The 43509-nt window shown below is 59.3% G+C and carries 26 protein-coding genes and 1 pseudogene; 15 read left to right on the forward strand and 12 right to left on the reverse strand.

All coding sequences use genetic code 11. The features are described 5' to 3' along the window. Positions 1-411: 411 nt before the first annotated feature. Both AC07FD_RS32335 and AC07FD_RS32340 read right to left on the reverse strand, forming a co-directional pair. On the reverse strand, positions 412-1473 hold the full coding sequence (locus tag AC07FD_RS32335) for a competence protein CoiA (protein WP_478353141.1): 1062 nt from the start codon (positions 1471-1473) through the stop codon (positions 412-414). A gap of 21 nt (positions 1474-1494) precedes the next feature. Then, positions 1495-2214: a hypothetical protein gene (locus AC07FD_RS32340; protein ID WP_478353142.1), complete on the reverse strand. Its 720-nt coding sequence runs from the start codon at positions 2212-2214 to the stop codon at positions 1495-1497. Positions 2215-2601: 387 nt separating this feature from the next. On the opposite strand from AC07FD_RS32340, the gene AC07FD_RS32345 reads away from it, so the two are divergent. Continuing rightward, the gene (locus tag AC07FD_RS32345) at positions 2602-3684 is read left to right on the forward strand and encodes a hypothetical protein (RefSeq protein WP_478353143.1); all 1083 of its coding nucleotides are present in this window, start codon (positions 2602-2604) and stop codon (positions 3682-3684) included. Next, positions 3674-4699: a site-specific integrase gene (locus AC07FD_RS32350; RefSeq protein ID WP_478353144.1), complete on the forward strand. Its 1026-nt coding sequence runs from the start codon at positions 3674-3676 to the stop codon at positions 4697-4699. The genes AC07FD_RS32345 and AC07FD_RS32350 overlap by 11 nt, the downstream gene beginning before the upstream one ends. 39 nt (positions 4700-4738) lie before the next feature. Here the strand turns inward: AC07FD_RS32350 and AC07FD_RS32355 are convergent, their stop codons facing one another. Both AC07FD_RS32355 and AC07FD_RS32360 read right to left on the reverse strand, forming a co-directional pair. Further along, positions 4739-5089: a hypothetical protein gene (locus AC07FD_RS32355; RefSeq protein ID WP_478353145.1), complete on the reverse strand. Its 351-nt coding sequence runs from the start codon at positions 5087-5089 to the stop codon at positions 4739-4741. A gap of 47 nt (positions 5090-5136) precedes the next feature. Next, a complete protein-coding gene (locus tag AC07FD_RS32360; protein WP_478353146.1) occupies positions 5137-5793 on the reverse strand; it encodes a DUF2726 domain-containing protein in 657 nt (218 codons plus the stop codon). A 930-nt stretch (positions 5794-6723) separates the two neighbouring features. Here AC07FD_RS32360 and AC07FD_RS32365 point away from each other — a divergent pair. The 8 genes from AC07FD_RS32365 (at position 6724) to AC07FD_RS32400 (ending at position 21836) form a co-directional block, all read left to right on the forward strand. After that, entirely contained in the window at positions 6724-7902 is a 1179-nt protein-coding gene (locus AC07FD_RS32365) for a DNA cytosine methyltransferase (protein ID WP_478353147.1), read from the forward strand. A gap of 250 nt (positions 7903-8152) precedes the next feature. Then, entirely contained in the window at positions 8153-10375 is a 2223-nt protein-coding gene (locus tag AC07FD_RS32370) for a hypothetical protein (RefSeq protein WP_478353148.1), read from the forward strand. Beyond that, positions 10372-11238 carry a hypothetical protein gene (locus AC07FD_RS32375; RefSeq protein ID WP_478353149.1) on the forward strand — a complete coding sequence of 289 codons (867 nt, stop codon included), beginning with the start codon at positions 10372-10374 and terminating at the stop codon, positions 11236-11238. The genes AC07FD_RS32370 and AC07FD_RS32375 overlap by 4 nt, the downstream gene beginning before the upstream one ends. Continuing rightward, a complete protein-coding gene (locus AC07FD_RS32380; protein WP_478353150.1) occupies positions 11235-16874 on the forward strand; it encodes a DEAD/DEAH box helicase in 5640 nt (1879 codons plus the stop codon). The genes AC07FD_RS32375 and AC07FD_RS32380 overlap by 4 nt, the downstream gene beginning before the upstream one ends. Before the next feature lie 61 nt (positions 16875-16935). Then, entirely contained in the window at positions 16936-18039 is a 1104-nt protein-coding gene (locus AC07FD_RS32385) for a PD-(D/E)XK nuclease family protein (protein ID WP_478353166.1), read from the forward strand. Beyond that, positions 18040-18492: a very short patch repair endonuclease gene (locus tag AC07FD_RS32390; RefSeq protein WP_478353151.1), complete on the forward strand. Its 453-nt coding sequence runs from the start codon at positions 18040-18042 to the stop codon at positions 18490-18492. A 249-nt stretch (positions 18493-18741) separates the two neighbouring features. Next, the gene (locus AC07FD_RS32395; protein ID WP_478353152.1) at positions 18742-19581 is read left to right on the forward strand and encodes a hypothetical protein; all 840 of its coding nucleotides are present in this window, start codon (positions 18742-18744) and stop codon (positions 19579-19581) included. Further along, complete coding sequence (locus AC07FD_RS32400) at positions 19578-21836, forward strand: UvrD-helicase domain-containing protein (RefSeq protein WP_478353153.1); 2259 nt, start codon at positions 19578-19580, stop codon at positions 21834-21836. Before AC07FD_RS32395 ends, AC07FD_RS32400 begins: the two co-directional genes overlap by 4 nt. Before the next feature lie 93 nt (positions 21837-21929). Here AC07FD_RS32400 and AC07FD_RS32405 read toward each other — a convergent pair whose 3' ends face one another. Together AC07FD_RS32405 and AC07FD_RS32410 are read right to left on the reverse strand one after the other, a co-directional pair. Continuing rightward, the gene (locus AC07FD_RS32405; protein WP_478353154.1) at positions 21930-22136 is read right to left on the reverse strand and encodes a hypothetical protein; all 207 of its coding nucleotides are present in this window, start codon (positions 22134-22136) and stop codon (positions 21930-21932) included. A gap of 2087 nt (positions 22137-24223) precedes the next feature. Further along, on the reverse strand, positions 24224-24808 hold the full coding sequence (locus AC07FD_RS32410; protein ID WP_478353155.1) for a hypothetical protein: 585 nt from the start codon (positions 24806-24808) through the stop codon (positions 24224-24226). Positions 24809-25395: 587 nt separating this feature from the next. Here AC07FD_RS32410 and AC07FD_RS32415 point away from each other — a divergent pair. The 3 genes from AC07FD_RS32415 (at position 25396) to AC07FD_RS32425 (ending at position 28603) form a co-directional block, all read left to right on the forward strand. Beyond that, positions 25396-25620, forward strand: coding sequence for a hypothetical protein (locus tag AC07FD_RS32415; RefSeq protein ID WP_478353156.1), 225 nt, complete (start codon positions 25396-25398; stop codon positions 25618-25620). A 1019-nt stretch (positions 25621-26639) separates the two neighbouring features. After that, on the forward strand, positions 26640-27731 hold the full coding sequence (locus AC07FD_RS32420) for an AAA family ATPase (protein ID WP_478353157.1): 1092 nt from the start codon (positions 26640-26642) through the stop codon (positions 27729-27731). 167 nt (positions 27732-27898) lie between these two features. Beyond that, on the forward strand, positions 27899-28603 hold the full coding sequence (locus tag AC07FD_RS32425) for a tetratricopeptide repeat protein (protein ID WP_478353158.1): 705 nt from the start codon (positions 27899-27901) through the stop codon (positions 28601-28603). Here the strand turns inward: AC07FD_RS32425 and ypfJ are convergent. Beyond that, positions 28600-29337 (reverse strand): annotated as a pseudogene (gene ypfJ, locus AC07FD_RS32430) (KPN_02809 family neutral zinc metallopeptidase); the annotation flags it as partial. The gene AC07FD_RS32425 and the pseudogene ypfJ overlap by 4 nt on opposite strands. A gap of 694 nt (positions 29338-30031) precedes the next feature. Between ypfJ and AC07FD_RS32435 the strand changes: the two are divergent. Continuing rightward, positions 30032-30343, forward strand: a complete 312-nt coding sequence (locus AC07FD_RS32435; RefSeq protein ID WP_478353159.1) for a hypothetical protein — start codon at positions 30032-30034, stop codon at positions 30341-30343. A 990-nt stretch (positions 30344-31333) separates the two neighbouring features. Here the strand turns inward: AC07FD_RS32435 and AC07FD_RS32440 are convergent. The 5 genes from AC07FD_RS32440 to recQ form a co-directional block, all read right to left on the reverse strand. Then, positions 31334-32635: an McrC family protein gene (locus AC07FD_RS32440; RefSeq protein WP_478353160.1), complete on the reverse strand. Its 1302-nt coding sequence runs from the start codon at positions 32633-32635 to the stop codon at positions 31334-31336. Further along, positions 32632-35379: an McrB family protein gene (locus AC07FD_RS32445; protein ID WP_478353161.1), complete on the reverse strand. Its 2748-nt coding sequence runs from the start codon at positions 35377-35379 to the stop codon at positions 32632-32634. Before AC07FD_RS32445 ends, AC07FD_RS32440 begins: the two co-directional genes overlap by 4 nt. A 1226-nt stretch (positions 35380-36605) precedes the next feature. Beyond that, positions 36606-38351, reverse strand: coding sequence for an adenylate/guanylate cyclase domain-containing protein (locus AC07FD_RS32450; RefSeq protein ID WP_478353162.1), 1746 nt, complete (start codon positions 38349-38351; stop codon positions 36606-36608). Between the two features lie 414 nt (positions 38352-38765). Next, a complete protein-coding gene (locus tag AC07FD_RS32455; protein ID WP_478353163.1) occupies positions 38766-39689 on the reverse strand; it encodes a DUF535 family protein in 924 nt (307 codons plus the stop codon). A gap of 218 nt (positions 39690-39907) precedes the next feature. Continuing rightward, entirely contained in the window at positions 39908-41746 is a 1839-nt protein-coding gene (recQ, locus tag AC07FD_RS32460; protein ID WP_478353164.1) for a DNA helicase RecQ, read from the reverse strand. Between the two features lie 287 nt (positions 41747-42033). Between recQ and AC07FD_RS32465 the strand changes: the two genes are divergently transcribed. Then, a complete protein-coding gene (locus AC07FD_RS32465; protein WP_478353165.1) occupies positions 42034-43455 on the forward strand; it encodes a coniferyl aldehyde dehydrogenase in 1422 nt (473 codons plus the stop codon). Positions 43456-43509 lie beyond the last annotated feature (54 nt).

Genomic DNA, 43509 nt, shown 5'->3' on the forward strand with positions numbered 1-43509 from the left:
TGAATCACAACCCGCTGAAATCACTCACTTCTTTTTGGAGCAGATACTAAGAGAGCGGGTAAGGTCGTTTGACGCAAAGAACTGAGCCAATGCAATGGATTGGTTGATCTGCATTTTCCGCCAGAAATCTCAGTCTGAGCTTGCCCGAGATCATATGTATCACAGGTTGTGCTGGGCATTGGCTGAGGAAGCTTCCGCGACAAATTCGGATACACGACACTTGATACTTAACCGGCCGCTTCGCAGACCCGGTTTCCCACGAATAGCTCGCGACAATCAAGCACTTACATGTGATAGGAGCGCGCCACGCATAGTCGCGCAAAGTTCCCAAGGTTGCACGGTCTCAAGGAAAAGCCATTTCGGGTTAGGATGCTTGTCGCTGAAATTATTGCACGGGACATCTTTTGTCCCTTAGTGTCCGGCCGGGTGAACTCCCCAGCCGTCGCGCGGTCCAATGACCTCCTGCCAACCTTCAGACAGCCGCACCGGGACAATGGCGATGGTTTTCGGCTCCGAGCACCAGGCCTGATTTTCGAAAAAATCATCGACCAGGGCATCACAATTGAGGCAGCAGTTGCTCAAGCGGGTTTGTCCAACAGATTGTAAAAACCGAGGCTTGATGACCCCCACCGGTTCATTCGGAGGAAGCGTCTGAACGACTTTCATGACAATCTCATCTGGTAAGTCCAGGAGCGTTCGTTGAGACGAGTATGGGCCTACCGTTATCTCGATTGACGTGATTGCCCAGGTTGGCGCACGGCACCAACGGCACCAGAGTTTCCGTGACTGAATGGTGACGATTGCCGACATGTCGGCCTCGATCCCGTAGCGAAAGCGGCGCTCGAATGCGGCCTGCAGAAACGATGCAATCGGCATCTGCTGTCGCCAGTTCCTCGGGCCATCGATGTTTCGGTTGTTCTGCCAAGTTACGTAAGGGATCCTGGCTTCAAAGCCTTGCTGCTTGTCGCCCGCTATAAAGACGGCAGGGAGCGCGTTAGAGATCGGAAAGCCCAGTCTTCGAAACAGCCACAGGCATCGAACGCCAGACTGTTTGTAGCGTTCCTGCCGCCGCATAGTTTCTTCGACGGTTTGCGGCGACCATTGAATTTCAACAGCGACACGATAATTGCCTTTCGTGGCCAGCACATCAGCGGTCCACTCCTCCCCAGTCGGGGACACCCCTCGAACCTCAGTTGAACAATTCCAACCCGCCCTCTGAGCCGCCTCTACAGCGAGCTTCTTAAGGAGAAGATGCTCTTCCGTCTCCGGGACGCCACCGCAGGATCCACGCGCTCTATGCGCAAAGAAATTCAATCCGAGAGAGGATGTTTTCAGTGTGACAGAAGCGCCGCAGCAGGCCATTCGCAAGTGGCGCGATGCCCTGTTTCTCAGCCGTAGCTCAGGCCACTCCTGACCAACCAGGTTGAAGGCCTGGATGCTATGGCCGTCAGGTGCGAGGCATCGCAGCGGCATTACGCAAGGCCGTTCATGAATTTACTCCTCACCCATGAAACCCTTCGCGCGAAGCACCGCCGCTGTCTTGTTCTGTTTGGCGCTGAATTCGATTTGAAGCCGTTCATTCTCAGCAGGATCGCTATTGAGTGGCTCTAAATCCGAGAAAGCGGGCAGGTGTTCCGTAGTGCCGTCCGCATATATTCGAACGTTTTCGGTTCCCCACGCCATCTTATGTACGGCACTGTAGTCAAGAAACTCGCCTCTTGCATCCGCACCGAAACGGTACCGTATCCCCCAACTTTCGAAAGCGATTGTGCCCGCCCGCCGTTCGTGGAGGTCACGCCAAGGTATTTTGATCGACCAAGGTGAGAACCGCTTCGCAAATCGACTGGCGAGAGGTGCTAGATCAATCGGCTTCCCTCCCGAGGGTCCATCCCACACGAAGGGTGCCAAGCGACGGCCTAGTGCGCGCGCATCATCAAGAGCCATCCTCCAGATCGGACCTGGCCTTCCGAAAAGAGTGAATTTGTGCCCGCACCACTCAGTGCTCTGGGGAGCATTTTGAAAGTCTTCGCAACCCGTTTTGCGCCGGAAGAATTCAATTGGCTTGTTGCTGTGTACGAAAACCACTTCGGGCTTGATCGCCTCGAACAGGAACTGGAATAACGCCGTTCGCCTATCATCAAGCTCAGACGCTCGCTTGCTCGGGATCGAGCAGATGTTTGTCTCAAGGCACCAGTCCCCGGGCAGCTGGTTCACAATAGCCTCTATCCGGGGTCGGGCACCACGAAGTTTCCTGACGCGTCGATAGTCATCCATGAAGAGGTACTTATCGAACCCGCTGTCGTCGGACCAATATCGCCAAAAGCTGTGACCTGTAGTCGTCGCAGGGTTAAACCCCACTATGAAAACCCGGCATTCAAATGGGGACCCGCTACACACGAACGGTCTAGATGTTGCCCCGGTCATTAGCGGCTGCAATCGTTGCCGGAATTCGGCCAATTCACGCATTTGTCGCCCTCGACTTTTTTCGACTTGGGCCGACAGTTCGCCGCATTTCTTCTTCCATGGCAATGCTCAAGTGCTAATCTAATAGTGGGACTGAAGTTCTCAGCTCTCCCCTTGAACCCTTCAAGGAGGAAGACAATGAACGGTCCCGATATCCTCGCCAGCTTGCGAGGCGAACTGGCGCAACACCTTCATGGCTATAAGCCACTTGGCCCTGTACCTCTCGCAGTGTCGCCTTGGTTGGCAATGAGCGCCTTGCAGAAGGCGATACGACGCAATCGACAAGAGGTCGCAATGCAGGCTGCCGCCGCTTTGCTGCGGGACGCTCCCGAGAAGCTGTGGCGACGGATCTGTTCGATAGCGTTCGAAGAAATCGGGATCGCCGATCTTGACACTGTTGGTCTCGTCACGGCCTCGCTTGCGGGAAAATCATTCCGGGCAAAGATCGGCGGCGAATGGCCCGTTGCCTGCTATCTGGTTGAGCGCATGTGCCGTGCACTGAAATGCCGGGCTGCGGACGATCTGTTGATGGTCGCTGAGAGGCATCCTCGTTATGAGGATGTCAGGCTGGGTCTCACCTTCAGCACGATCCCCGAACTAATGCGGATCGCGAATAGCAGTATGCCGCTACCGAAGAGAGCCTTGGCCCTTTGGTACGCGGTGGGGACCGACCGTTGCCCGTCGCCGCATCTGCGGACAAGAAAGGGTGATCCACAGACGGTCTTCGATGCGATGTGCGAGGCCGATCATCCCCACACGCTGGTCGAAGTTGCGAGGGAAGGGTTCCGCCGGACTAGCCAGGTCCTTTGTCCGCTCGTCGTCTTGGTCTCGACGCTGATGCCGGACGAGCCAACAGGGGTCGGGGACGACGACCTTCCGGCCGAGACCATGTGCGGGGTCGTGCCGAGCTGGGCGTTGGATCGATATTCGAGAGAGGGACGACGTGCGCTGCAAAGGCTTCTTAGTCGCGACTGTCAGACAGCCCGCTGGGTCCGTCGGCACATCCCATCTTCGCAGCAGGTCAACTTCCTCGGGGATATCCTATTTGCCGTCGAAGGCGAGCGCTTGCGGAACCACTTTCGGTGGCCCGTGGCGGATGAACTGCGATTGTCCTGGGAAATCGAATGCCAAGGCCCACACTGTCTCAACGCTACCGAAATCATCTCACTGCTTCGTGCCGATATCTGGCTCCTGAACAAGGAGCGCCAACATGTTCTATAGCCGTCTAACTCATGATAATCCCCCATTATCACGATCCAAAACTGGCGAACCTGATCTCACGGAAAGCCAACAAGTGGCGGAGGTCAAAGGCGCAGACGGTAGTGAAGTTAACTTCACTGCCGCGCTTTCAGAAAAAGTCGCGGCATATGTCGAGCAGGGATTAGCGGCCAATACGAAACGAGCCTACAGAGCCGATCTGGCACATTTCGAGAGCTGGGGCGGCAGCATCCCGGCAACAGACACTGTGATTGCCTGCTACCTGGCAGAACACGCCGAAACGTTAGCCGTGGCCACACTTTGTCGGCGTCTGGCAACTCTCTCGAAGGCTCACACTACGAAGGGCCTCGCCAACCCAACATCGTCCGAACTCGTCAAAGCGACGATCAAGGGGATTAAACGCAGTCTGGGAACCGACCAAGCTGAAGCAAAGCCTCTCCTGCGTGATGACTTGTTCGCCGTGTTGGAGCGTACAGGCAATGACGTAAAGGGCGTTCGTGATCGAGCCTTGCTGCTGATCGGGTTTGCGGGCGGGTTCCGACGTTCTGAGCTGGTTGGGCTCGACGTTGAGGACATCGATCATGTCCGGCAGGGGATCACCGTCCGATTGCGGCGCTCGAAGACAGACCAAGAGGGCGTCGGCCGGAAGATCGGCATTCCGTTTGGGCGAACTCGATGGTGCCCGGTAGCCGCTCTCGATCAATGGCTGTCCAGGGCCACTATTGTTGGCGGAGCAATATTTGTGGGGGTCAACCGCCACGGCCATATCAGCAAACAGCGTCTGTCTGCAGAGGCCGTAGCGCTGGTCTTGAAGGAGAGACTGCTGGCCGCCGACATCAGCCCGGATGGCTTTTCAGCTCACTCGTTGCGGGCCGGGCTGGTCACATCGGCAGCCGTGGCCGGGGCATCCACCTGGAAAATCCGGCAACAAACCGGCCACGCCAGCGATGCCATGCTCGGTCGCTATATTCGGGACGGCGACCTGTTCAACAGCAACGCAGCAGGCACAATTTTATGACGCATCCCCCTGGCAAGACTGCCGGCGAATGAAGACAGCTCAACGGCAAGTTCTCAACCACAGATCGATAGCCCACGCCATGTAGCCTGGAGCGATTTCGGAGGCTATCCCACCCCCATCTTCCGACCCGACGTCTATGTCGACCTTGACCCCGTCTCCCTTGTCGAGCCTTTCCAGCAGATACATCGAATGGGAGGCATAGCTGCAGTAGACCTTAGCGCCCTTGGAGACCTTGCCGTCACGCCGGTAGGAGACGATGAAGCCTTTCTGATTTCCTGCCCTCCAAGGTCTCTTGCTCAGAATGGACAGGTCCTCGGCGAATGCGACGCCGATTGTCGTCGCCAAAACCATTCCGCTTGCGACAGCTAGGGCCTCCCCGATCTCCTGCATATTTGGCGATGCATCCTCACACCCGGCTGACGATCAAGCTTGGCGCGCTATTGAGCCGCTGGCCTAGCCACGAGTTTCTCGACTAGTCGCTTGAGTTCAGAAGGTGTTGTGTGACCGCCGACAATCTCGTGATAGCTGATACCTGCCCGTCGCAGGGCTTCTTTCTTGACGGCATCACGCGCTGCTGCCGTACCTTGATGATGCGCACGGCCTTGGTATTCGAGTACATGCCGAGGCTGACAGGTCTCGTCCACAAGAAGAAGATCCACTCGTTTCGAGTTGATGCAACTGTAGGCCTCTGCATTCGTGCTGCGCAGAATTTCGCCCAATGACACTTGGGCCATCACTTGCCATCCGGGATTGCAGCTGATCACCATGCGGTCAAGTTCCTTGAAGACACGCACCTCGCTTTTGTTGAGAAGCGGCTGAACGGTGAATTGGGCTCCCATCACAATGCGCAACTGGTCGGCAGGATCAGTTAGTTTCGGTGGCGCCGAAACAGGCTTCGGGGTGACCCACAGTCCGCTAAGTATGTCGCCCCCACTGCGCTCTCTCGCCCAGCGCCAGCGGTTCTTTTCCCCCCACTCCTGCCTCCGCTTCCTTGATAGGAAGCGTTCCAAGGCCATGCCAGGAAGGACGCCAACTAGCAGAATGCCGAATAGCGGAAGGATTTGCTGCGTTAGCTCACTAAACTCGGGCGGCATGCAAGAAAGGTACCTCCGCGATGCAGATCATTCATTGGCACCGGGGTTCAACTATAACAGGAAAGGGTCGAGCGGTCTGCATTATCGATTTTGCAGCATTGTGGTGGGCAAGGCCATGGCCGTTGGGGCGACCGGATGAGGTGTGAATTGATCCTTCCCTCTACTGCCGGGACCCCGCCATTCCGACATAGGGAAGCGTGCGGCCGCCGCGCAGAATTTCGGCTCCGATTCGAAATCGGCGAAAAACAAAGCCGCTCTATCGCCCGAAAAATGGTGGGTTTTTTGATAGGAAATCTAAGTTGCAAGTGGCGCTAAATAGTGTTCAGGTTTGAGAAAGGGCGCAAGCACGCCCACCGGGCAAGTCGCTCCCCGTGACCGAGCCGGATTGAGGCGTTTCGTTTTGCCACCGAAGTCTTTGAACTCTCCAGCGACCAGTGGGTATCCGCCGAGGCCGTCTCGCTTGTATCAACGGATCGGCTGGCGGCGGCGGGCATCGACCCTTCAGGTTATTCTGGCCACAGCCTTCGCGCAGAGTGCGGCGATGGCGGGCGCGGTTGCGTGGAAAATCCGGACCCAGACAGGCCGCGGAATCGACACGATGCTGTCGAGGTATATCCGAGGTGGTAATAAGTTCGATGGTAACGCTGCCGCGGTGTTGTAACTCCGCTAAATGATCGAGGAGCCAGCCAGGCAGACAGGCACTAAAACCTACTATGCTAGCGCCCAGAACTGGTGCTCAGTGGAGTTATATCTTCGAATTTTTCGATGACATGAGTTAGTGCAGTTGAATTTTGCGGCTCAGCGCGCTTCATTGGTCCGCATCCGCGGAGCCGAATCGTAACCGCGGATGTGGGGGAATATGTCTGTTTGTGTAGTTCAGCAGTACCTGTGTGGCGGCAATGCCCTGCAGAACCATCGGGGTCGTCTGTCATGCCACTGATCGCCGTTTCACTGTTCAGCGGCGCTGGGGGATTCTGCGAAGGTGCGCAGCTCGCAGGCTGGAAAGTGGTCTGCGCCGTTGAATCTGATGCGCATGCTTGCCGGACACATGCCGCAAACTTCGAGGGGGTCGCTCTATACAAAGGTGACATCACGCGCTTCCTCCAGGATGCGCAAGCGGGTGTGCCGAGCCTCGATGAGCTGATCTCTCGCAAGATCGACGTGGTCTACGGCGGCCCCCCCTGCCAGGGCTTCAGCCAGATCGGCCCTCGCGATCTGGATGATCCTCGCAACCGTCTCTACGAGGAATTTGTTCGCGTTGTCCGGGTGCTGCAGCCACGTGCTTTTGTGATGGAGAACGTCCCCAACATGGTGGCTATGCAGAACGGCCATTTCAAAACCAAGATTCTCGATGCCTTTCGCAAAGCCGGATACGCGCGGACCGCGATCCTTCCCGCCGTCGCCTCAGATTTCGGGGTTCCGCAGCATCGGCGACGTGTATTTGTCTTCGGCATCCGCGACAAGCTTCCCTTCGCGGGCAACTTCGTGGAAAACGCGCAAGCGCTGATCGACCGAGAAAAAGCCGAAAGCACGGTCACTGTCCGCGAGGCGCTCTCCGACCTGCCTGAAGCGGTCTCTGAAGATGACGGGCCACTCCCCTACCCGAAGAAGGCCCGTGGAAATTGTTCCGATTTCCAGAAGCTAGTGCGGCTCGACTGCGACCATGAACTGCTGACCTCTGCGCGTAAGAAGAGCAACCTTAAGGCCGACGCCCTCCACAATCACCATACGAAGGGCATTGAAGCCCGCCGGAAGAAAATTCTCGTGGCAATTCGGCCAGGCGCTCGTGGCGATTCGCTACCAGCGTCGCTCTGGAACGGGACGCGCGGACATAAGTGGCGCCGCCTTGATCCAGATAAGCCGTCCTATACCATCCTCGCTCAGATGCACCGAGACATGTCCGAATGGATCCACCCCACCTATGACCGGTGGATTACGGTTCGCGAGGCGGCGCGGCTTCAGTCGTTTCATGATGGGTTCGTCTTCTACGGCAGCGAGTTGCAGCAGTTGAAGCAGGTCGGGAACGCAGTGCCTCCGCTCATGGGACGAGCCGTCGCTCGCGCCGTAGCGGGCCTGCTGGAGATCACCCGTCCTAAGGCACGGCGGTAAAGCCGTGATGGACGGACCTTTTCCCCTGATCCTAGTCACGGCGCTGCTCGCCACGATGCTCGGCATGCTCACCTTGTGGGGCTGGCGACGTTTCGCTCGAACGTCCCGCATGGACGCGCGTGGAGACAGAGCCGCGGTCGTCCTTGCAACCAGTGCTGTGCGCCTCGCAGACGGAGGTGGAAGGGCCCGCCCTGGAGGTCTGGGCAGCGGCGCGGGTGCGCCACAAACGCGAACGAGCCTGAGCGACAGGATGGCTGATGTTCCGGCGATGATCGACGACACTGATCCGGAACGAGGCAATACGCTATCCAGCACCGATCTGCCGCAGCTGGCGCCGGTCCAAACGGCACAGCCGGAAGAGCAGGCCGAACTCAGCAGCTCCGTTCTAACGCCACGTCCTTTGCCGGTCGGTCGAGACGATCTGGCCGCTGCGACGCCGGCAAATCCTATGCATAGTAGCGGCGAAGATCCCGCGCCGACGAACATCCTCGACGAGCTGCCAAAGGCCGACGAAAGCGCTTTGCTTCCTGCTGACGCAACCGCAGAAGGGCCGCTTGGTCCAGCGTCAGCAAATTCACCTTATGCCCCTTGCGGGCCAAGCGTCGAAATTCCCGCCACGGCCTATCCGAGCGTCGAAGCAGATGCGGAAGTACTCGAGGCGGATGTCGCGGAGGACCATCTGTCCAGCGCAGACGTGTCCGATGCGACGCCGGCAAATCCTGGCGATCGCAGCAGCCAAGAACCCACCCTGGCGAACATCCCCGACGGACTGCCAAAGGCTGGCGAAAGCACTGTGCTTCCTGATGGCGCGGACGCAGAACGGCCACCTGGTCCGGCATCAGCAAATTCACCTTATGCCCCTTGCGGGCCGAGCCTCGAAATTCCTGCGGCGGCATATCCAGGCGTCGACACAGAGAGGGAAATGCTCGAGGCGGGTGTCGCGGAGGACCATCCGTCCGATGCAGGCGCATCCGAGCTATCAGAGCGCTCTGAGCAGGCTACCCCAGTTTCCGGAAGCAAAAGCCTGTCATCAGACGCTCGGGAGGAGACCGAGCCGAGCGAATCAGACAGCGCCGAGCGTGAGGCCGACCCACCCACAATCGTTGAGACCGCACTCGAGCTGCCGAACGGTTCCATCGTCGCGCGGCCGAAGCAGCCTGCCGTGCATCGCGATCGGAGAGGTAAACGCAGAATAATAGCGACGGCGGCGGCGCCAGCAGAGCCGCGTGCGCCCGGTCTGACAGCAGCTGCTCGTCCAGCTGCGGAAGCCAAATTGCGGCTGATGCTCCATCCAATCCGCCGTGCGGCAACGCTTTCGGCCGTGCTCGCCCGGCCTGCTGGGTATCCTAACCGCATTACTCTGCTGCTGAACGGACGCATAGAACTCGGCGCCTACCGTGAGGACCGATATGACGATGCCGACCTTGAGTGGACGGTTGACCTGCTGTCCAACGAGATGCGGCTGGATTGCAAAGAGGGCTATCAATGGCTGCGCAGCAGCCGGCGGATTCATATCTTCGGAGAGGTCGCCGACGAACCAGGCCTCATCTCCGTTGGCTCTGCGGCATTGGCGTCGCCAAGCACCATAGTCTGCCTAAGCGAAGACGCGCACGCGGTCCGTCAGTCCGCCGAAGCGTGCGGATCTCCGGCGCTTGTCTCACACGATCACTGGGCCGGTATTCCCGACGGCTGGTCAGTTCTTTCGGGCTATCGCCCATCGCGCGCTGCGAGATCCGCGCTTGCCCCTTCGCTGACAGGTCTCGACCCCGGAGTCGGGTCGGAAATACGGGTCTCGGGAGGGCTTCAGATCCGTTCGACGTCTTTCGCAGAAGGCAGTCCGCCAAGAATTGAAATCCTGCCGTTTCCTCCTGGGGCGACTGTTACGATCGACGGGCTGCCGGCGTCGCTGGGTGAAGATGGCGCGTGGAGCGCCGATGCCTGGGACACCCCCGGGGATCATCTTGTAGATGTTGTACCGGGACCGTCTGCCACCTATCGGATCCTTGAAGATCCATGGTCCAAAGACGGCTGGGAGACCTGGGACGCGCACCCGGACCGGTTCGGCCCCTTGAATGTTCCGTGGAACGTGGCGCGCATCTGCGGCGCCGCGGTTTCGGGCCCTGCGGGAGAATACGTCGTAGCAGCCGATGCGATGCTCTCTGTGGTTTGTCTGGGCGTTCGGCGCGGCGCCGTCATGCTGCGAGCGCGGCCGGACGTGCCTGTCGCTGTCGGTCTGCTGAGCGAACCCCCTGGATTTCTCATCTCCGCATCAGGGCCGCGACGCCATCAGGGCTGGGTTGCCTGGCTGAATCCGGCAGCCAGCCCATCCGCGCGCAGGGTCGATCCTGACTGGGTCGCAGCCGTGCGGAGCGCCTCCTCGAGGAGACTGCCGGTCGAGGGCGGCGGGCCAGCGGAGGACGCATGGAGAAGAGCGCGGGAGCGGGCCCACCGCCATAGGAAGCCGCGCTCATGACTGACTCCGCCCTGGAATGGATGTCATTCCGCCGCGCCGGCAAGATTGGAGACCTCAGCCGCGACCTGATTGGCGGCGCAAACGCGCATCGTTTCGTAGACGACCTAGTGACCCTCGGGCACGCGGAGTGGACCGGATCGAACGCTTGGCAGATTGCGCCTCCGGTGCTAGCCGGCCTTCGAAGGGACGGCCAGTTCGCCGCGGCCCTCTGCGGCGCTCGAACGTCGAAACTCGTCGATAGTCTTTCCCTCGCATGCAGCACAACTGGAGCGTGCCTGAGCGCGGTAGCCCGCAGCGGCAGGCCGTCCGCGATGATAGTGACAGCCTCATCCTTCGAACTTCTGGCTGACGCTGCCGTCCAGGCCGGAGTCCCGCTTCAGAATGACACCGCGCTCAAAATCCTGGCTTGCGCACCTTCAATCCGGGACTGGCCACGCATGCCGTGCCCCATGGTTCAGGGTCGCGTCGAAACCGTCCGCCGCTTCTCCAAGTCCAAGATGCACTGGGTTGCGTCCACCTTGGCGGAGGCGGCAGGTTCCGGCGGTGGGTTCTTCCGAATTCAGCGCGACTGGGATTGGGTAAGCCTGATCAAAAGCAACGTGCAGGATACCGCCTTGATTGACGACCGCGCTGGACGCATGGCCGCTGCAGCCAAATGCAAGGTCGTGCGATGGTCTCGCGAGGGCGGAATGCTGTCGCTGCCAGCGCAGCTTTATCCACCGAGTATAATGGTTCGCGGCCTAGCCCTTTGCAGCGGCGAGCTCCCGAGTTTCGATCGGGAGACCAGGCAGATCGCGTTTCCCGGCGTCAGAACAGAACACTTGAGACTAATCCTCGCACTCACAGGACTGAGGCTCGTATGACCGATCCGATTCAAACGTTCGACAGCCTCAAGAGCGCCTATCTCAGGTACTTCGACAGCCCCTTCGATCTGCGCTTCGAGGACTTGGTTCAGGCTCGCCGCCGGCTTCTTGATCGCGATGGCGTGCTATATCGCGAGCCGCTTATCGAGCCCCAGCCCGGCTATGTGATGAGTGGACACGATGTTCGCGGAGCGACCGCAAGCGTGCTGGGCGGGGTCGTGGGCTGGTCTCCGCAAAATATCGCTGACCTCGCTGGGGTGGCCGAAGAAGGACTTTTCCTTCCGCGCGGGAGCACGCCCATCGAGTTGTACCGGCATCAGGAGGCGATGCTTCAGTCAAGCGTAGCAGCCCAGTCCGATACGGTAATTCTGACTGGAACGGGCTCAGGCAAGACGGAGTCCATCTATCTTCCTGTGCTTGCTGCCATTGTTCGCGAGTCTGCGGGCTGGCCCGCAATCCCTGCCGCTCCGCGCAACGACTGGTGGTCGATGCCGCCACCAGCCGGCTCCGCAAATCGCGTATATCACCCGCGGATCTCGCAGCGGGCCTACGAACCCGACAGCCGGCCAGCAGCAATCCGCGCGCTCGTCCTCTATCCGCTAAACGCACTAGCCGAAGACCAGATGTCGCGGCTCCGCCAAGCGCTCGACAGCGATCGGGTCCGCGCGTGGCTCAGCGCCAACCGCCCAGGGCATCGATTCTGGTTTGGACGGTATACCGGCTGGACGCCAATCTCCGGAAGTCCGCAGCGCGACAACGCAGAAGCGGAATTGAGAACGGAGCTGCGCAGACAAAGCTCGCTGGCCACGCGGGTTGCCGGCACCCACGCCCAGCGTTTCTTTCCCCGTTTCGACGGCGGCGAGATGTGGAGCCGGTGGGATATGCAGGACGCTCCGCCCGACATCCTGATCACGAACTACAGCATGCTGAACATAATGCTGATGCGGGACATTGAAGACCAGATATTCGCCGCAACACGGCGCTGGCTCGAAGATCCCGCGAACGTCTTCCACCTCGTCGTCGACGAGCTTCACACATACCGGGGAACGCCCGGAACTGAGGTGGGGTACATCCTTAGAGTTCTGTATGAGCGGCTTGGATTGAATCCTGACCATCCGCAGCTTCGGATCCTTGCGTCCAGCGCCTCCCTCGGTGATGACGACGCACGAGCCCAAGACTATCTGCGCCAGTTCTTCGGACGGTCGCGGCCCTTCACGCTCGTTAGAGGTGGCGCCGAATCACTTCCCCTGGGTTCTGCGCACCGCCTCTCTGGATTGGCCGAAGCCATCTTGCACCTCGGGAGCAGCGTGGGATCGGCGTCCGAGGCAGATGTTGCGAATGCTGTTGCAGCGTTTACGTCTGCCGCGTCGCTGAGTCCGCCAGACGGGGCCCTTTCCGCGAGTCAGCAATTGGGCGCAGCGCTCATTGAAGCCGGCGCTCCTGAGGCGATTCGAGCTGCATGCAATGACGGGACGAATAACAGTCCGACGGTCGTCCCACAGACGATTGAGGCACTCGCTGGATCGCTGTTTCCCGGGGAGCCGCAGGAGCGCGCCGCAAGCGCCGCGGCCGCCCTGGTCATGTCCGTAGCTGCGGCCCAGTCGGCCGCGGCCGTGCCCCTCCTGCCGACGCGCGTCCACCTGTTCTTCCGGAACGTTCAGGGCGTGTGGGCCTGCACCAACGCCGCGTGCAGCGGCGCGCACTGGACTGAGCCGAACATACCGGTCGGCCGCCTGTTTGATCGCCCGACGACGACGTGTGCATGCGGTTCCCGTGTGTTGGAGATGCTCTACTGCGAGCCGTGCGGCGACATCTTCCTTGGCGGCTACCGGCGAGCGCTCGGGCAGATCGGCTGGTCGCTTGTGCCTGACGACCCGAACATTGAAAAGGCGCCCGATCATTCAGCGAACGACCGGAACTACGACAACTACGCTGTCTATTGGCCGGCCCGGCTTGCCGACGGCTCGCTCCGCCAGCCGCAGCGGGACACGTGGACCCAGGAAGGGGTCCAGCGCAAATGGAAAATGGCGCGGTACGACCATCGAACGGGTGAAATTGAGATCGCCCGCCGCAGCGCCGATGCCACGGGATGGCTCTATCACGTCGCTGCCCTGCACCAGAATCCGGTGCCTGCTCGCGCGCTCGTTCCAAGCGCGCGCAACGAACGGCCCTCGGTCTGTCCCCATTGCGAGGCCGACTGGAGCCGGATGACCAGTTCTGCACCGATCCGTACCCAGCGCACCGGTTTCCAAAAAGTGGCGCAGGTCCTCTCGGACTCGCTGCTACGGGAGATCGCGCCGCCGGAGATCGAGTTAGGACGCCCGGTCGAGGACCCGCGTCGCAAACTCGTCCTCTTCTCGGACAGCCGGCAGGATGCGGCGAAACTCGCGGTCGGCGTTGCAAAGTCGCATTGGCTCGACGCCATTCGCCAGGCGCTCGTCGAAGGGATGGAAGACAGCACTAGAGCCGCGATCGCCTTCGAGCTCCAGGTGCAGGGCGGCCCTCTTAGCCCGAACGACGCCGCGCTGGCTAATGCATTTGCGATCGGACACCAGCGGGAAGCAAATGCCATCCTCGCCTCGCGCATTCCCGCGATGGCGGCGATGCAGTCGGGTATTGGTGGGCTGACGATGCAGCAGCTCGCCGACCGGACCCTCGCGCACGCCAGGTCCGGCCTCTCGAAGGCGACAGACCTCGAGGAAGACGCAGCCCGGCGCCTGCTGATGACAGGTATGAATCCGGGCGGTGTCGACCGCAGCGTCATGTGGACGAACCTGGATGACCAGCGGGGCGAATGGCAGCGGCTCTTTGACTGGGTCATAGTGCCGCCGGACTACCGCCAAGGGTTGAGCGGCGAGGAGAACGACCACCGCACACGCATTCAGACTGCCGCGCGGGAGGCGGTTGCCGAATCCCTCTTCTCGGGCGGCCGAAGGGATCTTGAATCGCTGAAGCTTGGGTGCGTCACTGCCGACCGCCTAAGCTATCCGGCACCAACCCCAGTTCACCAGCAGGCTGCCGATAGCTGCATCAGGATGCTCGGCAAACGGCGGCGGATTGATACGCACCGGGCGACTGGAGACGACAATCACCTCCCGAAATATGCCCGGGACTATCTTGAGGAAGTGGCTAACGCGAATTCGATCACGCCCGCTGACTTCGTGCAGGATGTCACTTCACTGCTGACCCGTGCCGGGGTTTTCAACCAGGGCATTCTTCTGTTCCGTGGGCTTTTCGTCGCTGATCCAACAGAAGCGTACTTTCAATGCAGCCGGTGTTCACGAGTGCACCTCCACCGCAGCGGCGGCATCTGTAGCGCCTGTCTCACGCCGCTCGGCTCACCGCGCGTGACAGGCGTGGACGATGCGGACCAGGAAATAGACTACTATCGCTGGCTTGCCGTCGACGCGGGCCCGATATTTCGGCTAAACTGCGCCGAGATGACCGGCCAGACGGACAAGGTGTTGGCGCGCGATCGCCAGCGACTATTCCAGAACATTCCTGTCGGCGACGAGGTCGCTCTGACCGACAATATCGATCTGCTGAGCGTCACGACCACGATGGAAGCTGGCGTCGACATCGGCTCCCTACTGGCCGTGATGATGGCCAACATGCCTCCGATGCGCTTCAACTATCAACAGCGGGTCGGCCGTGCTGGCCGCCGCGGAGCGGCGCTTTCCCTCGCACTCACTCTCTGCCGCGGCCGCAGCCACGACGACTACTACTTCCAGCGGCCCGAGCGCATCACCGCCGATCCGCCGCCGCCGCCATACGTCGACACGAACCGCCTGCAAATTCTCCGGCGCGTCCTTGCAAAGGAAGTGCTTCGCCGGGGGTTTTCCGAGCTCGGTCTGTTTGCAGGCACCGCCGGCGACAGCGTACACGGCGAATTCGGCACCGCCGCAGCCTGGAATCTGCCACCCGACAATTTGCCCGCCGGCTACCAACCCGGAGATGTGGCGGATGTCGTTGCTCAATGGATCGGCCGCAATCAGCCGCTCGTCGAAGATATCTGCGATGCCCTGCTAGTCCAGACCCGCCTGGTCGCGACTGCGACCAACCGTACCGATGCTGTTGCTTGGATTACGAACGGTCTGATCGCAGAGGTAACAGCCGCCGCGCGGGATCAAGGTCTCGTGCAGGACGGTCTTAGCGAGCGGCTCGCCAACAAGGGCATCCTGCCGATGTTTGGCTTTCCGACGCGCGCACGCCTCCTTTACCACAAGCAGCCGCAGAACTGGCCGCCGCGCCAAACTGTCGACCGGGATCTCGAACTAGCCGTCAGCATGTTCGCCCCCGGTGCAGAGACCGTGAAGGAGCGGACGATCCACACGGCGATCGGTATCGGCCACTACATTCGGCAGGGCCCCCTTGCCGTCCAAGATCCGAATCCGTTGGGGCCGCCTGTCGTCGTTGGGCTGTGCGGCAACTGCCAGCACGTTGAGACCGTAAATCCGAACAGCCCTGCATGCCCGGTCTGTGGAGCGCCTGCAGGGACGGGCGATCGGGACTACCAGGCGATGGATCTCCGGCAGCCAAAGGGCTTCGTGAGCTACTTCACCAAGGCTAGGGACTATGACGGCGTTTTCGACTTCGTGCCGCGCGCAGCAAGGCCGAAGGTCGGCCGCCCGCGTTTCGGTATCGGGGTTCACCGCAACTTCGACATTGGTGCCGGCCAAGGTAGACTCCACGTCATAAATGACAACGCCGGCCGTCTCTTCCATCTGTCGCAAGAGCCGTGGGCCCGCGGCGCCATGGTCGACGTAGGCGCAGCCAACGCGGCGGAGGAAAAGCACGCAGCATCGGTCGGCCGCCGTCCCGGGACGCCCATGACTGCAACCGGCGCCGTCGTTACGTGTGCGCTGGCGGCCATCAGCGAGACGGACATGATGCTTCTTGGCGTTCGTGATTATGGGGCCGGCCGGGCCGCCGATCCTCGCACCGCAGCGGGACGATCAGCGCTTTATTCCCTTGCTTTCATGCTGAGACGGGCCGCTTCGGTCTACCTCGACATACAGGACTATGAACTGAAGGCCGGCATCAGAAGTCAGGAAGACCCCGCCCTGGGGTCGGTCGTGGGCCAAATATTCCTGTGCGACACGCTCGAGAACGGAGCCGGATACGCAACCCATCTCGGCGAGCCTGCGATTAGCGAGCGGCTTCTCCAGATGATTGTCCAAAACTCACACGGGCAGTTTCACGACCGGCTCGTTGATCCCGCGCACGCTGGCGCCTGCGACACGTCCTGCCCGGACTGCCTGAGAAGCTACAGCAATCTGGCATACCACAACCTGCTGGACTGGCGGCTCGCCATAGACATGGCCAACCTCGCGCTTGACGCGAACAGCGTCATATCGCTCGCATCGCCCCTTTGGTCCCGCGTTGCAGATCTCGCTGCGACGACACTTGAGGCCGCCCGCCCAGGATTTAGCCGGACGAATTTCGGGGGGCTTCCTGGGCTGACCAACGGCGCGGAAGCGATCATCGTTACGCATCCGCTTTGGCTCACCGACCGTGCCGGGGCTGGTCCGGAGATTGCCTCAGCCTGGGACGACGCGGAGCGCAATCATGGACTGCGGGTGGATCCCGCTTGGAGCTTCATTTCGGTCTTTGAAGCATTGCGGCGGCCGGCATAGCGTGGCCACGCAAGTCGTCCTGACGCATACTGCCCGGACCAGTCCGACGCTTTGGTCGCACATGCGGCTTTGCAGTTTGAGGGGCGCACTGGCCGCTTCGCGGTCCGTGGACCGATGGGTCCTGCACGATCCGCGCATGTGGCTGGGCACAGCCTTCCACAAGGTCATGGAGGCTGCCCGGTGGCCAATTGAGACACGACCTTCTCCCGAGAATGCTTGGGCGGAGGCGATCCGCATGGCGGCCGCTGCGGCCGCGCTCCATCCGCTGGACGCTCGGTTTGCAGCGCCCGAGCGCTGGCCGGGATACTTTCTAGTCCGCCAAAGAGCACTCTCTTCGGCCCAGGCCGCGATCACCTCAGGCCAAGGAATGCGGCCTGCTTCCCTGCGGCCCGGGGGCGGGTCCCTAACGGAACGCGGGTTGCAGGCGCGAGGAGGACAGCTCTATGGCCGTCCCGACCGGTTCGATGGGCGCGTCCTCACCGAATATAAGTCCTCGATGCCTGACCCGGCCTGGCGGGGGACCGAGGTAGTGCTGGATGGATTTCGGCGCCAGCTGCGGCTCTATGCGGCCATCATTGCCGAAGCGACGGGTAGCTGGCCGACGGAGGGACGCGTCGTCGCCGCTTCCGGCCTGACCTTGAGTGTCCCGCTCATCCCCTCAGCGTGTGATGCGGAGGCTACGGCCGCCCTTGCCGCTCTCGATTATCTGAATCGAAGTATTGCGGCAGGCGCCGCGCCCGAGGCGATCGCTCGGCCAGCGGAAGCATCATGTGGCGGATGCCCGTTTCAGGCGGTGTGTCCGGCCTTCTGGCCGTGGCTGAGGGCGGCAGGCGCAGGCGGGCTTCCCGACATCGCGGCTTCGGGCGTGCTGGACAGGATGGAACTCGGACAGGATGGGGATCTGTATACGGCGTTTGTCACCGTCGATCAGCCGTCTATGGCGACGGGAATACAGTCTATGGTTCTTCGCCGAACCGTCCACGGCGACCTGACAGCTTCGCCGCCCGGCACGCATCTGAGAATCGTGTCGGCTAAAGTGAAGCCCGATGGCCGGCTGCGGGCAGACCTGTCGACCTGCGTCTTTGCGCTAGAAGGTCTTCCGAGCATCATCACCGCGGATGGGTCCACGGACTCCCCTCCTCCGGAGCCGCCGCAGGGAGATTGAATGGCCAAGTCATCTCCAGTCGAGAAAATCCCGCCGCGCTCCAAGCGAGAGCCACTTACGCGCTCGCAGATGATGGCGCGCATCCGCTCGAAGAACACGAAGCCTGAAGTACTGACCCGATCGGCCGTGCACGCGCTGGGCCAGCGTTTCCGCAATCATGTCGACGATCTTCCCGGCAAGCCGGACCTAGCGAATAAGACCCGTAAATGGGCTATCTTCGTGCATGGATGTTTCTGGCACTCTCACGCAGGTTGCCGGCTCGCCTCGTCTCCGAAATCAAACACCGGCTATTGGACCGAAAAACTCACCCGCAACCAGACTCGCGATGCCGACAAGATCGCGGCGCTTAGGGGGAAGGGGTTTTGCGTTCTCGTCATTTGGGAATGCGAGGTCCGCGACCGCATCCGGCTTAACGAAACCCTCAGCACATTCTTCGTTCCTTCAGAACTCTAGTCTGGGTCACGAACGCCTAAATCGTCCGTTCTAGCGGCCGTAACCCGCATGGAGGAACCGCTGATCGCGTGCCTGAAAGGCTACGATTTCCTGTGAGCAGTTAGAAAGCAACCGATGTTGCCTTTGCTGCCCTGTCCGCTAAGGACAATTATATTGGTCAGCTTCGCTGGCGGACTCGACCGCGTTGTGCGACATCAATGGAAGTTAAGCAACGCTGAATACCCAATATCAGCGCGACCTGGGGGGCAAATGGCGGTCGAAAAAGAAACCGCGAGAGTCGCGGCTGACAGCGAGCTGCGTCAGGGCGATATTCTGCGCATCGAGCATCCTGAAGGGGGGCTAGCGGGGCCAGCGCTCGGACTTCTAATAAATGCAGATTGCGATCTCGCCCATGGCAAGACAGATGGCGTCATGGCGTATCTACCCATTTACACTTTTCGCGAGTATCTGGGGAAGTTCTGGGCACCGAACTTTATAGTCGACACCCAGCAAGCGGCGACAAAACGGATTCTTGAGTTGGCTCAGATCGCCTCTGCGCACGCGGGGGACCTCCTCACCTGGATGATTTCTGCCAAAACAGCGGAAATTGTGGCGAAACTGAGCAACTTGCCCAGCATCAACAAATCAAGTCGCTTCCAATTGGAAGAACAAATAGCTCGCCTCGGTATCTGCCTCAACGAGTGTACTCTGCCGTTGGAGCGTTTCCACCAACTCTGCCACCTCGAAAAGGATCCGCGCACGTATGCCAGGAAGCAGGTAGTTGCAGCAAAAAGGGCGATGGGCGACGGACATTTCTTCATCAGCGATCTGGTCGATCATGATGACGTTGGATTTATAATCCGAATGCGACGCATCTATACGATCGATGCTGATTGCTGCTTTACGTCAATCCCCGCTCAAAGGACATCAAGCGACGGTACGCGACCGACCGCCGTTCGGTTTGCTAGCCTCACGCCTCTGTACCAGTTTAAGGTCGCGCAATTGTTCGCATACCAATTCTCCCGCATCGGTTTGCCCGATGAGGTGACGGCTCTGGACGAATTGGCGATTGACGACCTGGTTTCCCAATTTTCACAGGCAGTGACATGAAAGCTCTCGTTTTTTCGCCAACGTCTCTTTTCCGGCTAACGCAATTCGCCATATCGGCAGAATGGTTCAAGAACTTTGGATTGCCTGAGCATGCCGCGGGTCTGAAAAGGGTAGAGATCGACGATGTTCTTTACATCTTGGACACGGACTTAGACGACGACGATGGCGTCGCCATCATAATCATCAATCTTGCAGGCGATGACGCAGTCTTCACTGGTGACACTAAGTCCAATACGCTGGAGCGTATCATTACGGTGGCGAGGTCGGTTTACACCTTCAACGTTACTATTCCCACCGGTTGGCGCCAACATCACGAGGGGAGCCTCTTCTCTATACAAGCGCCATCGCGCGACAAAAATTGGCGCGCTCGCCTTCACTTTGATCGCCCGAATGAAACGAGAGATCTCTTTGCGTTTGCACGGACAGAAGTGATTCTCGACTTCGAGAAACTTGATCGACATTCGAAGATTTATGAGTTGGCCCGGAAAGGACTGCCAGACGCAATCCTTACCCCGCCTGAACAGTATCAAAAGGATTCGCTTGCTGGAATTACTCTAAGCCAGCGTTTGCCGCAGGGTTTCGTCCAAGGTGCTAGCCTCGAGCAGTGGTATGATTCCAAACTTACAAAGGAGCAACGGACCTTTGTTGACAAGCCCCACGATGGACCGGTTCGCCTTCGCGGGTCTGCGGGAACAGGAAAGACCCTATCTCTCGTCATCAAGTTCCTTCGTGATGCCGCCAAAGCAGAGGTCGGTACGGAACCTATCAAATTTGGTTTCCTCACTCATAGCTCCGCTTCGGTGGATTTGGTGAATGCGATTGGTGAGAGTCTTGACACCCGAGGCCTCTTTCATGGCCGAGGCAAGCATTGTCGGCTTGAGATTCGGACACTCTACGATCTCGCACATGAAAATCTTCGTTTCGGCTTTGACAATCTCGTACCCTTGTCGCTCGACGGGCGCGAGGGGCGGCGTCTCCAATTTGAATTAATTGAGGCGGTTCTGCAGGAAATCGCCCGATCGCCTATTCTCAACCTGCAATTCGGAGATCTGACTTCGCCGCTCAAACAGCGCTGGCAAGATGCGGTTGGGGGGGGGAACAAGAGCCTAGTTGCCGATATTATGAACGAGTTTGCAAGCGTTCTGGATGCCGAGGCCATTCGAGCAGGCGAAGAACGGGGCGAGCGATACGCTAAGGGTACAAATCCGCGCCCCGCGTGGCTAATGGCGCTACCAGCCGAAGTCGATCGGCGCTTTATTCTTGAGGTTCATCGTCGCTACCGCCAGCATCTGACCGATATGAACACAATCAGCGTCGATCAAATGGTAAGTGACTTCAATTCGTTCCTTGATTCAAACCGCTGGGATCGGGTGCGTAGTAGAACAGGTTATGACGCGTTGTTTGTTGATGAGCTACATCTTTTCACCTCAATCGAGCGCCAGGCGCTCCATAAACTAATACGGCGTAATATCGAAGATGATGGCCGACCCAAGCGCCCTCCCATCTTTATGGCTTACGATCTCAAGCAGAGTCCCCGAGACACCTTCGCGCAGTATGGAGAGGCAGATCAGAACCTATTTGGCGCTTCGACGGGCCTACAGAATTCTGAACTTGTGAAGCTTGATCGCGTATTCCGCTACACGCCACAGATCGCCGAGTTCCTGACAGATCTAGACGCTACATTTCCTGCGGTCGACATTCCAAATGAATGGGATGCGTATGCCGGTAAGGCAGAACTGTCTGACGGCCTGGTGCCTGAGCTTACGGTATTCAAGGACGACCGTTCACTCTTCAAAGCAGTTTTCAGTGAGGCGGACAAATTAGCTCGTTCGATAGAAGGCGGAGGCCGACGCGTCGCAATTCTATGTGCTGGCGAAGAGCAATTTGACACCTATTTGACTGCCGCGGGGGGGCAATACTTTGGTCGTCACATCCCTATCACTAGCCGCGAGCCATCCTCTGAACTTCGGCACGCTGGCAAGCGGTTCATATTCAGCATGCCCGAATATGTTGCCGGCCTTCAGTTTCACACCGTATTTCTCATCCATGTAGATGCCGCCGAAGCACCGACCGACGCTGGCGATGGCATACGTCGAAGGTTCATTTCGAACATATATCTTGGTTCGAGCCGTGCTGAGCAGACGTTGAAGCTCAGTGCTTGTCTCACGCGGGGTGGGATGTCGGACATCCTCAAGATGGCGCTCGATCGTAATAGTCTTAAGCAGGTAGCTCCGCCGGGTTCGCATAAAAAGTGAATACTTGTCTTAGGCCTTGAATTCATAAACGAAACTGGGCTGCATTGGCAGGCCGATGTCTGATTCCGAATCGAAAGCCGCCCCCGTTCACGTCTACAATACCCCGCCGGAATCCCGGTCGCATTTGCCGACAAGAGCTGTGGCGGCTGGTTGAAAGGCAAGGACCCGTCGGTTCCACTTGAGGCGCTTAGCGCTAACTGGGTTGACGATGCCGAAGTCATCTACATCGGCAAAGCCGATGACCTTCGCCAACGGCTGAGACAATTCGTAGGCTTCGGTGCCGGGAAGGCTGTCGGTCATTGGGGTGGCCGGTTGGTTTGGCAGCTCGCAAATGTCGTTCGCCTTCACATCGCATAGAAAGAAACACCCGGCGAAGTTCCACGTGTTGTCGAAGCCGAACTTATCCAGCACTACCGATTAGTTTACGGCAAGCCGCCATTCGCCAACGATCCTCACCGGCTCGGTCGATGAAAATGGCTGCCTTCGTTGCATTCCACCCCTCGCCAAAGGCGGGCAAAGGCACGCCAGTCGCCAATCTTGACCAGCATCCAATCCATCAGCCCACCTTGAGCAAGGCCGCCCAGAGCGAAATCACCTCGGTGTAGTCGATTTTTGGGCTCATTGCGTTCGTTGGGGTAGTGGAATACCGACGCGCCGAGGTTTCTACCGGCTCTTGCCAACTGGGACTAGTGACGGCGAGCAGATCAGGGTATTTGGCCCGGATGCCCGGCATCGTTCACAGGTCTTGGAAGCCGGAGCGTCGATCTCGCGATCGTCGGGCGTCTGTGCTTTGAAGAGATCCCAGAGGTTGAGCGTGATCAACCAGTTACTCGTCGGGAAAGGTATGCCCGACTTAGATGCGTCCCCCGGCTTCAGATCGTTTCAGAATTTCGGGCCGACTTCGCAACCGGCGGCGAGCCAAGCAGTCCTATCGGCTGAAAAATGGTGGGAAAAATTTACGGCGATTTTGTCCCCGCCCAGTTACGATGGGCATTCTCAGCGTGTTATCGAGGGTCGTGAATTGGCAAAATCTCAACCAATTTCGAAACGTCGTGAGGTCCAGTCATTCCAATGGCAGTGGCAAGAGGACATGGAGGTTCGTTCGGATCGCGCTTTGCTCCTGATCGGTTTTGCAGGTAGCTTCCGGCGGTCCGAAATGGTCGGCCTCGATCTGGAGGATGTCGAGCATGTCCGACAGGGGATTACCATCCAGTTGCGGCGTTCAAAGACGGACCAGGAGGGGGTCGGTCGAAAAGATCCATCCCGCTTGGGCCCAAGCGGTGGGTGTCCCGGTCGCCGGATTGCAACACCTTGGCCTGCATCGCTGAGGGGCCGGCCAGACCCGTCATGGCCGCGTTAGCAACGAGCGGCTGTCTGGCGAGGCTGTGGCTCTGATTTTGAGGGAGCGGCATCGACCCGGCCGGCTTTTCGGCTCACTCGTTACGGGCGGGGCTGGTTACGTCGGCGAGCATCGATATGGAAAGTCCGGGCGCAGACCGGACACGCGAGCGATGCCATCCTTGCCCGCTACATTCGAGAGGCCGGGCTTTTCGAGAGCAACGCGGCAGGGCTATTGTTGTAGTGCCCCCCGGCTGCTCACGCAGCGCTGTTCTATCGACCGCATGCCAGGGGGAGCATCATGGAAAAAAAATTGCCCGTCACGAAGGCTACTTGGAGGAAGCTAACTGAATGCAATCGTACGGCAGTCAAAGAGGGCTGGGCATCGCCTGGCGTTTTTGCGACCGGCGTCGGGCCCGAATACGATCCCTCAAGCAATTTCTCTTTGCTCTATGTGGGGAAAAGCGCGGGGCCGCTAGGGGCCCTAGTCGGCTCGAACACTGACCAGGCCGCGAGTGGGGCAGCATCGACCAAATGGATGATTGAGAGAAGGAATAAGTCAGCGTTCTGGCAAATGCTCGATCTCATCGATTCGTCCCGTCGTCGGATCGCGTGGACAAATATCTGCAAAATGGACGAGGTCGGAGGCTCGAGACCGCCGCCTCCACACAGATGGCCTGCCATTTCCGAACCGCATATCCGCGCCTTAAAAGAGGAGATTGAATTTCTGGCGCCTCGCGTCCTCCTGTTCGCGACCTCTGGCTATTGCGGGGAAGCCTTGGGTGGCCTGCTCGATGACTTGGGTTACACCAGCCGAGCGGTGGGCTTTTTTGACGGTTACACAAAAGTCTCGGCTACCCCTGACAGAGCCTTCGCGGTTGAGACCCGTCATCCACAGGGATGGCCCAGCTCCGAGCGAAACCGAGTAGTCGGCCTTGTGAGGAAATTCCTTCGTGGCTAAGTGAGTTCAATGCCATTAAAGACCTCCTGAGCGGTGACTTCGTTCCCGCGGCATGAGTATGTCGGATAGGGAACCTGGAATTGGACAGTTAATTTTCGTCACCTTGAGGCCGTGTTTCCCTGATTGGGAAGGGAATTATGTTGCTACCTTGATCCAGAATGCTGCTGACTTCCCTCTGCAGCTCTTGATAACCCTCAAATCTCTGAGGAGTGCACTCTACTGCTGCGTCCCCTAGCCTCGAACGCAGCTGCAATGCTTCTTCATGCAGTGCATCCAGCGTGCCGTACGGGAGAAGAGTGTCACCATCACCATCCTGGTTTCCAGGCAGCGATTTCAACTTCCCCGTCCCAGGGTGAGAGTAAATGAAATCAATACCGCCAGCCAACGTCTCACCGTTGAAAACGCAATGTGCAATTACGTTGCGCAGCTTCTGATGATGGCGCAACGAATTGAAGATTTCTTTGTAGTCTATCTTCTGGTGCCGCACCGTAGTTTCAATTAGTTCGATCTTCTTACCAATACTTAGAGAGCTCTGAAGCAGCAAGGCACCCCAATCATTGAGAGCAAAGACAGCTTTAAAAAGCTCATCTACTTGAACTTCGATTCTGGCGAAATCCTGGAGAAATCTGCCAACATACCTCCAAGCCTGTTCATCGTTATCGTCCTTGTCCATGGCATAACCCTGTTGCTACGAATGAGGTTACAAGAAGCGGAGCGTTCAATGAATGCCGAGCATCACACAGTTCGGACTCATTTTCAAAAAAGCTACAATCTTCCGAGACCCATTCCTTCCCGCCTTTTGCATCGGGTACCTAGCGTCAGATTTTCACCTCTAGGACCTTTTTTCATCGGCGCTGCGCTTCGAACAGTCTGTTTTCCTACCAATGCAACTCACGCCAAAGGCCGGCAAGGGACCGCCAGTCGCAGCTTTTGAACAGCACCCATTCCATCCTACCTTGACCAAGGCCGCCCAGAACGAAATCACCTAGGTGTAGGCGCTGTTTTGGGACGTTGGCTATATTGGTCGGGCACATTCCCGGGCGCGCCGCAGTGCATTGGTCTGCAAAATGGTTTGCTCTCGACAACTTGATGCTTCTTTTGACAGCGCGCAGCGGCCTTCACTGATCTTGCGATCCCGCACAGTGCGGATCCACGTCCAATATTCAGGGGGGCCGGCATGCGTCAGGACTTCATGCTAAAAACGGTTCTAGCTAGTGCCATGTCGCAAGACGGGGTATACTTTACCCTTAAGGAGTCACCATGAAAGTCTCAGATTTGCCACGTCTTGAGAATCTCGACGAAACCGAAGAGGCAATTGCTCAAAGAGGGCGATTGGCACGCGTTAAGAACTTCCTAGTGCTGAAAGGCGCAGAAGAAGAACTAATCAGTGCAGTCGAGCAAGCTATTGATGAAAATGAGCAGTGGATTGACGCAGAGCTTGATGAGCTAATTCAACGTGGAGGGGGACGGTCGGGAACGGGCTAGACCCCGTTATCGGGCTAGGCCCCGTGATGCAGCGTGTGTCGTTACCGAGGCCCTCAGCCTGACATGATTTCTAAATTTCGGATCAACCTCGGAAACGTCGGCGAACCAAGCCGTCCTATCGGCTGAAATTGGTGGTATTTGTCGATCTTGGATGATTACGAATTGGCCGAAGACGGTAAGACCTATCGGGAATGGAGCGTTCCGGCAGCCCTTTTTCGGGAGTTCGTGAAAATACGGATTGTAATGAGGAAACTTGACCCCCGGCCACCGCAGAAATCTGACCCGCTCCGGAACGCTCCTCCTCTCAGGAAGGAACTCGATACGGATTGTCGTGCCCAGAACAAGCCAGTTTGAGTGCCATACTTGGCTTTTTGCACCACAAACACTATTGTGGTCGAGGGGATAGGCGCGATGGGGGAAAAAGGGGCAAACTCAGCACACTTAGCGGCAAGCACTCCGCGACAGCAATCAGTTCGATCTGAGCGTCGCACGGGATCAAAGCTGCAGCTCAGCCCCGTGATCGTAAGTTGCGTTGGCGGGCTTCTCACTGCTTTGTCTCTAGTCAGCGTGGGAGTTCTAAGCCCGCCAGTGTTTCTAAATCGAAAAGCTGATAGGGTGCTATCTGTCTTAACGCTGAGAGAAATCGAAGCCTCGGATCGCGCAGCGGCGGTCAACACTTTTAACCCATCTTTTCGATCGCTGCTCGGCGATGCGACCGACAAATGTCCGGCTCCGCTGGCCGAAGTGACGATTCTCGCGCCGGCCGGCGCTTCGCCCGGAATAATCCAAATTCGATCCGGATCGTACATATCCCCCCCATTCCAGCTAACTCGCTCGCCTCAGCGAATCGCGATACCATTTCCGGTCGAGTACAGTATTGGACGAGGAGCGATATCAGTGCTCGGGACGGTTGACATCGTCTCGGTCGCTCTCGATCCCGTCTGGCATATAAGTCCTCTGGTCGGCACTGCAGAGAGGCAAGTCGTCTGGACTCCCCATAAGGCTTGTTGAAGGTGGATATGAGTAAGTCGGTTTCATTTGGATCAATGATCGCTTTCTTGATCGTCCTCGTGGCTGCCACAGTCATTAGTTCCTGGATCCTCAATCCGGATAGCGGCCCGATTAACTGGGTTAAACAGCTTTCTAGTTCGGAACTGGTCTGGAGGACTTTGTGCGCCCTTGCAGTAGTCGTGGCTGGCTGTTCAATCACCTATATCGCTGCCCGACTTGCAACCAATCAAGCCAGTTCTGGAAACAGTCAGTCGGCAACTGCGCGAATGCCGTTTCTGAAGGTCGACCGGCGGCCGGCTTCGAAAGGAACTACAGCGGTTGAGCAGTTGGACGATATGGTCGGGCTTTCGGCGGTGAAGGATGAGGTGAACAAGTTGATAGCCCGCCTGAAAGTTGAAGGGATGCGAAAAGAGGCAGGGCTGCCGGTCCCGACAGTAAGTTTGCACATGGTTTTCACAGGGCCTCCTGGTGTCGGCAAGACCCAGATTGCCAGGGCCTTGGGCGAAATATTGAAATCGCTGAAAATGCTTCGAAAGGGGCACCTGGTAGAGGTTGACCGAGCGGAACTAGTCGCCGGATATGTGGGCCAAACAGCATTGAAGACACTCGAAAAATGCAGGTCTGCCCTCGATGGCGTCCTGTTCGTCGACGAGGCATACTCACTTACGGGCAGCGGTGGCACGGATTTCGGGCGGGAAGCTGTTGAGACGATATTGAAATTCATGGAGGACAATCGCGACCGCGTCGTGGTGATCGTCGCGGGATATCCTAACGAGATGCGTCGATTTTTGTCATCGAACCCTGGCTTGGCGAGTCGATTTAGTAAGACAATTGAGTTCCCTTCTTATTCGGCTGAAGAACTTTTACATATCTTCGAGCGGATGGCCCAACAGCAGCATTTTGATTTGCCATCCAGCTTTGAGAGAGCCTTCCTTTCCTGGATACGGACCGCATTGGGCCGAGAGGATTGGGGAAACGCGCGTGAGATGCGATCTTTGCTCGAACGCATGCGAGAAGCGCAATCCGTTAGGATCGCCACAAATCCTGCTAGTAGCCTTACCAGGTTTGAGATTTCCGATTTTGAACAAGCGATTGCCTGACGCGGATGCAGATTCTTTTTCGCCACTCAGCCCTTTGGTCCGATGACAAGTGGTATCGTCTGGCCTGGGTTGGAGGACCGCAAGGCATAACGGTGTTGCTGGCATCATGGCTGCTTGCGGGTCCCGCTCAGCATTCGGAAATGCCACGACCGGTATGGGGTTTACCCATGGCGTATGAGCAATTCGACGCTGAGATGGGCGCGCTTAGGGATAAGGCAATTGCGGACCCTACCTCACTGGAAAAGCTGAACCAACTAGCCAAGGACGGAGCACCGCTCGCGGAGTTTTATCTTGGTAACCTTTACGATCCCTACACCCCGCAGGTCGCCTTTACCAAAGATGTTGCAAGGGCAAAGGGGTACTATGAACGAGCTGCCGAGAAGGCGCTTCCCGCTGCCGAATTCAATCTGGCCTTCATGTTGATGGCCGGCACTTGGAACCCCGTCGATTTGACAAAAGGTTGCGAGTGGGCAAAGCGCTCTGCGGAACATGGTTACGCGGGGGGGCAGCTCCTGCTTGGGTTCTGCTATCGTGATGGCTCCGTCGGCTCCGTCGACAAGGCTCGTGCTTTTGAGTGGTTTATGAGGGCCGCGCAGCAAGGCAATGCAGGCGCCCAAGCTGAGATTATGTCTGCCTACGCTCGTGGGGATGGCATACCCAAAGACCAGGCACTCGCCATTCAGTGGGGCCTCAAGGCCGCTGACGCCGGAAATGTGTTTGCCCAAGAGTATTTGGGCGAAGCGTACCTTTCCGGAAAGGGAACCACAAAAGACGAGCAACTCTCCAAGATTTATCTAAAGCAGGCCGCTAGCAAGGGGAATGCGCGGGCGCAAGCACTATTGGCTTCTATGCCGAAGGACGCGGCGGACTAGTTTTTAGGCAGATCCGGTTCGTTGAAAGTGTCGCATGCACTCAGCTTGCCGGTGTCGAACCCTCGCTTAAACCAGATCCGGCGCTGCTTGGAAGTCCCATGTGTGAAAGAGTGGGGCTGGGCGGTCCCAAGCGTCTTAAGCTGCATCGTGTCGTCGCCAAGCTCATGAAATGCATAAAGCGCCTCCTCGAGGTCGCCGGGTTCTAGGATTCCTTTCTGTTGGATGTAATGTCCCCAGATGCCGGCGAAGCAGTCTGCCTGCAACTCCACGCGTACCGACAGCCGGTTCGCGTCGGCCTCGTTCATCTGCCGCCGCATTTGGTTGAACTTGGACAATATGCCGGTAAGGTTCTGCACATGGTGGCCAACTTCCCGTGCAAGCAGGAAAGCATATCCGATCTCGCTTTTGATACCCATTTGGCCGACCATTTGAAAGCGAACGACGTCTAGATAAATTTTGTGGTCTTCTGGGCAATAGAAAATGCCGGTAGGTGCCGATACGTCCTCACAGGCCGCGGTAATGCTGCCGCTGAATAGTACCAGCTTCGGATCCTCGTATGTCAGGCCTTGGGCCTTGAAGATGCCCGCCCAGATATCCTCGGTTTCGGCCAGCACTGTCGCGAGGAACTGCTTCATCGCATCGTCGACAGGACCCGAATTAGCTCTGATCAAGGGCAGCGCAGTTGGCAAGCCTCCTTTCGAGCGATCGGTCGCCACCCTTGACACGTCAAGGCCCAACAGGTGGCGGTCTACGTTTGGTGACTTCTCCCTGAATCCAAGTGGCCATGCGTCAGTTGCAAGACTCATAATGCAAAGGAGACCAGCGAGCCAACAGGTAACCCTTCGCATGCGGACGCACCTCCAGACAAACTCCCAAGGTAACGTTGGGGGAGCGCTCTTCGCAAGTGGTGATCCGCGCGCATCTCCGATGCCCGGACTTTGCTCACCTAGCTGTAGCTCTAGCTGTCTGCTTTGACTGGGTTGGACGGTCTGGATTGCAAGCGGGAAATCACCTTCGCCTCCGAGATGCGCCGCCCGTCTGGCTCAGTAGAATTGCGGCATCACGCGGCCTCGGCTTCTATCTGGACCGGAGTTTCGGGAGGGATCGATTAGTCTTCCCCACTACCTAGTGAGCCGCAGCCTTCCGAAATAAAGGGGCGCCCAGGGCTTCCGGCTCCATCTACCCCCAATCCCTCCGGGAAAGTGGGATGCGGCCGTGTGGTCGCCAAAAATCCGACAAAGGCCTGGACTGAATTTCGGGTCCAGTTCGAAATTGGCGAAGGACTAAGCCGCTCGATCGCCGCAAAAATGGGGGAAAATTTTGCGTTGGACCCTTGGACCAAACGTGCAACCATTGGCGAGCGATTGACAAAGGAGCGCCTTCTACGCTGAAAGCCATGGGTAACGGGTGCCATGGGGCGTACACAGAATGAAAATGATCATCATCGCCGCTCTCGCCGCCGCGTCTTTGTGGGCGCCGGCGATGGCCGATAGCAAACACGGTATTCGCGATGATTTCTGGAATGCTGCTCAACGTGATGGCGACGAATGCCTACTGACCGCCGGCGAGATCGTGGGGCGCGATCTGCGGAAGATCAAAGCGATCCAAAAAGCAGCGATCCTTTGCCTTTTGGCTCGTCAATACGACCCAGTCGCGGCAGCGTGCATCACACAAAGCTCACGAGACCGCAAGCGTTATGCAGAATGCCTCCAACGCGCTGTGGACCTGGGCTATATGTGAAGAACCTGGGTTCCGGGGGCAACAGAGCGCTAGGTTGCCTCATATCGTCCTGCTGATGATGCCCTGACACCATCCCGCATTTCACAGAGCCCAGTACCAGCTACCCCCGAGCTTGGAAATAAATGATGTCGTCGGGCTCACGTTGACAACTCGATACCAACGATCCTCACCGGCTCGGTCTACAGAACGAGGGCTGTCTTCGTCGCATTCAACCCCACGCCAAAGGCCGGCAAAGGCACGCCACTCGCCGATCTTGACCAGTATCCAATCCATCAGGCCACCTTGACCAAGGCCGCCCAGGACGAAATCCCCTCGGTGTATTCGCCATTTGGGACCTTGGCTCGGTTAATCCGGAGCAAATCCCGGCGCGCCGCAGCCTTATGCAATCATCTTGCTGTCAGACTACGGGTCGGTTGCGCAAACTCCTCCCGCATGCGGTCATAGAAATCGAGTTGATCTTCGCGTGCGCGATGGTGCTGTACGCGCGCGTACCAAGTCGAAAGGCGCAGCGCGCCGATCGGATTCCAGAAGATAGCTCTCCGTATTCTCTGGATCGACAATTGGAAGATACAGGGCCAGCAGCGTAACGGGCATGATGTTCGGAACAGCGTCGTATACAAGCCGTCCTGCTTGCTTGCATCTGCCAACGCGCTTTCGTCGGAGGTTCGCGCAAGTTCAGCCAAGGCCCGCTCGATTTTCGCCTGGTCAAGTCCGCTGCCTTCGACAGCTCTCGCCCAATACTCACGCCAGAAGGCTAGGGCCTCAGGTGCGAGTTCGCGGTGTCTCGTCAGCTGCTCGTGGCCGTCTTCTCCGGCCCGTCTCGCGGGTTGATCAGATCATCCGAGTAGGTGTCGATGAATTCGCTGACTTTCATTCCAAAACCTTTCGTACCGCTCTCGCTGCGGAGCCGGGACAGAGCATATCGCCGACGCCAATAGGTCCTTCATAGCCGCGAGGCTAGGCGCGAGTGCGGGCCAGAGAGAGGAGTCATCACTCCTCAAAGATCGGCTCTGATTTGTGGACAAGTCGCTTCAGTCGCGGGCCAATTTCGTTGGCACGGCCAATATCGATGGTAGCTGTTTCGAGGCGATGATCACTCCGGGTGATCACATTGGTGGCCAGAACCCCGTCGTCTGGAGGTAAGTCGAGATGATGCGGATAGAGCAACGTTAGGTGGGCACATTGATATAGTCGCCCGTACGCCATCATCTGATAGACGTCGGCCTGCGAGACGCCCTGCTTGGGGTCGTCGATTCGGGCGGCTATTCGCTTCCACTTGGTGTCGATTACCTGAACGACAGTATCGCCGCGTTTCAACAGGATATCTGGGCGCGTCTGGAAGAGACGGCGGCGATCCTCGGATTCGAGGCAGTGGAGCCCCCCTCCCTGACTCACGACACGAAGATCATCGTAGGCCAGAGTGCGCTTCAGCATCCGCGCGATATACTCCTCGAACAGTGTGTTCATCTCGAACAGCAGCGAGAAGCCATCCTGTCCACCGGCTGAAGTGGTCTGGAAGCGCTCACCCAGCAACAGGCGTGCGAGGTTCAGGAGTTCGCGCCAGCGCGCATTGGTCCGGTCGAGTTGGACCTGGTCCCATCGTAGTTCCGCAACAGGCACTTCGGCAATATCCGCATAGGCGAGGTTCAGTTCGCGCAGTCGACGCTGGTTGTCGCCGGTTTGTGCGACCCGCGCTAACCGACCAATGGCAGCTTTCATAATGCGATTGAGTGCGATGTCCGGCGTCAACGCATCGTAGCGGCACGCCAGCCGTGATGGCTCGGCTGCCAGCGTTGTAAACTGCCGCATCACATCGAGACGACCGCGTAGGACAAACAGATCGTTCGCTTGTTCGACGTAAAGCCGAGGCATTCCCTGGCGGACTGCGTCCACCAACTTTTCGGAGAACAGGCGGATCAGGATTTCGAGTAGGGTCTCGCGCTGCCAGCCGAGCGCGGTGACCTGGCCTGCGTCGATCTTTATATCGAGCGCGACGGCCAGCATGTGAACGAGGCGGCGGCGGATACTACCCTTCGCTTGATCTCCCTGTTGGCCAGCGAAATCAATCTTTGGCAGGATTTCGAGCGCGCAGCCGTTAGCTGCTATTACGCCGACAACGCCCCGTGCACGCAGGGCGTTGCGCCCATGCTCGATGACACCCCCGCCGCCGCGTCCAGCGAGCGGAGACACGGCAGCTATTGCGGCGATCCGGTCGGCAGCACTGACCGGGATGGCGCCTGGCCCGTCGCCATAAGGCAGCCTCTCCCACTCGAGGATTGTGCGCCGGATCATCCCCCCACGAGCCGATCATACTTGAAGCTGTCGCGAACCCTCCAACGGTAGCGAGGAGCTGTGTCGTCCTCGCCGCCCATGCCTGCTGGTCGCTTGAGCTGCCGGCGGTCCACGAAGCCTCCTTCTCTATCGCCTTCGCTGTCATCCCCGTCCCCGAGTACCGCGGCAATCTTCCCCCAGTCATCGTAGAAATATTCCCCAAGCAGCGGGATCACCTTGTGGCGCATGACATTGTCGATGTCAGCGCGGCTTCGGCAGCGAATGAAGTATGCATGGCCGATCTGATGCTCGCGGTCGAAGAGGTATTCGATCCGCTCGTTGATTTGCGACAGCAACGAGAAGAGGTCTATCCCATCGACCATGCCGAGCAAGGAAGCGTCCGGCATCAACTCGCGGAATTCGAACCGGCGACGGAGCGCGGTATCGAGCAGCGCAATCGATCGATCGGCCGTATTCATGGTTCCAACGATGTGAAGGTTGGCGGGAATGCCAAAGCGGGCGCCGCTATAGGGAAGCGTTAGCCGCAACCCCTCCTCCATGCCGAGTCGCTTGTCCGGCTCAATCAAAGTGATGAGCTCGCCGAAGACTCTAGAAATATTGGCTCGATTGATCTCGTCAATGACCAGCACATGTTCCTCCGCGCTAGCCTCGGCAGCTTCCGCAATGCGACGCAGGATCCCGGGTTCGGCCACTAGTGTGAAGCCAATACCATCGGCTAGCGGCTTGGGGCGTAGCCCTTCAACGAAGTCCTCATACGCGTAGTTCTGGTGAAAGGTAACGAAGCCGATCTGCCCTTGCCCTCGCAGTTCGTCATAGGCTTGCCGCAGTTCCTGCCGCCGCTCCGTAGCGGTGAGCAGCGGATCGTTGTCGGCTAGCCCACGACATAAACGCACAGCGTCAGCCATCGTACGATAGGTTTTGCCAGTGCCTGGTGGGCCGTAAAGGATCAGGTTAATCGGAGATCGTTTGACCGGATCCGGTGCCGGTGCCGCCTCTTCAGAGGAACCGCCCCACCTCGAGAGATTTTGGTGGAACCATTCGTGATCTTGGGGCTCATCTTCGAAGGTAAAACGGATCAGGCGTCTTGCCATCTCCTTATTCGAATAGACCTCCCAAATCGTGGGCTGGTAAGTGTAGTGGTACCATTCCCGTGGAGTGTAATCGGGCTCCCAAGCCACCTTCACCCGCTCTCCATCGCCCGGGTTGGCTGTAATTGTACCGATGGCCTTGATCTGCATGACAGAAACTGGTCGGCCACGGCTATCGAAAGGTAGTTCATGCTTTCGGACATAGGTCGCCTTGATCGCGATCCTCTCACCGGGCTGCATCCGACCCACCTGCTCGCGTTGACGATCGCTAGGGTTTCTGATGTCCCAGATACCATCGGCGAGAAAACGTCCCACCTGATCTTCAACACCACCGTAGGCCGCGCCGACAAACCAGAAGGGTCCAGTTGAGACGAGGGGGGCATTGTCAATGGTAACAACCGTTTCTGTGCTCTGCTCTTTTTCCTTGCCCGGTTTTTCTTCGAGGGAGACCCAGACGAAACCTTGTACGTCGAACAAGTCGGCAGGATTCCATTCTATTTCTATGGCGAACAGCGCAAATAGCTCTCGCATGAGTTGAAGAAATTCATCGAGATCAGTCGGGTCGAACAGCGAATGCGCGAAAAGCTTGCGGCCGAACAAGCGCATGCCCATAGCTTCAATGCGGCTGACCTTAAGCCAGCTAGCGGCTTCTGGCCGGACCGTGCCGACTACGCTGATCGCGATTGCCAGAACCTCTCCCCGACGCAGGACGCCAATACCCTCAGCCTTCAACTGCTCCAGCGCTCTTGCACCGCTTGCGATCGCCGTAAGCGGATCGTCGTTGCTACGCGCAAGCATGGCAACCACCTTGTAGAACCTCTCGCCCAAGCTAGGGTCTGCTCTCTGCACTTCTGCCAGCGTGCGCCAGCTCAGCGGCAACCCCTCATTGGTTTCAACACTAAGAGCCCTATAGATTTGCTCACCGGCTGTGGGATCGTCGGCTGAAGATTCCGCGATCCTTCGTACCTTTTCGATCGCCTGGTTTTTGTAGCCGCGCTCTAGCCTCCAGTAGTCACCATCCTGTCGTCGGAAGTCTTCGAAGTCGACCATCCGGGTTAGAAAGGTATGTTGCAGGGACTGGAACTCCGGCCAATCGATAACGACGAATCCCAACGCATCGAGCGCCGCCTTGCACTCGCCACCGCCGGGCTTCGCGTCACTCTTGTTGTAGCTCAAGGCGTCGCGGACGATCGCTTTGCTCGGAAAGCGCTTTCCGCGATGCAGTAGCCAGTATTTAGATGGAAGTCCTAGTCCCTCGTGTCTGGCGATAAACGCCTCCACGGAGCCTGCGGAGTCGCAGCGACCGATGGCATCAAGAATATCCTGCTGAGTGAGGCCAAATATGGGCCCGGCGAGCAGCGTCGATTGGGCATTCAGAAACCGCTGGTAGAAGTTCAGAGCAGCACGATAGTGCGCAAGATTGGCGTACAAATTGCCATCGATTTCAAACTTGCAAGGATTGGGCTTTCCGGCGCGCTCGTCGGCCTTTGAATAGGCAAGGGATTCGCGAACGCTCGTAAGCGTCTGACCATCGGGGAGATCATCTAGATTGCCATATGCCTGATCAAGGCGGCGCACGTCGGTCATTTGTGTGGTGACAGTGGCTTTCGAATAGCCTTCAGCCTCCATCCAAGCCTTGAATTCAGGTTCTCTCAAAACACCCCCCGATCAACAATTGTGCACGACTCTGACGCCCTAACGCTACCGCAAGTTGATCGCACTTTGTAGGGTCAGCCGGCAATCGTTCGGGGGTAGTGAAAACGACGCGCTGTTCGCCGCACACTGTGCGATCCCACCCCTTGCTGGGCCGGTTTTTACAGACGTGCCACCGTCTAGGGGCGTAGGTCTGGGCTAGAGAGGGTTATCCGGCGACCGCCCGGCCTGGCGTGGTGCGAGCAGAATTTCGGGCCGAATTGCTATTACCCTCTTGCGTTCGCCGGGTTTAACATTGCTCTTTGTCGAACGACATGAGTGCCGCGCCACGGGTCAATGTTAATGAAGGAAACTCGAACCCTTTTTCACGTGACTGCCTATGAACGCGCCGTGTTGATTCTGCGCGATGGGTTCCGAGATGGCGATGGCCACTACATGACCGAGATCAGATTGCGCGGGGTCTGGCTTTCAGATTGCCCCTTGGACGCCAACGAGGGGGTCGCCCCTACCAGAAGGACTACGATCGCCGTTGAATTTGGCGTTCCCTTGTCAGTCTTGGATGACTTCGAATTGGTCGAAGAGGGTAAGGGCTATCGGGAATGGTGCGTGCCGTCAGACTTTATTCGACAGTTCGCGAAAATACGGATTGCGCGAGAGGAAACTTGATGCGCGGCTGTAGAACTCGGATTCACTTACCGTTTTTCCAAGTCAGATGGATCGGGCAATTCTCAGTCCGTCAAAGCCTGCCGCGCCGCTCGGAGCGTCGCCAGCCTGAAACAACCGAACCTGCCCCCACCTTGGCGAGAATGGCCGCTCCAGTTCGCTCGCCCTCTGAGTGGTTTTCAGAATCTCGAGCCAGTATCGCAACCGGCGGCGGATTAGGCCGTCCTATCGGCTGAAAATTGGTGGAAATTTCGATGGGAAATCAAATTGCGAGCAACGCACATTCTACTGGCTCTGGTACAGACTTCTGGTACATTTTCATTAGCTTCCAGGTTGGCGAAATGGCCTAAGTCTTTGAAAGCGTTACGGGGCGGATTTTCGGGTTCTTCTCCCTCCCTCTCCGCCAGTCTCGCAATAGGTCCTCTAACCATCTGAAAAGCCTTCACTTCCCAGGCTCCTTCCAAATGGCGGTGCCGCACGGAAGTTCGACGCGAACCCAACAGAGAGCTCGCCGGCTCTTCAGGGCTGCTCTACGCGCTCATCCCTCGGACAAGCGGGCGCGACGATCACTCCGGCACGCCGGAGATGCCCAGCGCCTCGACGTAACGCTCGGCGAACACCTTGTCCAGCCACGGGTTGATCTGTCTCTGCAGGGTGAGCGTGAAGGTCGGAAACGCCTCCATCAGCCGCCGCGCCGCTGCCTGCGCCTCGTCCAGCCGGTTGAGTTTGACCAGCGCCATGATCACCACCCGGTGCGAGGAGCCGTAGTTCGGCATCTCGTGCAGCGCGCGTTCTCCCCATGCCAGCGCTTCCTCGTAGCGCTCGAGCATCAGGTAGCTCATTCCGATGCCGGAGAGCGCGATGCCCTTCTCGGGATCGACCGGGCTCAGCCGCATTGCCCTGTGAAAGTGCTCGATCGCGACGAGCGGGCGGCTGGCATGTGCGTTTACCCAGCCGCTGCCGGTATGGCCCTGGGCCGAATTGGGGTTGAGCAGCAGGGATCGTTCGATCGCGCCCAGCGCCATCTCGTAGTCCTTCGCGCTGTAGGCGATCACCTGCGCGGCGAAGCGCAGGCTCGTGGGGTCGTCGCGCGCTTCCGCCAGGACCTCGCGCGCCATGCGCACGGCGACTCGGACATCGTCGGGCTCGTGCCAGCACTGGCTCACGGACAGGCTGCGGATATAGGCGCCGAGTCCCTTTGCCAAGTTGAAGCCAGGGTCGATGCTGAGCGCCTCGTTGATGAGCCGGCGCACGTCGGCAAAGCCTTCGCGCGTCATGCTGTAGAAGCGCGGCAGCGCGCGTAGGTAGAGGTCGTAGGCGCTGATGTAGTCGGTCGGCTTCATGCGCGCCTGCTTGATCTCCTGCAGCCGGATGCTCGGCTCGACAGCGCCAACGACGCTCTCGGTCACCTTGTCCTGCAGGTCGAAGATGTCGCTCAAGTCGCCCTCGAAGCGGTCGGCCCAGACATGGTGTCCGCTGATAGCGTCCACTAACTGCCCACTGATGCGTACCCGCGATCCTGCTCTGCGGATGCTGCCTTCGAGCACGTAGCGGACGCCCAGTTCGCGCCCGACCTGGCGCAGGTCCACCGCCCGGCCCTTGTAGGTGAAGGACGAGTTGCGGGCGATCACGAAGAAGGAGTTCACCCGGCTCAATCCCGTGATGATGTCCTCCACCAGCCCGTCGGCGAAGTACTCCTGGTCGGGGTCGCCGCTCATGTTGGTGAAAGGCAGAACCGCGATCGAGGGTTTCTCGGGCAGGGCAGGCGGTGCAGCCACCGAGGCGCTGGCGTCTGTCTCGACGCGGTAGGCGCGCACAGGCCGCTCGATGTTCTTGAGGCGCAGCTCGCCGAGCGGCGTGAAGCCGCAGTCGAGCTTGCCCTCAAGGTGGTCGTAAGCGGTGCCCGAGACGACCACGGTGCCGGGATCGGCGACGCTTTCGAGGCGGGCGGCGATGTTGACACCGTCCCCGTAGAGGTCGCCGTCCTCCTCGCAGACCACGTCGCCGAGATTGATGCCGATGCGCAAGCGTATCCGCTCTTCCTCGGGCGTCTCCGCCTCGTGTTCTGCCAGGGCCTGCTGGATCGCCATCGCCGAGGTCACCGCGTTAACGACGCTCGCGAACTCGCACAGCATGCCGTCGCCGGTGAGCTTGACGATCCGACCCTGGTGCTCGGAGACCAGCGGTTCGAGGAGGTCCTTACGGTAGATCTTCAGCCGCTCGAGCGTGCCGCGCTCGTCGCGCTCCGTCAGCCGCGAATAGCCGACCACGTCGCAAGCCAGGATCGCCGCGAGGTGGCGCTGCGTGGTCATTTCACTGCTCAGCCAGGCGCCTGCACGCGGGCCGCCCCGCATCCATGCCCTGCCAACTTCCAGACGCCTCCCGTGCATGGTATCCATCTCTCCCAGTCTCCGCCCGTCGCCGATACAGAACGGAGAACGCAGCTTGACCTTGCCTTCACAAGATTTCGCTATTCCGCTTGCGAGGCGTGGAGCGTTCCAGTCGCCGCGCTACAGCCAACCGACGACACGCCCACGCAGCCTCTGGGGACGCTGAAACGCCACTCCTCCCAGAAGGTCGGAGATAATTCCTGCCCTGTGTAACCGGTTGACGCCACCGTGGCGGTGCTTTTGTATCGGGCATAACGTGAATGGGCCTGATGGCCAGGGCCGCAGGCTACCGACAGGTTGCCGGCGGCGTACGATTTCGCAAGGTCCGCAAGGTTGTCAGATTCGGCGCAATGGCTTGATCGCCTCGCCCACTCGGCGGGCGATCTCCAGCTCGAGATGCTGACGCCTGCGTAGCTGCGCCCGCTTGTTCGGTTTGTATTCGGCCGGATCACGCTGCGTTTTCGTAAGGGGCAGATCGAACATCGTCATGTGGACCCGGCTGCCCCCGGATTCGGCCCAGAAGCTGTCGTAGTCTGCGGAAATGCGGTGGCGCAGGGCAAAGTCGTTTGCAAAGACATGGCCCGCGTTCGACGCGGCAACAAGACCGGAAATGTTCAGGGAGCGTGCGAGCGCCTGGGCCACCAGCAGCAACAATGTTTTGGGTCGCAGTCCTTCCATGGCCTTCGTCAGCGTGCGCGCATCATCAAGACCTTGCACTCCAACTGATGCGGACTTGAGCGCACCGATCCAAAGCACGTGTCCCTGCCCGCTGAGCCGCAGGAGCGGTCTATCCACAATCGCAAGGCCCATCTCGGTGATTGGCCGCCCGGCCATGCGCAGGAGCAGGCGACACTCAGCCTCCCGGTACAACTTGTCCTGGCCGGTCAGTTCAACCGTGACGTTGCCCGCCGGGGTCGAGAGATCCAGCAACTGTTGGCCGCCTGTGTGGCTGCTGATCAGGGCCGCGTCGGTGAAAAGTTGCGCCGCCGCGACATAGTGACCGACGACGGCGACCCGACGATGCCCGCGCCTCAGCCCAGTCGTCAGGTAGGATCGGACGGGCTTCAGGGGAATGTCTGGATACTTCTGAAGGATTGCAGCGAAGGGTTCGGCACCGAGTTTGGACTGGATGGCGGCGATGTCGCGGCGGAATATCCAACGAAGCGCCGCCCACTTGATCGTATGGACGCATCGGTTTAGTCCGCGTCGAAAGCCGGAGGTCTGCCGTTTGCGATGAACCCGCGGCGGCGATGGCGACATTGCCCCATTCAAATGCTCACCCTTCGCATTCTCCGTGCCTCATTGTTGGATTGTTAGCTTATCGGCGCTTCGCTGCGACATTACGGATCCGTAAGGTGGCCACGAAAATGGCTGGCTTGCGGATCGGTTTCGCCGCCGGAAAATGGCAGTGCGCTTGTTCCCGTCGGATGCACGAAGAGTGCGACAATGAGATGCGCTGCTGCCGACGCGTGTCGCCCTCAGCCCAAGCCACCCGACTGGTGGCCCGCGATTGCGGCAAGAAAAACCTGGCCGAACTCCTTGAGCTTCGCCGCCCCCACGCCATTCACTTCGGCGAAGGCGTCGAGATGGGCCGGGCGGCGCTCGGCCATGTCGATCAGCGTGCGATCGGAAAACACCACATAGGCCGGCACCTGACGCTCCTTGGCGAGGCGCAGCCGCAGCGTCTTCAGCGCGGCCAGCAGCGAAGCATCCACGCCTTCCATGTCCGCGGCCTGGGCGGACCGCATCTTGCCCCGCAAGGCGGGGCTGCGCACTTCGACGCGGTAGTGGAACGGCATTTCGCCACGGCCAAGCGCATGGCCTTTTTCGACGATGGCGAGGCCGCCATGGCCGCCCGGATCCGGTATCAGGAAACCACCCGCGACGAGTTGCCGGATCAGCGACAGCCAGAAATCCTTCTTGTGCGCCAGTCCGCTGCCGAAGCTTGAGAGCCTCTGGTGGTTCCTAGCCAGCACCTTCTCGGTTTCATGGCCGAGCAGGATATCGATGACATGGCCGGCACCGAAGCGTTCTCCGCTCTGCGCGACAGCCGCCAGGATGATCCGCGCCTCCGCTCCGCCATCGGCGCGCGGCGCCTGGTCGAGGCAGGTGTCGCAATTGCCGCAAGGCGGCGCTTCCTCGCCAAAATAGCCGAGCAGCACCTGGCGGCGGCAGTGCGCCGTTTCGCAATAGCCGATCAGCGTGTCGAGCCGGCCATGCGAGCGCCTCTTGTGCTCGGGCGGCGCATCCTCGTCGTCGATGAACATCCGCCGCATGCGGATATCGCCAAGGCCAAACAGCATATGCGCCTCGGCTGGTCGCCCGTCGCGGCCTGCGCGGCCGATTTCCTGATAATAGGCCTCCAGGCTGCCCGGCAGATCGGTGTGGAAGACATAGGCGACATCAGGCTTGTCGATGCCCATGCCGAAGGCGATGGTTGCCACCATGACGACGCCGGACAGGGTCATGAAGCTGTTCTGGTTGGCATCACGCGCGTCCTTGCCCATGCCGGCATGGTAGGCGAGCGCGGTGACGCCGTTCTTCTCGAGGAAGGCCGCCATTTCCTCCGTCTTCTTGCGCGACAGGCAATAGACGATGCCGCTGCGGCCGGGGTGGCGCTCGACGAAGCTCAGCAACTGGCGCTTGCTGTCCTGCTTGGCGGCGATGCCAAGCTTGATGTTCGGCCGGTCGAAGCCCAGCACCAGGGTTTCGACACGCTCGGCGAACAGCCGCGCCTCGATGTCGGTGCGCGTGCCCTCGTCCGCCGTCGCCGTCAGAGCGATGATCGGCACGTTGGGAAAGATGCCGCGCAGCCGCGACAGATCTTCATATTCGCGCCGGAACGCCGGCCCCCATTGCGAGATGCAATGCGCCTCGTCGACGGCGATCAAGCTGACGTCGAGCCTGGCGAGCGCATCGAGCATCCGCTCGGTCATCAGCCGCTCCGGCGCGAGATAGAGCAGCCGCGTCTGGCCCGCCGCGACGCGACGCCAGGCGGCGACATTGGCTTCTCGGTCGATCGAGGAATTGATCGTATCGGCGGCAACGCCGGCAAGGCGCAAGGCGGCGACCTGATCCTGCATCAACGCCACCAGCGGCGAAACGACGATGGTGAGCCCGCCCAGAACCAGCGCCGGCACCTGGTAGCAAAGCGACTTGCCCGCACCCGTCGGCATGACGGCCAGAACATGACGCCCGGCCAGTAGCGCATCCATGACATCGGCCTGGCCGGGGCGAAAATCATCGAAGCCGAACACATCCTTCAGGACGCGCCGCTTGGGGTCCTCGGCCCGAACGCTCGCTGCCTGTGCCTGCATCAGCCGGACACCGGGCCGGAAACGATTTTTGGTGGATTGGAGAGGATGTGGAAACCGATCAAAACGACTCTCCGCGTGACGCTTTGGAGTAGCGCAGCCGTCATCCAACCACAACGGCCCTTTGCGGGAACCTCGGTTCGTTGACATCGTCGGACTGCATCATGGCGGCGATGGACCCCATGTTGGAGACAGAGGCTGTCCCTTCCCCTGCGACACCTGCACCCCGCTGGATTCCCCCACCCGCTGCGATGTAAACTTGTCCCGACCAAGGCCAGGGAGGGCGCTCTATGCTGCAGACCAGACAAGATGCTCTCGGCGAACGGTTTCAGCTGCAGCGTACCGCCTTCGAGGCGCAGCCTTTCCCGGACATTGGCGTCCGCAAGGACCGCCTGAAACGCCTGTTGGCGCTGACCGAGCGGCATGAGGCCGACATCTGCGCCGCGATCGACGCCGACTTTGGAGGCCGCTCCGCGCACGAGACGCGCCTTGCGGAACTGTTTGTCGTGCGCGCCGGCATCCGCCATACGCTGTCTCATCTGAAGAGCTGGATGCGCGAAAGTCGCGTTGCCACCACCATGCCGTTCCTGCCGGGCAGAAACCGCCTCGTCGCGCAGCCGCTCGGTGTCGTCGGCATCGTCTCGCCCTGGAACTACCCCTTCCAGCTTGCTGTCGCGCCGGTGACCGCGGCACTTGCCGCCGGCAATCGCGTGCTCGTCAAGCCGTCCGAACTGACTCCGGCTTTTTCGGCGTTGCTGGCGCAACTGGCCGGCGAGCATTTCGCGCCCGACGAACTCAGCGTCATCACCGGGGATGCGGAGATGGGAAAGGCCTTCGTGTCGATGCCTTTCGATCATCTGCTGTTCACCGGTTCGACCGCGGTCGGCCGCCAGGTTGCGATCGCCGCCGCCGCCAACCTGACCCCGGTTACGCTCGAACTCGGCGGCAAGTCGCCGGCGATCTTCGATCCGTCCTGCGACCTCGATGCGGCGGCAGCCAGCGTCGCCTATGGCAAGCTGTTGAATGCCGGGCAGACCTGTATCGCGCCGGACTATCTGCTGGTGCCGCAAGGGCAGGCAGGCACCATCGCCGCGAAGCTCGCGACGGCAATAGCGCGGCTCTACCCGACCTTGCGCGACAATCCCGACTATACCGCCATCATCAGTGACCGGCACCACCAGCGCCTGCGCGAGATGATTGCCGAAGCCCGTGATACCGGCGCCGATGTCGTCGAAATCAACCCGGCCGGCGAGGAACTCGGCACCGCCAGCCGGAAGTTGCTGCCGACCCTGGTCCGCAATGCCGGCCCGAGCCTGCGGCTGATGCGCGAGGAGATTTTCGGGCCGGTGCTACCGATCGTCGAATACGCCACCGTCGACGATGCGATCGACCATGTGAACCGCGCGGACCGGCCGCTGGCGCTCTACTGGTTCGGGCGCGACAGCGGCAACCGTCAACGCATCCTGCACGAGACGGTCGCCGGCGGCGTCACCATCAACGACTGCATGCTGCATCTGGTGCAGGAGAACCAGCCCTTCGGCGGCGTCGGCGCCAGCGGCATGGGCGCCTATCACGGCGAATGGGGTTTCCGCGCCTTCAGCAAGCAGAAACCGGTTTTCCTGCAGTCGCGGCTGAGTGCGGGAGGCTTGCTGCGTCCGCCCTATGGCAAGACGTTCGAGCGGATTTTCAGCCTGCTCCGGCACATCACCTGACCTAGAGTATCCGTGTTGGTCAAGGAAGGGATTGGGTCCAAATTCGACCGTCCC

The sequence above is a fragment of the Mesorhizobium waitakense genome, from assembly GCF_056431085.1.

What these genes read in the sequence shown, in the direction of transcription:
- AC07FD_RS32335 (WP_478353141.1), bottom strand. Translation starts at nt 1,473, where the DNA reads ATGCCGCTGCGATGCCTCGCACCTGACGGCCATAGCATCCAGGCCTTC.
- AC07FD_RS32415 (WP_478353156.1), top strand. Translation starts at nt 25,396, where the DNA reads ATGAAAGTCTCAGATTTGCCACGTCTTGAGAATCTCGACGAAACCGAA.
- AC07FD_RS32375 (WP_478353149.1), top strand. Translation starts at nt 10,372, where the DNA reads ATGACTGACTCCGCCCTGGAATGGATGTCATTCCGCCGCGCCGGCAAG.
- AC07FD_RS32420 (WP_478353157.1), top strand. Translation starts at nt 26,640, where the DNA reads ATGAGTAAGTCGGTTTCATTTGGATCAATGATCGCTTTCTTGATCGTC.
- AC07FD_RS32350 (WP_478353144.1), top strand. Translation starts at nt 3,674, where the DNA reads ATGTTCTATAGCCGTCTAACTCATGATAATCCCCCATTATCACGATCC.
- AC07FD_RS32345 (WP_478353143.1), top strand. Translation starts at nt 2,602, where the DNA reads ATGAACGGTCCCGATATCCTCGCCAGCTTGCGAGGCGAACTGGCGCAA.
- AC07FD_RS32355 (WP_478353145.1), bottom strand. Translation starts at nt 5,089, where the DNA reads ATGCAGGAGATCGGGGAGGCCCTAGCTGTCGCAAGCGGAATGGTTTTG.
- AC07FD_RS32425 (WP_478353158.1), top strand. Translation starts at nt 27,899, where the DNA reads ATGGCGTATGAGCAATTCGACGCTGAGATGGGCGCGCTTAGGGATAAG.
- AC07FD_RS32365 (WP_478353147.1), top strand. Translation starts at nt 6,724, where the DNA reads ATGCCACTGATCGCCGTTTCACTGTTCAGCGGCGCTGGGGGATTCTGC.
- AC07FD_RS32395 (WP_478353152.1), top strand. Translation starts at nt 18,742, where the DNA reads ATGGCGGTCGAAAAAGAAACCGCGAGAGTCGCGGCTGACAGCGAGCTG.
- AC07FD_RS32455 (WP_478353163.1), bottom strand. Translation starts at nt 39,689, where the DNA reads ATGTCGCCATCGCCGCCGCGGGTTCATCGCAAACGGCAGACCTCCGGC.
- AC07FD_RS32385 (WP_478353166.1), top strand. Translation starts at nt 16,936, where the DNA reads ATGCGGCTTTGCAGTTTGAGGGGCGCACTGGCCGCTTCGCGGTCCGTG.
- AC07FD_RS32405 (WP_478353154.1), bottom strand. Translation starts at nt 22,136, where the DNA reads ATGACCGACAGCCTTCCCGGCACCGAAGCCTACGAATTGTCTCAGCCG.
- AC07FD_RS32380 (WP_478353150.1), top strand. Translation starts at nt 11,235, where the DNA reads ATGACCGATCCGATTCAAACGTTCGACAGCCTCAAGAGCGCCTATCTC.
- AC07FD_RS32465 (WP_478353165.1), top strand. Translation starts at nt 42,034, where the DNA reads ATGCTGCAGACCAGACAAGATGCTCTCGGCGAACGGTTTCAGCTGCAG.
- AC07FD_RS32390 (WP_478353151.1), top strand. Translation starts at nt 18,040, where the DNA reads ATGGCCAAGTCATCTCCAGTCGAGAAAATCCCGCCGCGCTCCAAGCGA.
- AC07FD_RS32360 (WP_478353146.1), bottom strand. Translation starts at nt 5,793, where the DNA reads ATGCCGCCCGAGTTTAGTGAGCTAACGCAGCAAATCCTTCCGCTATTC.
- recQ (WP_478353164.1), bottom strand. Translation starts at nt 41,746, where the DNA reads ATGCAGGCACAGGCAGCGAGCGTTCGGGCCGAGGACCCCAAGCGGCGC.
- AC07FD_RS32400 (WP_478353153.1), top strand. Translation starts at nt 19,578, where the DNA reads ATGAAAGCTCTCGTTTTTTCGCCAACGTCTCTTTTCCGGCTAACGCAA.
- AC07FD_RS32450 (WP_478353162.1), bottom strand. Translation starts at nt 38,351, where the DNA reads ATGACCACGCAGCGCCACCTCGCGGCGATCCTGGCTTGCGACGTGGTC.
- AC07FD_RS32410 (WP_478353155.1), bottom strand. Translation starts at nt 24,808, where the DNA reads ATGGACAAGGACGATAACGATGAACAGGCTTGGAGGTATGTTGGCAGA.
- AC07FD_RS32370 (WP_478353148.1), top strand. Translation starts at nt 8,153, where the DNA reads ATGGCTGATGTTCCGGCGATGATCGACGACACTGATCCGGAACGAGGC.
- AC07FD_RS32440 (WP_478353160.1), bottom strand. Translation starts at nt 32,635, where the DNA reads ATGATCCGGCGCACAATCCTCGAGTGGGAGAGGCTGCCTTATGGCGAC.
- AC07FD_RS32435 (WP_478353159.1), top strand. Translation starts at nt 30,032, where the DNA reads ATGAAAATGATCATCATCGCCGCTCTCGCCGCCGCGTCTTTGTGGGCG.